General features: G+C 33.0%; 54 protein-coding genes and 1 pseudogene (2 of these 55 only partly in view). 16 read left to right on the top strand and 39 right to left on the bottom strand.

Going from position 1 to position 57671, the window contains the following annotated elements:
- The 4 genes from cysS to ABD859_RS13765 form a co-directional block, all read right to left on the bottom strand.
- Nucleotides 1–418, bottom strand: the 5' portion of a protein-coding gene (gene cysS / locus ABD859_RS13780; RefSeq protein WP_345145194.1) for a cysteine--tRNA ligase. The gene continues 1061 nt to the left of window position 1, outside the view; 418 of the gene's 1479 nt are visible here — the first part of the coding sequence; the start codon lies at nt 416–418; its stop codon lies off the left edge, out of view.
- 58 nt (nt 419–476) lie between these two features.
- Nucleotides 477–866 carry a four helix bundle protein gene (locus ABD859_RS13775; protein WP_345145193.1) on the bottom strand — a complete coding sequence of 130 codons (390 nt, stop codon included), beginning with the start codon at nt 864–866 and terminating at the stop codon, nt 477–479.
- Nucleotides 867–903: 37 nt separating this feature from the next.
- Entirely contained in the window at nt 904–1575 is a 672-nt protein-coding gene (folE, locus tag ABD859_RS13770) for a GTP cyclohydrolase I FolE (RefSeq protein ID WP_012024336.1), read from the bottom strand.
- Nucleotides 1576–1759: 184 nt separating this feature from the next.
- Nucleotides 1760–2956, bottom strand: coding sequence for a pyridoxal phosphate-dependent aminotransferase (locus ABD859_RS13765; protein WP_345145192.1), 1197 nt, complete (start codon nt 2954–2956; stop codon nt 1760–1762).
- Between the two features lie 123 nt (nt 2957–3079).
- On the opposite strand from ABD859_RS13765, the gene ABD859_RS13760 reads away from it, so the two are divergent.
- From ABD859_RS13760 to ABD859_RS13740, 5 genes are all read left to right on the top strand, one after another.
- Nucleotides 3080–4414: a PDZ domain-containing protein gene (locus tag ABD859_RS13760; protein WP_345145191.1), complete on the top strand. Its 1335-nt coding sequence runs from the start codon at nt 3080–3082 to the stop codon at nt 4412–4414.
- A 136-nt stretch (nt 4415–4550) separates the two neighbouring features.
- Nucleotides 4551–7169, top strand: a complete 2619-nt coding sequence (locus ABD859_RS13755; RefSeq protein ID WP_345145190.1) for a gliding motility-associated C-terminal domain-containing protein — start codon at nt 4551–4553, stop codon at nt 7167–7169.
- A 34-nt stretch (nt 7170–7203) separates the two neighbouring features.
- Entirely contained in the window at nt 7204–8130 is a 927-nt protein-coding gene (locus ABD859_RS13750) for a PorP/SprF family type IX secretion system membrane protein (RefSeq protein WP_345145189.1), read from the top strand.
- Between the two features lie 10 nt (nt 8131–8140).
- The gene (locus ABD859_RS13745) at nt 8141–10270 is read left to right on the top strand and encodes an OmpA family protein (protein ID WP_345145188.1); all 2130 of its coding nucleotides are present in this window, start codon (nt 8141–8143) and stop codon (nt 10268–10270) included.
- A gap of 146 nt (nt 10271–10416) precedes the next feature.
- Nucleotides 10417–10902 carry a hypothetical protein gene (locus ABD859_RS13740; RefSeq protein ID WP_345145187.1) on the top strand — a complete coding sequence of 162 codons (486 nt, stop codon included), beginning with the start codon at nt 10417–10419 and terminating at the stop codon, nt 10900–10902.
- A 70-nt stretch (nt 10903–10972) separates the two neighbouring features.
- On the opposite strand, the gene ABD859_RS13735 is transcribed toward ABD859_RS13740, so the two are convergent.
- Entirely contained in the window at nt 10973–11353 is a 381-nt protein-coding gene (locus tag ABD859_RS13735) for a DUF1573 domain-containing protein (protein ID WP_345145186.1), read from the bottom strand.
- Between the two features lie 166 nt (nt 11354–11519).
- Between ABD859_RS13735 and ABD859_RS13730 the strand changes: the two genes are divergently transcribed.
- Complete coding sequence (locus ABD859_RS13730) at nt 11520–14153, top strand: valine--tRNA ligase (RefSeq protein ID WP_345145185.1); 2634 nt, start codon at nt 11520–11522, stop codon at nt 14151–14153.
- A gap of 62 nt (nt 14154–14215) precedes the next feature.
- On the opposite strand, the gene ABD859_RS13725 is transcribed toward ABD859_RS13730, so the two are convergent.
- The 7 genes from ABD859_RS13725 to ABD859_RS13695 all read right to left on the bottom strand — a co-directional run bounded on the left by ABD859_RS13725 (nt 14216) and on the right by ABD859_RS13695 (nt 25867).
- Complete coding sequence (locus ABD859_RS13725; RefSeq protein ID WP_345145184.1) at nt 14216–14842, bottom strand: putative polyvalent protein kinase domain-containing protein; 627 nt, start codon at nt 14840–14842, stop codon at nt 14216–14218.
- Between the two features lie 60 nt (nt 14843–14902).
- Nucleotides 14903–16219: an APC family permease gene (locus tag ABD859_RS13720; RefSeq protein ID WP_345145183.1), complete on the bottom strand. Its 1317-nt coding sequence runs from the start codon at nt 16217–16219 to the stop codon at nt 14903–14905.
- A 157-nt stretch (nt 16220–16376) separates the two neighbouring features.
- The gene (locus ABD859_RS13715) at nt 16377–18605 is read right to left on the bottom strand and encodes a TonB-dependent siderophore receptor (protein ID WP_345145182.1); all 2229 of its coding nucleotides are present in this window, start codon (nt 18603–18605) and stop codon (nt 16377–16379) included.
- 232 nt (nt 18606–18837) lie between these two features.
- The gene (locus ABD859_RS13710) at nt 18838–19563 is read right to left on the bottom strand and encodes a hypothetical protein (protein WP_345145180.1); all 726 of its coding nucleotides are present in this window, start codon (nt 19561–19563) and stop codon (nt 18838–18840) included.
- 141 nt (nt 19564–19704) lie between these two features.
- Nucleotides 19705–22134 (bottom strand): TonB-dependent siderophore receptor, encoded by a 2430-nt coding sequence (locus ABD859_RS13705; RefSeq protein WP_345145179.1) that lies wholly within the window; start codon nt 22132–22134, stop codon nt 19705–19707.
- Between the two features lie 193 nt (nt 22135–22327).
- Nucleotides 22328–23464 (bottom strand): PepSY-associated TM helix domain-containing protein, encoded by a 1137-nt coding sequence (locus tag ABD859_RS13700; protein WP_345145177.1) that lies wholly within the window; start codon nt 23462–23464, stop codon nt 22328–22330.
- Between the two features lie 78 nt (nt 23465–23542).
- Nucleotides 23543–25867, bottom strand: coding sequence for a TonB-dependent siderophore receptor (locus ABD859_RS13695; RefSeq protein ID WP_345145175.1), 2325 nt, complete (start codon nt 25865–25867; stop codon nt 23543–23545).
- A gap of 252 nt (nt 25868–26119) precedes the next feature.
- On the opposite strand from ABD859_RS13695, the gene ABD859_RS13690 reads away from it, so the two are divergent.
- The gene (locus ABD859_RS13690; protein WP_345145173.1) at nt 26120–27280 is read left to right on the top strand and encodes an MFS transporter; all 1161 of its coding nucleotides are present in this window, start codon (nt 26120–26122) and stop codon (nt 27278–27280) included.
- Nucleotides 27281–27600: 320 nt separating this feature from the next.
- Here the strand turns inward: ABD859_RS13690 and ABD859_RS13685 are convergent, their stop codons facing one another.
- The 5 genes from ABD859_RS13685 to ABD859_RS13665 all read right to left on the bottom strand — a co-directional run bounded on the left by ABD859_RS13685 (nt 27601) and on the right by ABD859_RS13665 (nt 33133).
- Nucleotides 27601–28077 carry a DUF6265 family protein gene (locus ABD859_RS13685; RefSeq protein WP_345145171.1) on the bottom strand — a complete coding sequence of 159 codons (477 nt, stop codon included), beginning with the start codon at nt 28075–28077 and terminating at the stop codon, nt 27601–27603.
- Between the two features lie 113 nt (nt 28078–28190).
- Nucleotides 28191–30494 (bottom strand): type IA DNA topoisomerase, encoded by a 2304-nt coding sequence (locus tag ABD859_RS13680; RefSeq protein ID WP_345145169.1) that lies wholly within the window; start codon nt 30492–30494, stop codon nt 28191–28193.
- Between the two features lie 177 nt (nt 30495–30671).
- A complete protein-coding gene (locus tag ABD859_RS13675; protein ID WP_345145167.1) occupies nt 30672–32135 on the bottom strand; it encodes a hypothetical protein in 1464 nt (487 codons plus the stop codon).
- A 242-nt stretch (nt 32136–32377) separates the two neighbouring features.
- Entirely contained in the window at nt 32378–32872 is a 495-nt protein-coding gene (locus ABD859_RS13670) for an SRPBCC family protein (protein ID WP_345145166.1), read from the bottom strand.
- Nucleotides 32873–32896: 24 nt separating this feature from the next.
- Nucleotides 32897–33133, bottom strand: coding sequence for a helix-turn-helix domain-containing protein (locus tag ABD859_RS13665; RefSeq protein WP_345145164.1), 237 nt, complete (start codon nt 33131–33133; stop codon nt 32897–32899).
- Between the two features lie 113 nt (nt 33134–33246).
- On the opposite strand from ABD859_RS13665, the gene ABD859_RS13660 reads away from it, so the two are divergent.
- From ABD859_RS13660 to ABD859_RS13650, 3 genes are all read left to right on the top strand, one after another.
- Nucleotides 33247–33576, top strand: coding sequence for a hypothetical protein (locus tag ABD859_RS13660; RefSeq protein ID WP_345145162.1), 330 nt, complete (start codon nt 33247–33249; stop codon nt 33574–33576).
- A gap of 349 nt (nt 33577–33925) precedes the next feature.
- Entirely contained in the window at nt 33926–34303 is a 378-nt protein-coding gene (locus ABD859_RS13655; RefSeq protein WP_345145160.1) for a GreA/GreB family elongation factor, read from the top strand.
- A gap of 420 nt (nt 34304–34723) precedes the next feature.
- Nucleotides 34724–35509, top strand: coding sequence for a DUF5995 family protein (locus ABD859_RS13650; protein ID WP_345145158.1), 786 nt, complete (start codon nt 34724–34726; stop codon nt 35507–35509).
- A gap of 86 nt (nt 35510–35595) precedes the next feature.
- Here the strand turns inward: ABD859_RS13650 and ABD859_RS13645 are convergent, their stop codons facing one another.
- The 7 genes from ABD859_RS13645 to ABD859_RS13615 form a co-directional block, all read right to left on the bottom strand.
- The gene (locus ABD859_RS13645) at nt 35596–35934 is read right to left on the bottom strand and encodes a DUF4280 domain-containing protein (protein WP_345145156.1); all 339 of its coding nucleotides are present in this window, start codon (nt 35932–35934) and stop codon (nt 35596–35598) included.
- 47 nt (nt 35935–35981) lie between these two features.
- Entirely contained in the window at nt 35982–36677 is a 696-nt protein-coding gene (locus ABD859_RS13640; RefSeq protein ID WP_345145154.1) for a hypothetical protein, read from the bottom strand.
- A 19-nt stretch (nt 36678–36696) separates the two neighbouring features.
- Nucleotides 36697–37527 (bottom strand): hypothetical protein, encoded by an 831-nt coding sequence (locus ABD859_RS13635; protein WP_345145152.1) that lies wholly within the window; start codon nt 37525–37527, stop codon nt 36697–36699.
- 19 nt (nt 37528–37546) lie between these two features.
- Complete coding sequence (locus ABD859_RS13630; RefSeq protein ID WP_345145151.1) at nt 37547–38461, bottom strand: hypothetical protein; 915 nt, start codon at nt 38459–38461, stop codon at nt 37547–37549.
- Complete coding sequence (locus tag ABD859_RS13625) at nt 38400–39134, bottom strand: hypothetical protein (protein WP_345145149.1); 735 nt, start codon at nt 39132–39134, stop codon at nt 38400–38402. Before ABD859_RS13625 ends, ABD859_RS13630 begins: the two co-directional genes overlap by 62 nt.
- Nucleotides 39135–39229: 95 nt before the next feature.
- On the bottom strand, nt 39230–42364 hold the full coding sequence (locus ABD859_RS13620) for a type VI secretion system Vgr family protein (protein WP_345145148.1): 3135 nt from the start codon (nt 42362–42364) through the stop codon (nt 39230–39232).
- Nucleotides 42365–42514: 150 nt separating this feature from the next.
- Nucleotides 42515–42811 carry a hypothetical protein gene (locus ABD859_RS13615; protein WP_345145147.1) on the bottom strand — a complete coding sequence of 99 codons (297 nt, stop codon included), beginning with the start codon at nt 42809–42811 and terminating at the stop codon, nt 42515–42517.
- A gap of 121 nt (nt 42812–42932) precedes the next feature.
- On the opposite strand from ABD859_RS13615, the gene ABD859_RS13610 reads away from it, so the two are divergent.
- Together ABD859_RS13610 and ABD859_RS24170 are read left to right on the top strand one after the other, a co-directional pair.
- Nucleotides 42933–43181, top strand: a complete 249-nt coding sequence (locus ABD859_RS13610; RefSeq protein WP_345145145.1) for a helix-turn-helix domain-containing protein — start codon at nt 42933–42935, stop codon at nt 43179–43181.
- A gap of 18 nt (nt 43182–43199) precedes the next feature.
- A pseudogene (locus ABD859_RS24170) lies at nt 43200–43298 on the top strand (transcriptional regulator); the annotation flags it as partial.
- Between the two features lie 248 nt (nt 43299–43546).
- Here the strand turns inward: ABD859_RS24170 and ABD859_RS13605 are convergent.
- The 4 genes from ABD859_RS13605 to ABD859_RS13590 all read right to left on the bottom strand — a co-directional run bounded on the left by ABD859_RS13605 (nt 43547) and on the right by ABD859_RS13590 (nt 45887).
- Nucleotides 43547–44056 (bottom strand): hypothetical protein, encoded by a 510-nt coding sequence (locus ABD859_RS13605; protein WP_345145143.1) that lies wholly within the window; start codon nt 44054–44056, stop codon nt 43547–43549.
- Between the two features lie 218 nt (nt 44057–44274).
- Complete coding sequence (locus tag ABD859_RS13600; protein WP_345145142.1) at nt 44275–44640, bottom strand: hypothetical protein; 366 nt, start codon at nt 44638–44640, stop codon at nt 44275–44277.
- 185 nt (nt 44641–44825) lie between these two features.
- The gene (locus ABD859_RS13595) at nt 44826–45260 is read right to left on the bottom strand and encodes a hypothetical protein (protein ID WP_345145140.1); all 435 of its coding nucleotides are present in this window, start codon (nt 45258–45260) and stop codon (nt 44826–44828) included.
- 60 nt (nt 45261–45320) lie between these two features.
- Nucleotides 45321–45887, bottom strand: a complete 567-nt coding sequence (locus ABD859_RS13590) for a hypothetical protein (RefSeq protein WP_345145139.1) — start codon at nt 45885–45887, stop codon at nt 45321–45323.
- A gap of 309 nt (nt 45888–46196) precedes the next feature.
- Between ABD859_RS13590 and prfA the strand changes: the two genes are divergently transcribed.
- From prfA to ABD859_RS13575, 3 genes are all read left to right on the top strand, one after another.
- Nucleotides 46197–47273, top strand: a complete 1077-nt coding sequence (gene prfA, locus ABD859_RS13585) for a peptide chain release factor 1 (RefSeq protein ID WP_345145137.1) — start codon at nt 46197–46199, stop codon at nt 47271–47273.
- Between the two features lie 343 nt (nt 47274–47616).
- Entirely contained in the window at nt 47617–48948 is a 1332-nt protein-coding gene (locus ABD859_RS13580; protein ID WP_345145136.1) for a DUF5723 family protein, read from the top strand.
- A 249-nt stretch (nt 48949–49197) separates the two neighbouring features.
- Nucleotides 49198–50328 carry a hypothetical protein gene (locus ABD859_RS13575; protein WP_345145134.1) on the top strand — a complete coding sequence of 377 codons (1131 nt, stop codon included), beginning with the start codon at nt 49198–49200 and terminating at the stop codon, nt 50326–50328.
- Between the two features lie 312 nt (nt 50329–50640).
- On the opposite strand, the gene ABD859_RS13570 is transcribed toward ABD859_RS13575, so the two are convergent.
- The 11 genes from ABD859_RS13570 to ABD859_RS13520 all read right to left on the bottom strand — a co-directional run bounded on the left by ABD859_RS13570 (nt 50641) and on the right by ABD859_RS13520 (nt 57161).
- Complete coding sequence (locus tag ABD859_RS13570; protein ID WP_345145132.1) at nt 50641–51030, bottom strand: hypothetical protein; 390 nt, start codon at nt 51028–51030, stop codon at nt 50641–50643.
- A gap of 31 nt (nt 51031–51061) precedes the next feature.
- Nucleotides 51062–51424 carry a hypothetical protein gene (locus tag ABD859_RS13565; RefSeq protein WP_345145131.1) on the bottom strand — a complete coding sequence of 121 codons (363 nt, stop codon included), beginning with the start codon at nt 51422–51424 and terminating at the stop codon, nt 51062–51064.
- A 39-nt stretch (nt 51425–51463) separates the two neighbouring features.
- The gene (locus ABD859_RS13560; RefSeq protein ID WP_345145129.1) at nt 51464–51748 is read right to left on the bottom strand and encodes a YtxH domain-containing protein; all 285 of its coding nucleotides are present in this window, start codon (nt 51746–51748) and stop codon (nt 51464–51466) included.
- Nucleotides 51749–51799: 51 nt separating this feature from the next.
- Nucleotides 51800–51952, bottom strand: coding sequence for a lmo0937 family membrane protein (locus tag ABD859_RS13555; RefSeq protein ID WP_345145127.1), 153 nt, complete (start codon nt 51950–51952; stop codon nt 51800–51802).
- Between the two features lie 29 nt (nt 51953–51981).
- Entirely contained in the window at nt 51982–52629 is a 648-nt protein-coding gene (locus tag ABD859_RS13550) for a porin family protein (RefSeq protein WP_345145126.1), read from the bottom strand.
- A gap of 48 nt (nt 52630–52677) precedes the next feature.
- Nucleotides 52678–53256 carry a DUF4142 domain-containing protein gene (locus tag ABD859_RS13545; protein ID WP_345145125.1) on the bottom strand — a complete coding sequence of 193 codons (579 nt, stop codon included), beginning with the start codon at nt 53254–53256 and terminating at the stop codon, nt 52678–52680.
- 143 nt (nt 53257–53399) lie between these two features.
- The gene (locus tag ABD859_RS13540) at nt 53400–55184 is read right to left on the bottom strand and encodes a sensor histidine kinase (RefSeq protein ID WP_345145123.1); all 1785 of its coding nucleotides are present in this window, start codon (nt 55182–55184) and stop codon (nt 53400–53402) included.
- Nucleotides 55185–55200: 16 nt separating this feature from the next.
- The gene (locus tag ABD859_RS13535; RefSeq protein WP_345145122.1) at nt 55201–55650 is read right to left on the bottom strand and encodes a response regulator; all 450 of its coding nucleotides are present in this window, start codon (nt 55648–55650) and stop codon (nt 55201–55203) included.
- Between the two features lie 22 nt (nt 55651–55672).
- Nucleotides 55673–56224: a helix-turn-helix domain-containing protein gene (locus ABD859_RS13530; protein WP_345145120.1), complete on the bottom strand. Its 552-nt coding sequence runs from the start codon at nt 56222–56224 to the stop codon at nt 55673–55675.
- Between the two features lie 160 nt (nt 56225–56384).
- Nucleotides 56385–56570 carry a CsbD family protein gene (locus ABD859_RS13525; RefSeq protein WP_012024385.1) on the bottom strand — a complete coding sequence of 62 codons (186 nt, stop codon included), beginning with the start codon at nt 56568–56570 and terminating at the stop codon, nt 56385–56387.
- A gap of 117 nt (nt 56571–56687) precedes the next feature.
- Nucleotides 56688–57161, bottom strand: coding sequence for a Dps family protein (locus ABD859_RS13520; protein WP_345145119.1), 474 nt, complete (start codon nt 57159–57161; stop codon nt 56688–56690).
- Between the two features lie 165 nt (nt 57162–57326).
- On the opposite strand from ABD859_RS13520, the gene ABD859_RS13515 reads away from it, so the two are divergent.
- Nucleotides 57327–57671: the 5' portion of a DUF5723 family protein gene (locus tag ABD859_RS13515; RefSeq protein ID WP_345145117.1), read on the top strand. The gene runs 1839 nt beyond the window's last position; only the first 345 of its 2184 coding nucleotides appear in the window; the start codon lies at nt 57327–57329; the stop codon falls past the right edge of the window.

Genomic DNA, 57671 nt, shown 5'->3' with positions numbered 1-57671 from the left:
CGATCTGTTCAATAATATGTCCCGTTGCAGTAGGCTCAATGCTTGGCGGTAAAAAATTAAAAGCTTTTAAAATATCATGAAAATCAACAGTATATCGCTGTACAACTTCCATAGGTTCTAATTGCTCTAAACGTGCCTTTTTAGCAATTTTATCTTCACCTTCATCAACATCATCCACAATATGACCAACATCGGTAATATTACGAACATAACGAACTTTGTAATCAAGATGCAAAAAGTATCTGAAAATTACGTCAAAAGACATAAAAGTTCTCACATTCCCTAAGTGAACATTACTATATACGGTAGGTCCACAAACATACATTCCAACGTTTCCTTCATGGATTGGTATGAAATCTTCTTTTTCGCCAGACAGCGAATTGTATATTTTTAAGGGCTGACTTGTATATAAAGGCATATTTTTAACGTTTATAGTTTGTTGTTTATCGTTTATTGTTTTTGGTTTGCGCTTATTGTTATTTGAATTTAAGTCCTTTTATTTCGCAATTATTTAAGTAATTCATCATAGCTCCAATTTTGTTCTTAACGAGTTCAGCCATTTCATTTAATTTCAAATGCTGTTCTTCGTTAATCAGTTTTTTATCGAAAGCTCTGTATGATTGTGATTTTACCTCTCCTGCAGAACCTTTTGCAATACTAAGAAAATTAATAAATTCTCTGTTACCATTTCTTTCAAAGCCTTCGGCAATATTATCCATAATAGAACCTGAACTTCTGTCAATTTGATCCCTTAAAGAATAATTAGTCTTCAAATTTGTATTTTGAATAAGAAATTCAATCTGCTGACATATTAATCGAGCCAGTCGCCAAATTTCCAGATCTTCAAATTTTTGAATTTTTGCCATCAGAACAATAAACTATTAACAAAAAAACAATAAACTTTTAGAACTGAGTATCTAATTTAATATAGTCTAAGAATTCTCTCTTTGTTTGTGGATCTTTGAATTTTCCTCCGAATTCAGACGTTACGGTACTGCTTTCGATATCTTTAATTCCGCGAGAATTTACGCAAAGGTGTTTAGCGTCAATAACACACGCAACATCTTCAGTTCCTAAAGCTTTTTGAAGTTCCTGAACAATCTGCATCGTTAAACGCTCCTGAACCTGAGGTCTTTTTGCATAGTATTCAACAATACGGTTCATTTTTGATAAACCAATAACTCTTCCGCTTGAAATGTAAGCCACATGAGCGCGTCCGATAATTGGAAGTAAATGATGCTCGCAGGTAGAATAAACTGTAATGTTTTTTTCTACAAGCATTTCGCCGTATTTATAATTGTTGTCGAAAGTAGAAGCTTTTGGCTGTTTTGCAGGGTTTAAACCACCAAAAATTTCTTTTACAAACATTTTAGCTACTCGGTTTGGAGTACCTTTTATGCTGTCATCTGTTAAATCCATTCCAAGAGTCTGCAGAATGTTTTCAACATCTTTTTTAATTTTTTCTATTTTTTCTTCATCAGTAATATCAAAAGCATCTTCTCTTAAAGGGTTTTTTGCATTACTGCTGAAATGACTGTCACCTATTTCGTCTAAAAAATCTTCGTTATTTATCATTAAAAACTACTATTATAATGGGTATATCTTTTTAAGGCGGTAAAGATAATTAATAAATGGGAAACCTTTTCTATGGTTTTTATTATTTCATCGATCCTTTTTGGATATAATTTAAAATTGGTCCAAAAACAAAAGACAATAACGTAAATGTTATTGTCTTTTGAAAGTTTAAGTTTAGTTTGTTTTATCTATTGTTGTAAACCAGTAAAGCCTCTTTCAGGATATTTACTGCCGTAATTAGATCTTTTTTGTTTAAAACATAAGCAATTCGAACCTGATTCAATCCCATTCCCGGAGTCGAATAAAATCCTTTTGCAGGAGCAATCATAACCGTTTCACCGTTTAGATTGTAACTTTCTAAAAGCCATTGTGCAAAATCGTCAGAATCTTCAATTGGCAATTGAGCAATACAGTAAAAAGCACCTTTTGGTTTTGTTACAATAACACCTTCAATTTTATTTAATTCTGTGATTAAAGTATTGCGTCGTTCTTTATATTCTCCAATTACTTCATCAAAATAACTTTGCGGAGTGTCTATTGCAGCTTCACACGCAATCTGCTCAATTGTTGGCGGACTTAAACGCGCCTGAGCAAATTTCATAACAGTTGCAAGAACTTCTTTATTTTTAGTTATCAAACATCCAATTCTAGCGCCGCACATACTATAGCGTTTAGAAACAGAATCGACCATGATCACGTTTTGCTGAACATCTTCTAAATTCATTACAGAAAAATGCACATCATCGCCATCGTACAAAAATTCGCGGTAAACTTCGTCGGCAATTAAGTATAAATCGTGTTTTTTAATTAATGCCGCTAATTGCTTAATTTCTGCTTCAGAATATAAATATCCCGTTGGATTTCCGGGATTACAAATTAAAATCGCTTTTGTTTTAGGAGTAATTAATTTCTCTACTTCTTCAATACTTGGCAGTGCAAAAGCGGTTTCAATGGTAGAAACAAGAGGCACTACGGTTGCACTTGTAGAAGAAGCAAACGCATGATAATTAGCATAAAAAGGTTCCGGGATAATGATTTCATCTCCGGGATCTGTAATTGTGGCCAGCGCAAATAGTAAGGCTTCAGATCCACCAGTAGTTATAATGATGTCTTCTGTGTTAACGTTTACATTTTGGCGCTGGTAAAAATGAGCTAATTTTTTTCTATAGCTTTCATATCCGGCAGACGGACTGTATTCTATAATACTCAAATCAATATTTTTTACCGCCTCGATGGCCACTTCCGGTGTCTTGATATCCGGTTGACCAATGTTTAAGTGATACACCTTGTGTCCTTTTTTCTTTGCTAAATCTGCAAAAGGAGCCAGCTTGCGTATCGGTGATTCAGGCATGTTTTTGCCCTTAAGTGAAATTGTTGGCATGAGTATAAATTATTGAAGTGCAAATTTGCATTTTTTTTTCGAATTTAACGTAAACAATACGGGTACTTGCAAAAATGTAACAATAATAAATATATTTACTAATTTTATAATAAAATATTGCCAATGAAAAAATATATCGTCCTGTTTTTTGGCTTATTGCTGCCTTTTTGCTTAAAAGCCCAAGATAGTTTCATTATTCAAAACAATAAAAATAAGGCTGTAATCCCTTTTAAATTGATTAATAACCTCATTTTTATTCCAATAAAAGTCAACGGAATCGAACTGAATTTTCTATTAGATTCTGGTGTCGAGGAAACTATTTTGTTTAGTATGGACGAAATGAAGGAGGTTAAATTTAATAATGTCGAAAAAATTAGACTTAGAGGACTGGGCTCTGAAAATGAAATCGAAGGATTAAAATCTACCAAAAATACATTTGAAACCCACGGATTAAAATCAGAAAATCATACGCTGTTTGTAATTCTGGATCAGAGTTTTAATCTTTCATCTCATATAGGTATTCCGGTAAATGGCATTATTGGTTATAAATTTTTCAAAAATAATTTAATTGAGGTGAATTATGAAAAACGAAAAATTACAGTTCACGCAGATAATGAAGCGATTAAAAAGAAACTTAATAAGAGGTTTAAATCGATTCCTATTACAATCGAAAAATCGAAACCTTATATTTTTACAAGCGCAATTGTTGACAGTTTAGATGTTAAAGCCAAACTGCTTATTGATATTGGTAACAGCGATGCGTTCTGGATTTTTGAAAACAACAAAATAAAACTTCCAAAAAAGAACTTTCCTGATTTTTTAGGAAAAGGTTTCAGCGGTGATATTGAAGGGCATCGTGCCAGAATAAAAATGTTTTCTATTGATGAATTTGATTTTAAAAAACCTATTGTAGCATTTCCGGATTCATCGTCAATTCGAAATGTAAAAATGGTTCCGGATCGTATTGGTTCTGTTGGAGGAGAAGTTTTAAAGCGATTTACTATTGTATTAGATTATAAAGATCAAAAGCTGTATTTAAGAAAGAACCATAAATTTTCTGAACCTTTTACCTATAATAAAAGCGGTATTACAATTCAGCATAACGGTTTGCAATGGGTTCAGGAAACGGTTCATTTAGAAACCGTAAAAGTAGCCGGATCTTTGAGCGAGGCCGAAATGGCTGCTAATAATAATACCAGCGGAGGCAATTTTAGATACAAGTTTTCATTAAAACCTATTTACGAAATCGTGAATATCAGAAAAGGTTCTGCTGCAGAAAAAGCAGGTCTGCAAAAGGGCGATATTATCGTGCGAATTAATAGCGAAAGTCCGTATAAGTATTCTTTACAACAGATTAACCAGCTTTTAAAATCTGAAGATGATACTTGGATAACCCTCGAAGTAGAAAGAAACAGCCTTATTTTAAAATTCAAATTTAGACTGGAAGATGAATTGTAGTTTTTAATTATGAATATTGTTGGAGAAAAATATTCTACAGGCTCTATATCGATGATATTTTTAAAATTAATAAGAAAATTAAGTTTTTTTAGAAAGTAAACACATATTTTATTATGTTTATCGAAAATAATAATTTATGGTCAAAAACTACGCTAATTTCTTACAATATTTATTGTTTTTTATTTTTTTAACGGTTTTCTCTCCAAAAATTTATTCGCAATGTGCTGGTACTGATGGAGCTGTGACAATTTGTGATGTCGAAGATATTTCAAATAGATCAGTTTCTCTGTTTTCATATTTAGGAGGAAGCCCTGTGCCCGGCGGTACGTGGTCTGGTGATGATAGTTCAAGAGGATTGAGTACTTCAACAGGAATTTTAAACGCACAAGCTATTAGAGCCGGCGGAACCTATCAATATACATATACGGCTCCCGCTGCGACAGGCTGCGCCACTAATACTGCAAAAGTTTTAGTTACAATTGGCGCATTTGAAGGTTATCCGGCTCCGTATGCAACAAAATGCAGTGATGAAAACACATACAATTTATTTTCTGCATTTAATAGTACAGTAATAAGTCCGCATACAAACGGAATATGGAGAGATAATTCAGGTACGATTGTAAATTCTGTAATTTCTATAACCAATATGAATGGTAACTATCAGTATAGTTACACGGTGCCTCCAGTTCTGGGATGCGATACAGCACCTTTAACAACGACAATAACACTTACCGTTATCAGAGCTCCCCAATCCGGAACAGCCAGCGATTTAACATTATGCGGGACCACTGATTTAAATGGTTATACAGCTTTAGATTTAACCACAAGATTATCAGGTCAGGATCCTAATGGATCATGGAGTGGTATTGGCATAACGTCACCGTCGAATCCGGTTATCAATCTTAAACAAATTTTTGCTGTTTATGGCCCCGGAACGTACATTTATAATTATAGAGTTCTGTCTGATAATAACAACTGTCCAGATAAAACGACACCTATAATTATTACACTCGAAAAAAGATTAGATTTTACAGGAGCAAAAATTGAAGTCGAAAAAGATATCTGCGAAAATGAAATAAGAACGGCCACATATTCAGCGACAATTACCCAAGGATTAGAAGCTATTCCAGATGCTGAATATTGGGTTACCTTTAATGTTTCAGGACCAAATGGCGGAACAGAAACAATACGTGCGTCTTTTGTAAATGGAAAATTGACTTTTCCAATAGATTCTTCTTATTTCAGACAGGTTGGGATTTTTAATGTCACCATAACAAATATTGCGGCCGTAAACAGCAAAGGAGCCTGTCGAAATATTATAAACAATTTAAACACAAATTTACAAATACACACACTGCCTTATTTAGATGGAGCTGTTTTAACACCTGAACCAACCTGCCAAAATAAAAATGCATTGGTACAGCTTACAAACGCCCTGCGTCTGGCAGATGGAAATTATAATATACGTTATAATGTAACGGGCAGTAATACCGCTTTAGGACAAACTGCTAATATTACGGTTGCAGGGGGAGCTTCAAGTTTTATAATTCCCGCAGGATTAAATGTAAACAGTGGTATATCAAGTATTACCATTACTAATATTACCAATACAGTAACCGGTTGTACAAACACTGCGACTATAAGAGGAGATTTAATTATTAATCCTCTTCCTAATACTTCGCAGTTAAGCGTTGCAGTTAATGATTATTGTTTAAAAAGTCCGGTAACGGCAACAATTTCAGGATTAGGAACTTTAACAGATGTAACAGTTTCATATATGCTGCAGGATAGTAATTTGAGTACTCTGGAAACAGCAGTTTTAACGGTTTCTAACGGAAAAGCAGATTTTATAATACCTGCTGATTTACTTTTAAACACCGGTTCGACTATAATATCGCTTATAAATTTGAAAAATAATATAACCAGCTGCGATATTGACTTAACCAACGTAATCGATACTTTTACAATTAACCCAATTCCGGTGAAACCAACCGTTAGCCCGCTGTCATTTTGTAAAGTTGATGAAGCTGCTGTTGCCAATTTAGTTCCAAATGGAAATCAATACAAATGGTACAGTTCAGAAACTGCAGCAGAACCTCTGGCCGTTACGGTTATTTTAGAATCCGGAAACTATTATGTTAGAGAAACTTCGGCAGCAGGCTGTACATCTGAGCCCGCATTGGTTGTGGTTACGGTAAACGATTCTCAGGCTCCGGTGTTAAATTCTGACGGACAAAATTTCTGTGGACTTACCAGCCCAACTATTGCAGATTTATCAAATAATACCAATATTTCATCGACTGTAGTCTGGTATGATGCTCCTGAAAATGGAAATCTGTTATCAGCTTCAACACCGTTGACTGAGCAAGGGAAATATTATGGATTTAATTTTCCAGCTTCAGGATGTTTTTCTTCAGAATATATCGAAGTTACTGTCGCATTAACGGACTGCGATGATGTGCCGCATGACTTTTTTATTCCAGATGGATTTTCACCAAACGGAGACGGGGTTAACGATTCATTTGTAATTAAGGATATTGAATTTTTATACCCAAATTATACGCTTGAAATATATAATAGATATGGAAACGGAATGTATAAAGGAGATAACAATAAACCCGCTTGGGACGGAATGAATTACGAAAAAAGCGGCATTGCCGGCGGAGTAGCGCCAAATGGAGTTTATTTTTATGTACTGCATTTTAATAAAGACAACAAACCGCCCAAACAGGGCCGTCTTTATCTAAACCGATAATTCTGTTTTTATATTCTTAAAATATATTCTTCAAATGAAAAAAATACTACTCATTATAAATTTCCTCTTTTACTTATCAGTTTCTGCACAACAGGATCCCGAATACACGCATTATATGTATAATATGAGCGTAGTAAACCCTGCCTACGCAACAGGAGTTCCGGCAATGATGAATTTTGGTGCCTTGTACAGAACACAATGGGTTGGTGCGGTTGGAGCTCCTAAAACATTTACTTTTTTCGGACATACTGCCATTACAGATAAAGTAGAAGCCGGTTTATCATTTATTTCAGATGATATTGGCGACGGTGCAAAAAAGGAAAATAACATTTATGCCGATTTTGCATACGTTTTAAATTTAGGAGGCAGAAACAAACTTTCGCTTGGACTTAAAGCCGGTTTGTCAACCATGCAGACTAATTTTAACGGATTTCGTTTTACAGATCCACAGACTGATTTTGCTTTTTCAGAAAACATAAATGCCACAAAACCCAATATTGGAGTAGGAGCTTATTATTTTAGAGATAACCTGTATGTAGGATTATCGGCTCCTAACTTATTGAAATCAAAATACATTGAAGAAAAATCAGGAATAAACGCTTTTGGATCCGAAGAAATCCATGCTTTTTTAACCGCCGGATATGTTTTTCAGGTTAACGATATGTGGAAAGTAAAACCCGCATTTATGTCAAAATTTGTAAAAGGCGCTCCAATAACTTTAGATCTTACGGCAAACGTTTTATATAATGAAAAGTTCGAATTTGGCGCTGCATACAGAATAGACGATTCTGTAAGTGCTTTATTTAATATCAATGTTACGCCTTCACTAAGAGTAGGTTATGCATACGATTATACGCTTACTAATTTTGGTCAGTTCAACTCAGGAACACACGAAATTATGCTGCTCTTTGATCTCGATTTATTAGGAAAAGGTTTTGATAAATCTCCAAGATTCTTTTAAAATGAAAAATATGAAAAAACTACTCGTTATTATATTCGTATTTTCAATACAGTTTATAAATGCTCAGGATCAGGAATTGATAAGAGCAAAGAAATTTTTTGACAGAACTTATTATAGTGAAGCGGTTATTTTGTATCAAAAACTGGCAGACGAAAGACCTTCGCAGGAAGTAATAAAAAATCTTGCCGATTCTTATTTTTATACAAACGATCTCGTAAAAGCACAACGATATTACCGTTTGCTGGTTAAAAACTACAATAATAATTTAGACCGTGAATACTATTTTAGATATGCTCAAACCTTAAAAGCAACAAATAGTTACGACGATGCCAACGAAGCTTTAAAAGAATATTACGCAAAATCATCTAATACAGAAGATCTTGCCAATTTTGAAAAAGATCTTAAAACCTTAGAAAATGTAACGGCAATTGGTAAACGTTTCGAAATTAAAAATCTGGCTCTTAATACTCCAAATTCTGAATTTGGTGCAGTTGAATACAATGGAAATTTAGTGTTTGCAGGTGTTAAATTAAAACCCGGATTATTTGACAAAAAGTACAAATGGGATAATGCAGCGTATTTAAATTTAGTAACGGTTCCATTAAAAAACATTAATTCTGCCGATTCTATTGTAAATTATTTTGCCAAAGAATTAAAAACCGGAATGCACGAATCAAATGCTGTTTTTACAAAAGACGGCAAAACGATGTATTTCACCCGAAATAATTCTAAAAACGGAACGAAAAAAAGAGACGAAAAAAAGATTTCAAATCTTCAGATTTTTAAAGCCGAATTAGTTGAAGGAAAATGGACTAATATTACTTCGCTTCCGTTCAATAGTCCGAATTATTCAGTAGAACATCCTGCTTTAAGTGCCGATGAAAAAGTATTATATTTTGCATCAGATATGCCGGGAAGTTTTGGTTCATTTGATATTTATTCTGTCAATATAAATAAAGGTGCATTTGATACGCCAAAAAATCTTGGTCCGTTGGTAAATACAGATAAAAGAGAACAATTTCCTTTTGTTTCTGCAGATAATAAACTTTATTTTTCTTCAAACGGACATCTGGGCTATGGTTCTCTGGATATTTTTGTTTCCGAAATAAATGAAAACCAATACTCAAAACCGGTTAACGTTGGTCTGCCTGTAAATTCAAATTTAGACGATTTTGCCTTTAATATGAATGTTGAGACAAAAGAAGGATATTTTGCATCAAACAGAGAAGGAGGAAAGGGCAATGACGATATCTATCAGTTTAAAGAAATCAAAGATTTAATTGTTGAAGATTGTAAACAATTTATTGCCGGAATTATTACCGATGTTGATACCAAACTGGCGCTGGAAAATGCAACCGTAATATTGCAGGATTCAGATAATAAAACCCTGAATATGATTGTTACTTCTGCAGATGGAAAATTTAGTTTTACGGTTGCCTGCGAAGCTTCTTATAAAATTTCGGCTTCTAAAGAAAAATACACAAACGAGTCTGTTACGCTTACTTTAGACAAAACCCGAGATGCTGTAAATGATGCTTCATTAGCATTGAAATCTTTAGAAGTTATCAAATTAGAAGAAAAAGAAAAAGCCGAAAAGAAAAGACAACAGCAAATTATTATTGAAGAAGAAACTAAAAAGAAAACTGAACTTGCCGCTATAGAATTAAAAAAGAAAGAGAAAAAAGCCAAAGAAGCTGAAATCGCAGCGGCCGAAGTTAAAAAGAATGAAAGAGTTAAGGAGATTTTAGAGAAAGAAAAAGATGTTGTAAGAGATAAAGACCGCTTAATAATAAAAACAGATCCTATTTATTTTGATTATGATTTGTGGTACATTCGAAAAGAGTCGAAAATTATTTTAGGCAGAGTAGTTGAATTGATGAGAAAATATCCGGGAATGGTAATTGAAATTGGATCACATACAGATTCAAGAGGAAGTGTAAAATACAATGCCGATTTATCTCAAAAAAGAGCCAATTCAACCAGAGAGTTTATAATTCAGTCCGGAATAGATGCCAAAAGAGTTTCTGCAAAAGGTTACGGAGAATCAGTGCCTGTTATAAAATGTAAAACCGATGAGGCCTGCTCAGAAGAAGAACACGAATTAAACCGAAGATCTGAGTTTGTAATTAAAAATCTATAAACCATGTTGTAATGCACTATAAACCCGAAGGCCTTAAAAACCTGTCGGGTTTTATTATTTTTAAAGCCAATATTTTGTAAAATGCTTTTGGTTGATTTCTTTTTTATTTAATTTTATAGAATAACCATGAAATAAAATATTAAAATATGAAAAATCTAGTTTTACCTTGTCTGCTTGTAATAGGGCTTGCTTTTCAAAGCTGTAAAAATGAAGAAAAACAAAAAGAAGATGCGGCCGCAAAAGCAGATGCTGAGACAGTTGTAAGCACAGAATGTTATCAGTCTGTTTATGAAAAAGATACTCTCGCTTTAAAATTAAACACTTTAAAAAACGGAAAACTAAATGGTAATATGATTATGAAAGTAGCTCCATCTACAATTAGAACCGGCGAAGTGGCGGGCGAATTTCATGGTGACACTTTGTTTGTAGACTACACTTTTAAAGATAATGTAAATAAGGATAAAACGTTTAAAAACCCAATGGCATTTTTAAAACGAGACAAACAGCTTATTTTAGGAAACGGAACGATGCAGACTACAATGGGCGTTACTTATTTGGTAAAAGATAAACCAATCGATTTTGAACGTGTAAAATATAAATTCGACGCAGCAGAATGTGCTGATAAAAAATAATTACAATCTGAATCACAATAAAAAAGCCGTTTCTTAAGAAACGGCTTTTACTATTTTTAGATTTATTTTTTTATAAAACTTCACCTTTAATTTTAAGGGCAACTCGTCCGTCAGGATAATTGACAGCGTTGGTTTCAACCGTAATCGTTTTACGAATAGGACCGCTGGCCATATTGTATTTTACATCGATTTTTCCTTTTTTGCCAGGCATAACAGCCGCAGCAGGTTTAGTAACAATAATAGAACTCAAAGTCGATTCGGCACCAGTAATTAACAGCGGTGCATCGCCAGTGTTTGTGAATTCAAAGGAACGTAGTCCACTGTCACTTTTAGAAATTTTTCCATAATCAATCGTATTGTCCGGGGCTGCAAATTCAATCTTTGGGCCATTTTGTGCATAACCTATTGCACTAAACAATACGACAGCAATAAAAGAGGCAACATTTTTCATTTTGAAATTGTTTTATTAATTGTAAGTAAATATACATTGTTTTAATTAACACACAAATTATTAATTCGTTTTTTATAGTGTACTTAATTATTTACTTTTGCTGTTAATTATAATTACAAAAATTGAACCAATTTTTTTAAACAAATAAACGATTAAACATATATAAATGACAATTCCAGCACAATTTGACGCGAAGACGATTGAAAACAAATGGTATGAGTATTGGATGAAAAACAACTATTTTCATTCAGAACCTGATCATAGAACGCCATATACTATTGTAATTCCTCCTCCAAACGTCACTGGTGTCTTGCATATGGGGCACATGCTGAATAATACAATTCAGGATGTTTTAATTCGTAGAGCACGTTTAAAAGGATTCAACGCTTGCTGGGTTCCGGGAACAGATCACGCATCTATTGCAACTGAGGCAAAAGTTGTGGCGAAATTAAAAGCGGAAGGAATCAATAAAAACGATTTAACCCGTGAAGAATTCCTGAAACACGCTTGGGAATGGACGGATAAATACGGTGGAACAATCTTAGAACAGCTTAAAAAATTAGGTGCTTCCTGCGATTGGGAACGTACAAAATTTACGATGGATCCAGATATGTCTGCTTCTGTAATTAAGTCGTTTGTTGATTTATACAACAAAGGATTAATTTACCGTGGTTATAGAATGGTAAACTGGGATCCGGAAGCAAAAACTACTTTATCTGATGAAGAAGTAATTTACGAAGAACAACAAGGAAAACTATTTTTCTTAAAATATAAAATCGAAGGTTCAGAAGATTTCCTGACTATCGCTACAACACGTCCTGAAACTATTTTCGGAGATACTGCCATCTGTATCAATCCTAATGATGAGCGTTTTACACATTTGAAAGGTAAAAAAGCGATCGTTCCTATTTGTGGAAGAGTAATTCCGATTATCGAAGACGAATATGTAGATGTAGAATTCGGAACAGGATGTTTGAAAGTGACACCTGCGCACGATATGAACGATAAAACTTTGGGTGAAAAACATAACCTAGAAATCGTTGATATTTTTAATGAAGATGCAACTTTAAACAGCTTCGGATTACACTATCAAGGAAAAGACCGTTTTGTAGTTCGTAAAGAAATTGAAAAAGAACTTCAAGAAATTGGAGCTTTAGCAAAAACAGAAACACACTTAAATAAAGTTGGAACTTCTGAAAGAACAAAAGCGGTAATCGAGCCAAGATTATCAGACCAATGGTTCTTGAAAATGGAAGAATTGGTTAAACCTGCTATTAAATCGGTTTTAGAAACTGGAGATATTAAATTACATCCAAAACGTTTCGAAAATACGTACGCGCATTGGTTAAACAACATTCGCGATTGGAATATTTCTCGTCAATTATGGTGGGGACAACAAATTCCGGCGTATTATTACGGAGACGGAAAAGAAGATTTCGTAGTTGCAGAAAATATCGAAGATGCACTAAAATTAGCACAAGAAGCGACAAACAATAAACAATTAACAATAAACGACCTTAAACAGGATGTTGATGCTTTAGATACCTGGTTTTCATCTTGGTTATGGCCAATGTCTGTTTTTGGTGGCATTATGGATCCAGAAAGTCCAGATTTTAAATATTATTATCCAACAAATGACTTGGTAACAGGTCCGGATATTTTATTTTTCTGGGTTGCAAGAATGATTATCGCGGGTTACGAATATGCAGGCGAAAAACCATTTACAAATGTATATTTAACAGGTTTAGTTCGTGACAAACAACGTCGTAAAATGTCTAAATCACTAGGAAACTCTCCTGATCCTTTAGATTTGATCGATAAGTTTAGTGCGGACGGAGTTCGTGTAGGATTGCTTTTGAGTGCTTCTGCAGGAAACGATATCATGTTTGATGAAGAATTATGCAGCCAAGGAAAAGCGTTCTCTAACAAAATTTGGAATGCCTTCAAATTGATTAAAGGATGGGAAGTTTCAGATGCAATTCCACAGCCAGAATCTTCAAAAGTAGCGATCGAATGGTACGAAGCGAAGTTACAGCAGACTTTAGTTGATATTGAAGACAACTTTGAGAAATACAGAATTTCAGATTCATTAATGGCAATTTACAAATTGGTTTGGGATGATTTCTGTTCTTGGTTCCTAGAAATGATTAAACCGGCTTACCAACAGCCAATTGACAGCGTAACTTTCGCGAAAGCGATCGAAATGTTAGAAAACAACTTGAAACTGCTTCACCCATTTATGCCTTTCTTAACAGAGGAAATCTGGCAGTTAATCGCAGAAAGAACGCCTGAGGAAGCTTTAATTGTTTCAACCTGGCCGGAAGTAAAATCTTTTGATGCTAAATTGATTTCTGATTTCGAAAATTCAATTGAGGTAATTTCTGGAATCAGAACAATTCGTAAAGACAAAAACATTCCGTTTAAAGATACAATCGAATTAAAAGGAATCAACAGTGAAAATGTTTCTACTTATTTTGATTCAATTATCACGAAATTAGGAAACGTTTCTGCTTTCGAATATGTTTCTGAGAAAGTAGACGGTGCATTGTCTTTCCGTGTAAAATCAAATGAATATTTCATTCCGATTACAGGAAATATCGATGTTGAAGCAGAAATTGCAAAACTGACAGAAGAATTAAACTATACAAAAGGTTTCTTGAAATCGGTTGAAGCAAAACTTTCAAACGAGAAATTCGTAAACGGAGCTCCGGAAAAAGTATTAAATCTTGAAAAACAAAAACAAGCCGATGCTTTAGCAAAAATTGCTACAATTGAGCAGAGTTTGGCTGGTTTGAAGTAAGAAATCAAACTTAGTTTATATTAAAAACAAACCCGACAGTTTTTTTTGAAAGCTGTCGGGTTTTATATTTCGTAAAATTTATCTTTTATATAGAAAACGGTATCTATAAATTGTAGTATTCCATTTTCTGTAAGTACATTTTCATCATGCAGATCTTCCAGAATTATTCCTAAATCCGGATTGAAGTAATCATTGTTTTTGGTGTTTTGGAAACCATTTGAATGCATGAATTTTTTCACAACTTCTAAATCAGTTTTTTCGGTTGCTTTAACAAATGGCTGTTCAACGACAGCGTATAAAACATCTTCATTTTGGTAAAAGCCAAGTAAATTGTATGCAGTATCTGGAAAAAAGAAATTGTTTAATAAAAGATTATTGAAATAATCAATCCATGAAGTGTAATAAATTGCATCATTTAATTTAAGAACGGTTTTTCCATCCTTTAAATAAACTTTTTGCTCGGCTCCTTCAGAGACATAACTTTCCGGATTAACATCTAAAACCCAAAGATTATTTTTGTTGGCAAACCTAGTTAAGGCTTCTGCTTCTTGTTTTTTGAAGTGCTTGAATTCTTTAGCCATTTCACTTGAGCCTTGGCTTCTTCTAAGGTAACGGGTTGCTGCTTGGATAATTGTTCCATGCTTAACTTCGCTCTTTCCTGAAATGATAAGTTGTAATTCATGTTTCATTATTCTAAAATGTAAAAGTAATACATTTTAGCAAATTTAAAAATAATTGTAAGTTTTGTACTATTTTTTATTCTTGCTCAAAACCAAAAACAAAGGATAAGAAACCACAGCAATTGCAACAATAATAAGAAAACTGATAGGATCACTATAAATGAATCCCGCAAGCAATGCGATAGAGAATATAATAGCGATTATGGTTGTCCAAGGATACCAAAATGAGCGATAAGGTCTTGGTAGATGAGGTTCTTTGATTCGTAATTTTAAAAGAGAATAATAAGCCAGTCCCCAGACAATTATAGAGATAAAAGCGGCAAATGAAAATAATACTTCAAAAGAACCAATACAGATTAAAAATAAACTAAAAAACGACGAAACTAAAAGCGCTACAATTGGTGTTCCGCCTTTATTTACCTGAGTTCCCTGTTTGATAAAAAATCCATCACGACTTAATCCGTAAAGAATTCTCGGCGGAATCATCATAAAAGCATTCAAAATACTGATTAAAGAAAAAATCGAAATCACCGTTACTATTTTAGCTCCGTTTTCTCCAAAAAGAATCTTGGCAACATCGGCAGCAGCCAAATTAGATTTTGCTAATGTTTCAATGGGCAGAACATGAAAAAATGCTGCATTTACCAGAATATAAATCGCCACTACAAGTAGAACGCCGCTGTATAAAGACTTTGGGATATTTTTGCCCGGATCATCATTTTCTTCGGCAAAAAAACAAACGGCATTCCATCCGTTATATGTTCCAATTATAAGCTGTAATGATTTAAAAAAGCTAAAAATAAGTCCAATTTGAAAGATTGAATTATCGGTTTTTATTGCAGGTACTTCAACGCCTGTATACATAAAACACGCAATTACTAAAGCTACAAAACAAATTACTTTGAGAAAACTGGTAATCTGCTGAATCACACTTCCGTTTTTGACACCGCTTAAGTGCAGTAAAACAAATGCAATAAGTAAAGCAATAGAAATTACGGTAGAATAACTGCTGAGTTCCGGAAATAAGATAATCGTATATTCACTGATTACAATGCAATAAAATGCAGGCGGAATGGCATTAACAATATAATCGTACCAGCCGGAAAGAAATCCGGCATAATCGCCCAAAGCTCTTTTGATGTAATTATAAGATCCACCGGCTTTTGGCAGCATTGTCGCTAATTCTGAATATGAATTGGCACCAAGTAAAACATATAAACCTCCAAAAAGCCAAGATGCCAGAATTAGCCAGTAATTATGCAGCATTTCTGCTATTGTGCCTGGTGTTCTTAAAATTCCAACGCCAATTGTACCGCCTATTAAAACGGCAATATTAAAACTTAAACCTAAACTTTTTCTTAATTGGTTTTTTGGGGAATCTGACATAGATTGAATTGGATTTTGCGGACATTAATTTTCGCGACAAAAGTAACTATATTTCGAGTACTTCGCTTTCTGGAAACAAAAAACCTCATTTAAAAATAAATGAGGTTTTTTAGATTCTGTGTTTCAAGAATCGGGAATTCAAAGTCTAATTCAAATTTTAGAATTTATAACGCAAGCTTGTCATAACCTGACGCGGCGCGATTGGGTTTACACTATAGTTTTCGTGAACAGTATAATTTAATTCGTTTGTAATGTTTGATAATTTGCAAAGAATAGAGAATTTTCTCCACGTATATCCAGCTGAAGCATCGATTGTTGTATATCCTTTTATTGGAATTTCTCTATGGTAAATACCATCAGGATATTTAGTTAAATCAGTGCTGTATTGATCATTCCATCCGCCTAAACGGTCGCCAATGTAATTTCCAATTGCTCCAACAGACAATCCTTTTAAGAATCCTTCCTGTACTGTGTAATAAAAACTTAAGTTTGCTGTATTTGCAGGAGTTCTAACAAGGCGGTCGCCTTGTATAAAACTTCCGTTTAAACCAGATGTTTTGGTATAACGCATATCATTGTAGCTGTAACCTGCTATAATACTAAGTCCTTCAACAGGTCTTGCGGTAACGTCAACTTCAACTCCTTTGCTTTTAGTTTCGCCACTTAAAACTTTTACGTTTGTATCTGTATTTGGGCTTCCATCGGCTTTAAATTCAGCTGTTTGAGCCAGATTACTGTTTGTGATTTGATAAACCGTAACGTTTGTACTTAATAATCCTTTTAAGAAATCAGTTTTAATACCCGCTTCGTATTGATCAATAATAGAAGGTTCGATTGGTTTTAAATCAGCCGTAGTTCCTGTGTTTGGTGTAAAAGAGGTAGAATAGCTTCCAAATATAGAAACATCTTGTCTTGGCTGATATATTAATCCAAATTTAGGAGAAAAGGCATTGTCTAATTTTTTAGCACCAACTGCAGCTACAGCATCTTCAGGTCTTACCGTTTGTACACCGCCAGTAAAAGTTTCTTTGTAAGTAGTGACTTGGGCTTCCTGCCATGACCAGCGTACACCCGCTAATACTTTAAATTTTTCTGTAACCGAAATCAAATCCTGAAAATAGACACCAAAACGGTTGGTTTCTGTTTTTGCAATTTGAGTTGCTCTGGCATTTGGAATATCATTTTTTTGTGTTGATGGATCAAAGTTGAAAAGATTGATGGTATCATAATTAGCAGGATTAAATGCAAAAGTATATGCTGTTGCAAATGAGTTTTCCCAGTCTGCACCAGTAAAGATTTGATGTTTTACAGATCCTGTATTAAAATTTCCCTGAAGACTTAATTGATCACCTAGTATTTGTTCCAGGTTTTCATTTTGAACCAAAGGCCTCGTCCAGTCTCCATTGTCTTTTACTGAAGATAACTGTGCTGTAGATTTTGACGCTCTGTCGTAAGATTGGAAAGAACTGTTGAAATTAAGTTTCCAGTTTTTATTAAAATCGTGATTTAATAATACAGATGCACTGGCAGATTTTGTATTACCATTTGACCAAAGTGATCCGTAAAAAGTATTACGAGGCAAATCAAGAATTTTTGTGCCTATAATTCCGGTTCCAAAATCTGGTGTCCAATCTGCACTTAAATAATCTCCTTGTACAGTAATTTGTGTTTTTGGATTAATGATAAAAAGCAACGATGGATTTACGTAAACGCGCTCGTTTTTTACAACATCTCTAAAGCTTTCTGAGTTTTCGTAAGAACCATTAATTCTAAATGCGATTGATTTACTAAGACCTCCATAGAAATCAAATGCTGGTTTGTAATAAGCATAGCTTCCTATTTGCATAGAGATTTCTCCGCCGGTTTTAAATTGAGGAGTTTTGGTTACTAAATTTACAATTCCTCCTGGCGCAACATTTCCAAATAATAGGGCAGAGCCGCCTTTTAAGAATTCTACTTTATCTAAACCCGAAACATCTGGAATTGATCCTGCATTATAGCGAAATCCGTTTTTAAACATATTATTGGCGGACATGTCGTAACCTCTCGAAAAGAAAGATTCCTGTGCGCCGCCACGTGCAGAACCTACATAAACACCATTGGCATTTTTAAGAACTTCGCTTAATCTAATGGCTTGCTGCTGTTCGATAACTTCAGAACCAATAACTTGTATAGATTGTGGGTTATCCATTGGTTTTAATCCAGAGCGAACTGCTGTTACTGGTTTTGGTTCTTTGGTTTTAGTAACGACAACTTCGTTTAATATTTCTCCTTTTTTGTTCTTTACAGTATCGGTAACAGAAGCTCCTGAATATTCATTTGAATAACTTTGGCCGTAAGAAGCAAAACTTAATAATCCTAAGACAAATAGTAAATTATATTTCATGGTATTTATTTAGATTCAATAAAAATTATTGACTGCAAATATAAATACACACTTTTGTTTGCAGGAAATTATAAGGACACTTTCTTGCTTAAACTATTATTAGTTTTGTCTTAAGATTTGCTTAAGAATTAGGTTTTGAATTTTATTTTTTAGTAAAAAGCTGTAAAACAAAAAACCTTGCTCAAAAAGCAAGGTTTTATTGAAAGATAAATTCTAAAAAACAGTTCAAAAATTATTTAACTGTAATTAAGTATGTAGCCATTTTCCAGATTTCATCGTATTTTTTACCGTTGTGATCGCCAGAAGCTTTTTCAGTATAAGCAAATTCTACCATATAATTTCCTGACCAGATTGGTGTAAAAGAAACTTCTCCTTTATCATTAGACCATAATTCTTTTTCCCATCCGTTTGGAGCGATAACTTTAATTTTTTGAGATTTTGCCACAGCACCTTCATATAAAGCAGCAATATTAATTACGGTGTTTTTTTTCAAAACGTCTGCATTTTCAGTAAAAACGCTGATTTTGTTATTGTTTGCAGATGCTGTATTTCCTGATGCTTTGTTGCCAACAACTACTGTTGCGCTCGAGTTGTAGTCTAAAACCATAGTTCCGTAAACATCTTTTACTTTGTGGTGCATTGCAATTGTGTAAACTCCTTCTTCATCTGGAGTAAAGAAAGCCTGATATTTATTATCTAAAGCTTTTGCAGTAAGTTTTGTTTCTTTTTTTGATGGAGAAATCAATACCAAAGAAAAATCTTTTAAATCAGAGAACCATTTATCTGCTTTAGTAATATCATTATCTGAGAATTCTCCAAAGTAAATAGAAATTTCCTGAGCTTTTCCTTTTGTTCCTGTTGCTTTAGTTTCAATCCAAAGTGCGTGGGCAAAAAGCTGAGGTGCAGCAAAAAGCATTAAAAAAGCAAATGTTATTAATTTGAAAGTTTTTGATTTCATGATATATGATTTAAATTATTAGATGATATTTTTACAAACATACGTCTTATTTAGAATAATTAAAAATAAAACAATAGAAAAAGCCCCGAAAATCATTCAATTTTAAATGATTTTCGGGGCTTTGTGATTATTTTAAACTATTTAGAATTTATAAGTAAAACTCGCAGCAACGTTTCTTGGTTTCTGCGGAATTACTGTGGCCCAGCCTCCATTATAATAATCTTTGTTTGTAATGTTATTTACATTTAAGCTTACGCGGAATTTGTTTCCATTGTAAAAAACAGACCCATTGATAACTGTATAAGCCGGAAGAACAAATTTTCCGGTAACATCGTTGTCTAAAATAGCGTTATCGCTTGCATAATTTCCTCCAAAACCAAGACCGAAGTTTTCCAGTGTACCTTCTGTAAATTTATAAGTTGCCCAAAGGTTTACCAGATTTTTTGGACCAGCCCAGTAAGGTCTTTTCCCTTCTTCTAACGACGCGTTATTGATGTCTCCCTTTGTAATTTTACTTTGATTGTAGCTGTATCCGGCAATAATGCTGAAATTTTTCGATACGGCAGCATTCAAATCAAATTCAAATCCCTGGCTTCTTGATTCACCGCCTTGCGAGCTGTACATTGGATTGCTGACAACTAAATTAGCAACATTAATATCGTAATAACTTGCCGTAGCAGTTACTTTATCTGAAAATAAATCAGCTTTAATACCAGCTTCTAATTGATTAGCATGTTCTGGTTCAAAAGTTTTAGTTCCAATTACAATTCCGTTTCCGTCATAAACCAATCCCGGTGCAATATTTGTAAAACCATTCATGTAATTTGCAAAAACAGATAATTGATCCTGAATTGGCTGATAAACTACTCCAAATTTTGGAGAAAGCGCTGTTTGATTATAATTGTCCGTATCTTTTTTGATATTTCCTTCATTATCAAAATAATCTATCCTTAAACTAGCCATTACTAACAAAGCAGGCGTAATGTTTAAAACATCTGAAACATACGCACTGTAAGCAGCATCTTTAGAATTGTAGTCCGGACCTGGCGCAGAAGCTAATAATTTATCTACCGAAGTCTGGCTTAGATTATAAGGATTTGCTGGATCTTTTTGTCTTACTTCACCTTGAGCTGTAACGTTATAAAGGTTTGCGTAACCTGAACCGCCAAACATTAAATTTCTCTCAAAATAATCTAAACCAGCCACTAAACGGTTTCTCATTTTTCCAATTTTGAAATCTCCAATAAAGTTCTGCTGAATATCAGTTGCAGCCGTTTGAGAATTTTCTTTTGTTATCCAAAAAGCAAAATCTCTATTTCCGTCTTCATTGTCAGAGATATAAGAATAATATCCTTTTGATTTAGTTGAAGTTCTTGAAAGAATGGTTTGTGACGTCCATTGATCAGAAATCTTATAATTCATCTGAGCCTGCAGATTGAACCTCGGATTTTTCATTGGTAAATCGTTGCTGTAAAAAGATAATTTTGTATTGTAATTTAGATCGTTTAAATCAGCATACTGAAGTTTTGAGTACTGGCCTAAAAACAATATAGGAGATGCTGCTTTTTCTTCAGCCATAAATTCGGTATTAATCAGGAAAGACAATTTCTCATTTACTTTATAAGAAAGGGAAGGAGCAACAAAAATTGAAGTTCTATACCCAGCGTCCTGAAAACTGTTTTCTGTCTGGTAAGCAGCATTAATTCTAAAGGCTGCATTGTTATTATCGTCAAGAGGTGTATTGATATCTGCAGTAACTCTGTTTAAACCAAAGCTTCCCGCTATGTATGAAACTTCACCGCCAAAACCGCTGTAAGGTTTTTTAGTAACAGTATTAATAAGTCCGCCGTAGCTTACTAAACTGCTTCCAAATAAAGTTCCAGACGGCCCTTTGATCACTTCGATACGTTCGATATTTGCTGGATCTAAACTCCCTCTTGTTAATCCAGGCAGTCCGTTTACAACATTGGCCTGAACTTCAAAACCACGTAATGAAAAAAATGAACCTCCGTCACCGCCACGACCTGTAGACTGCCATAATTTCTGGATTCCAGGAACATTTTTTAAAGCATCATCATAATTTGTAATTACCTGTTCTTTCATTAATTCAGATGAAACAATATTGTAAACCTGAGGATTCTCAACATTTTTTAGAGGCATTTTTGATACAAAACTGCTTTGTTTTGGAAATGCCTTTCCTTTTGAATTGGTAACAATAATTTCTTTTAACTGTTTATTGGAAACTTTCAGCTGTAAGTTTAATGCTGCTGTTTCACCTGTAGAAACGGTAACATCTTGTTCCAGAGTTTCGTAACCTGCTAATGAAACCTGAACTGTATATGCATTTGGTTTTACTCGGTTGAATTCGAAAGAACCATCTTCTTCAGAAATAGTTCCGTATTTTGAGTTTTTTAGAATGATGTTTACGCCAATTGCAGGTTCACCATCAGACGTTGTAATGTTTCCTTTAATTTTTCCGTTAGTCTGTTGCGCGTTTACAGTGCATGTAAAAATAAAAAGCAGTACTGTTAAATACAAAAAACGCTTCATGCTGCGGTTAAAATAATTCATGTTTTGTTCTTTTTTAATGATTACGGGGGGAGAATATTATTTAGAAGTAAAACAACAAATTTAGAAATTATAATTTTTTTAACAATATTAGAAACCATTTTATATGTATTGGAATTATTTATTTTTTGTTATAAAAAATAGACTTTAAAAACCAAAAAACCATTCGCTGTACGAATGGTTTTACATTAAGAGATTATGCTTTCTTTTTCTTGTTTCTTCCCCACCAAATAAGGAAACCCGTAATAGGTAAACTTGCGCAAACGAGGCTGGCAAAAAAGGCTAGTACTTTGCCCGGAAATCCAAGAATACTCCCAACATGCAGATCATAGTTTATAAACCTAAATTTTTCACCGCCGCTTTTGTCTTCATATCTCGTTGTTCTGAGTGTTTTGGCAGTATAGCGGTCAAAATCAATTGCGGTGTCATCAAAACGGGTTTTAAAGCGAATGAAGGCGTTTAAAGTTCCTAATGAATCATTTTCTTTAGGGAGAAATAAATAATAACTTTTTGCAGAAGGATTTGATTTTTTGATAGAAGCAAAAACTTTATCAACCGGCGTTTTTAAAGTATATTGAGTGGTATCTGAAACTAATTTTTCTTTTTTAATTGTTTTTCCGCCGTTAAAAATCCATTGAACACCTTTATCATAAGAATCAAATGCCCAGACTAATCCGGTAAGAGCAATAATTAAAGCAAAAATCATCATATAAAAGCCCAGAATATTATGCAGATCGTAGTTTTTGCGCTTCCATTTTGTGGAGTCTTTCCATCGAAACCAAAAGCGCTGTTTAGCTGCCTGTTTATTTTTTGGCCACCAAAGTATAAGTCCGGTAATTAATGAAACTATGAATATTATGGTTGCTGTTCCGGTAATTGGATCGCCAATTTTACTATTTAAGCAAAGTGTTTGGTGCAGCATACGGACAAAAACAAAAAACTCAAAATTATAATCTTCCTGTTTTTTTACTTCTCCGCTGTAAGGATCTACATAAAGATAAGTGCTTTTATATTGATTCCAGTACCAAAAAGCATCGGGATTTAGTTCTTCAAAAAACCAGATAATTACAGTGCGGTCGTCTTCATTAATAATACGGCATCCAGACATAGACTGCTTTGGGTTTTTATTGGCCTTTTTTGCAATGTCTATAATCTGGCTTACAGGCAGTTTTTTATTTTTTACCTGATCAACATAATAATAGTCGTGAACTACAGGGCGTAATTCTTCTTCAAAAGCATATAAACAGCCTGTAATGCCCAGAATAACGACAATTAACCCCGAAGCTAAACCCAGCCAAAGGTGAATTTTTAGAATAAGTTTTTTAAAAGTCATAGTGATAACTCTAAAATTATTGTAATTAAAAGCGCCCCAATTCAAAAAATTGAGGCGCCTGTTTAATTGCTTCAGGAATTAAAATTTGATCGTTAAATTAGCCAGTATATTGGTTGGAGCTTGTGATGAACCCCAGAAATCCCAGTATTTTTTATTAGTTAAGTTATTAAATTTCAAACCTAATCTCCATGAAGGTTTTTCGTAATATACCGTTGCATTATAAACAGTATATGATGGCATATAGAAAGTATTATCGGCTGTAAAATAATTTTTATCTACGTAGTTAGCACCTGCACCAATACCTAAACCTTTTAATTTGTTTTGGAAAGTATAAGTAGTCCAAAAGTTTACTACATTTTCTGGAGCTCCGGTTGCTTTATTTCCGTCAATGTTAGCAGCCTGAGAAGCTCTTACAATTTTGTTGTCATTATAAGCATAACCTGCAACAAGGCTTAATCCTTTAACAGGTGTTGCCATTAATTCAAAATCCAGACCTTTGCTTACTTGTTTAGCATCCTGAAATGTATATCCGTTTAAATCTGTTCTTGTTGCATTATCAATAGTAATATTATAATAACTTACAGAACCGCTTAATTTTTTATTGAAAGCTTCTGCTTTTACTCCTCCTTCATACTGAACCGCATAAACTGGATCTACAATTAATTGCGTTGCATCTGGCTGAGTTACGGGCTGCATGTTCTGGAAACCATTCATATAATTTCCAAATACCGAAACCTGATCTTTAACCACCTCATATACCAATCCTAATTTTGGAGAAAGCGCTGTCTGGCTGTAACCTTCGACAGTTCCCACTTTTGCACGCTCAAAATTGTCTAAACGTAAACTCAGCATAGCAGAAAATCGGTCTGTAAAATTCACTACATCACAAGCATATGCACTAAACGTTTTTTGATCTGCAACCGGCGAAGATGTCAATACAAGTCCAGCATCAACCGCTTTTCTTCTAATTGGTGCAAAAGGAGTCGTAATATCTATATTATCTAATGTAAATGTTGTTCCTCCAGAAAAATTAGAACTGTAAAGTCTGTAATTTACACCCGCAAGAAATTTATGTTTAATGCTTCCTGTAGAAAATTGTCCGTTAAGGTTTTCCTGAATGTTAGTGTAGTTATTATAAATAGGGCCCCAAAGACCAACTCTCCTTGCAACTTGTGTTGGCGAACTCCAAACGGCATAACTTTGGTAGCTGCGTTCTACATCTTCTCCTACATATGAAAAAACGGTCGTAGATTTCCAATTGTCTGATATTTCATATTCTGCCTGAGCAAAAACTTTTGTTGCAGATGATTTTGCATCGTTATCATCATGAAACATTGATTTTTTGTAATCAATTTTTAAATCATTTGGATTTGTGATTCCCGAAGTTGCTGCGTAAGTATTATAAGTACGTCTTGTGTTGTTTACGTTATAAAGCTCAGCATCAATATTAAAAGTAAGTTTATCAGATGCTTTATAAGTAAGAGTAGGAGCAAAAAGAAGTGTGTTATTAAAACCGTAATCTAAGAAACTTTTTTCTCTGTTAACAGCCATATTTACACGGAATAAAACCGTTTTTTCTTTATTTAAAGGCGTATTTACATCGGCAGTCAATCGGTTTAAATTAAAACTTCCGGTTGTATAAGATACTTCGGCAGCGGTAGTTTCAAAAGGCTTTTTGGTAACCAGGTTAACTACCCCTCCAAAAGAAGATACAGATGAACCAAATAAAGTTCCAGACGGACCTTTCATGATTTCGATGCGTTCTACGTTTCCTAGATCAACAGAAGAACGGCCAGAAACTGTTTCCATTCCGTTTCTCGCATTTATTCCTGTAGAAAAACCTCTAAAAATTACACCCACACCACCAGAAGGATAACTAATAGAAACCACACCAGGCGAATTTTGTACAGCACTTTTAATATCTACTGCAACTTGTTCCATTAAAAGTTCTTTTTGGATAACACTGTAAACCTGAGGGTTTTCAAGATTTGTTAAAGGCATTCTGGCAACATAATCTGTTTTTTTAGACAGAATGCTTTTTTTACTGTTTACAACAACTTCTTTTAGCTCTTTGTTGGAAACCTTCAATTGTAAGTTGACAGAAGCCGTTTCGCTTTCGGCAACAATAATTTCGCTTTCAGAAGTTTCGTATCCTGCTAAAGAAACTTGTAATGTATAAGTATTTGGTTTTACTCTGTTGAATTCAAAATTACCGTTTTCATCAGATACGGTCCAGTATTTCGAGTTTTTTAAGATAATGTTGACTCCAGCCGCAAGTTCACCATCTGAAGTTGTGATGGTTCCTTTAATTTTTCCATTTTGCTGTGCCGACATGGCTAAGAACGAAAAGACAAAACTAATTGTCAGTAGAAAACGTGACGTTTTCAAATTAAAATATTTCATTGGTTTAAAAATTGGTTTGTAACTATATCTTTATTTAGAATAAATAAAAACAGTACAAAAGTAAAAATTATTGTTTTTTTAACAAATAATTTTTAAAAATCATCCGGTTTGAGGTATATATAGTCAAATAAGAAAGAAAAATCTTTTACTTTTTAAATGAATAACTGTAAGAAATTAAATGATTTATTAAAGTGTAATACACACAAGAATTCGTTTTAAAAGCTTTATTTTTGCAATCTGAAAAATGATTTCATGATTTTACCTTTCTTTAAAAAGATTCAAAATACACCCAGAGGATATCGTATAGCTAATACTGTCTTCTTTTTCCTTTCTGGATTTGGGTATTCTTCCTGGGTTTCCAGAATTCCACACATACAAGCACAGCTGCATTTATCTGAAGCACAGTTTGGTGCCGTTTTATTTGCTTTTCCAATTGGTTTAATGCTGACTATGCCGTTTACCGGAAAATTATTAAACAAGTACAGCAGCCGTTATATAATGCTTTTAGGAGCCATTATGTTTAATATAGTGCTTTCTCTGCCCGGATTGGTTGCTTTTGTATGGCAGCTGGTTATTGTACTTTTAATATTTGGGGCTTCTCGTAATATTTTTAATTTGTCGATTAATGCACAATCTCTTGAAGTGCAGAAATTATATCCAAAATCGATTATAACACGTTTTCACGCTGTTTGGAGTATTGCAGTTTTCTCAGGAGCAGGTTTAGGATATGTTATGGTAACGCAGCATATTGCGCCGTCGCACCATTTATTGGGAGTAAGTGTTTTTATGCTGGCACTTACGGCTTGTTTTTACCCAATGAGTATTCACAACGAACCTGTGCCAGTTAAAAAGAAGTTCTTTTCGATGCCGGAAAAAAATCTGGTAAAGTTTGCTTTGATCTGTTTCGTTTCTATGGCCTGCGAAAACACGATGTACGACTGGAGTGGTATTTATTTTGAAAATATTCTAAAAGCTTCGCCTAAATTAACCAGTGCAGCATTTGTATTTTTTGCGACAGCTGTAACTTTAGGACGTATTTTTGGTGATTATGGTGTAATGAAATTTGGAACTAAAAAAATCCTGCTTTACAGCGGTATATTAATTACGCTTGGTTTCGGAATTTGTTTTATTCTGCCGTATGCTTATCCAACTATTTTTGGTTATGTTTTAATTGGTTTTGGCGTTTCGTGTGTTGTGCCACTGGTATTCAGTATTGCCGGAAGATCTTCAAAATTAAGCAGCGGTTCTGCCTTGACTTCTATATCAACAATTGGTTATTTAGGATTTTTATTGGTACCGCCAATGGTTGGCTTTATCTCAGAATATCTAAGTATGAAATGGGCATTTCTTGTTATGGCAATTTTAGGAATACTGATGATTTTTATGGTGAATAAGATAGGGGAGAATGAGTGATTTTTTTTAAGGTTCTAAGAGGCTAAGGTACTGAGGTTCTAAGTTTTTTTTATTCTCCTAAAGGCTTAGAGTTTTTTGAAAAGAAAATGGAGTTGGCTTTTAAAAATTATTCCAAAGGAATTAAATATTGTAGCAACGGATTTTAATCCGTTGAAAATTAGGTGCAAAAAGAAATGAAGTTCCGTAGGAACGATTTATGTTTAATGTTTCCAATTGTTCGAACCTACGGATCTATATTGTTTACATTAAATAAAACCGGATTAAAATCCGACCTTATAATATCTATAGAACTGATGGTTCTTTATCGTAATTTCAAAAGCTTACTTCTTCGTCATTACAAACTTCTCAGAACTTGGTTTTCCGTTTAAAGTTCCTGAAATTTCAGCAGTTAAAGTATTACCGGCACTTTGTGTATAGGTAATTTTTTGAGGATAATCATGTTTTGGATTTTCAAAAACCAGCTGTTTGTCTGTTTCTGCAGTTGAAGGAAAAGCAACCGCTTTATCTTCATTTTGTCCTTTTACAGTTGCAAAATAAGTCAGGGTTTCGCCTTTTTGAGCCAGAACAATAGTTTCAAAATGCAGCGTATCTTTTCCTTTTATAAAATAAGATGTAGCATTAAAAGTACTATCGTTTAGTTTTTCCCAGTTTTCAGATAAAATACCTTCTGCAGATTTGTTTTCCCAGTTGCCAATAAGCCAGTCAGCCATTTTGATTTTATCTTTTTCAACAGATTCTTTTTTCTGGCAGGATACGACAGCTAATACAAACGCTAAAAGAGTAATTTTCTGAAACATATTTTATAAGATTTTGGTTTTGTAATGGGTACTAAAGTATGAAAAAAATGTTTGCTGCAAATTCATGAATTAATTTGAAAAAAAATAATTCGTGAATTCGTGGCTGAAAAAAATTATATGCTTGCAGTCAAAATCTCATAAACCAATTCCTTCGTTGGTTTTTGATCGCCTAATTTTGTTCGAACATCATCAAAAGTAACTTTAAAGTCACAGCCTGATTTATATTCAGCGCAGCCATAAGCAGTTTTGCCTTTTAAAATGGTTCCTTTTTTACATTTCGGACACATTAAAACATCTGATTTTTCTTTTTTATCGGCTTTTTTCTCTGTTTTTTTGGGTTCTAATTTCAGTTTGTAATTTTCTTCAAAACGAATTAAACCTTCAACAGTTCCAGCATCGGTTTTAAAACCTTTTATGTTTACGGTAGAACCTTTTTGTACCAATCGTAAATATTGACTTTCAGTAATTTTTTTATCATGAAAAACAAAAGGCAGTACAAAATCACAGCCCGATTTATATTCAGTACATCCAAAAGCTGATTTTCCTTTTATAAGGTTTCCTTTCTGACATTTCGGACAGGTTTCTGCTGAAATTCCGGAAACTTTCTTTTTCTCCGCTTTTACAACTGGTTTTTGCACCGATGCAGCGTGTGAAATATTAGCATGTTTTGTTTCACTTCTTACTTCATAAACCAAAGCTTCAACCATGCGTTTCATGTTTTTAATAAATGCTGCAGCTGTAAAAGTACCTTTTTCGATATCTTTCAGCTGTTTTTCCCACGAACCTGTAAGCTCAGCCGATTTTATCAATTCATTCTGAATTGTATCAATTAACTGAATTCCGGTTATGGTTGGTAAAACCTGCTTTTTATTTCGAACAATATACTGACGTTTAAAAAGCGTTTCGATAATATTTGCACGTGTCGACGGACGGCCAATTCCGTTTTCTTTCATTAATTCGCGCAAGTCTTCGTCGTCGACTTGTTTTCCTGCAGTTTCCATCGCCCGCAGTAAGGTAGCTTCGGTAAAATGATTGGGCGGTTTGGTTTCTTTTTGCAGAAACGATGGTTCATGCGGACCTTTTTCGCCTACAACAAAACTTGGCAGTAAATCCGGTTCTTTTTCTTTGGCGTTTGGATCTTCAAAAACAACTCTAAAACCTTTTTTCAGGATTTCTTTTCCTGTGGCTTTAAAAGTTACTTCGGCTGCTTTTCCAATAACAGTGGTATTTGCCACAAGACAATCATCATAAAAAACGGCCAAAAAACGTTTTACAATGATATCATAAACCTGTTGCTGATTGTATGGCAGATTAATTTCGATTCCGGTTGGAATAATAGCGTGGTGATCGGTTACTTTTTTATCGTTGAAAACCTTTGGCGATTTTTTTATTTTTTTGCCTAAAAGTGGTTCTGTTAAATGACTGTAATTCGTCAGTTTTTGCAGAATTCCCGGAACTTTCGGGTAAATATCTCCGGGCAGGAAAGTTGTATCAACTCTGGGATATGTTATGGCTTTCTGCTCATATAATGTCTGCGCAATTTTAAGCGTTTCTTCTGCCGAAAATCCAAATTTTTGATTGCAGTAAACCTGCAAACCTGTTAAATCAAATAGTTTTGGAGCGTATTCGTTTCCGTTTTTTTTATCGACAGAAACAATTTCAAAATCACTTTCTTTTACTTTTTCTGCCAGAATTTCTCCATCGGCTTTATTTAAAAAGCGACCTTCTTCATAACTGAAAAGCGTTTCCCGGTATAAAGTCTGCAATTCCCAATAAGGCTGGGGTTTAAAGTTTTCGATTTCTTTAAATCGGTCAACTACCATTGCCAAAGTTGGTGTCTGCACACGTCCGATAGACAAAACCTGTTTGTAACCACCGTGTTTTACGGTGTACAAACGCGTGGCATTCATACCCAAAAGCCAGTCGCCAATAGCTCTGGAAAATCCGGCGTAGAATAAATTATCGTAATTTTCAGATGGTTTTAAATTGTCAAAACCTTCTTTTATGGCTTCTGTGGTTAGTGATGAAATCCACAAGCGTTTTATTTCACCTTTGTAATGCGCTTCGTTCATAACCCAGCGCTGGATTAATTCTCCTTCCTGCCCGGCATCCCCGCAGTTTATAACCATTTCGGCTTTGTCAAAAAGACTTTTAATGATTTTAAACTGTTTCTGGATTCCGGAATTCTGAACGACTTTGGTTTCGAATTTTTCAGGGAGCATGGGCAGATTGTTTAAATCCCAGCTTTTCCAGTGCGGTTTGTAATCGTTAGGTTCTTTTAAGGTGCATAAATGCCCAAAAGTATAAGTTACGGCATATCCGTTGCCTTCATAATAACCATCGTGCTTGGTATTGGCACCTAAAACTGATGCGATTTCTCGTGCTACACTTGGTTTCTCGGCAATACAGACCTTCATTTTCTCCTTTCTTGATTAATAGGCGAAATTAGGAATTTTATGAGAAAGGGGCAAAGGTTCTTAGGAACAAAGAGGCAAAGGTTTGTATATTTTTAATCTTATGTTCATCAATAAAATATAAAAACCACAAACAATAGCTTGTGGTTTTTTGTATTTATAAATTTAAAAGTAAGGCGGTTATTGTTTTGATTTTGATTGTTTTAATTTTAGACGCATATTAAATTGTTTGACAATTTCTTTAACATGTTCGTCTTTGATTTGTGCTCTGTTTAACCCCTCCAGGCTTTGTACATACCCTGTAAAAACATGACTTATAAAAAGAGGAGAGTTATTATTATCATCAGATGTATTATGGCAGGAGAAGCAATTAACAAGGTTGCTTACGGTATTGGCATGTATAGAAGATGGTTTTCCAAATCCTACCTGAACATACGTTTCCATAGTAATATTGTAAGCTGCGGTTGAACCTCTGGTTAAGTCTCCGGGAGAAGAATTTGAAAGGTTATAACTTAACGAATCTAATAAAGCCGCTTGTGCCTGAGTGTCTTTGTATCCTTCTGTATTAATCCATAATGAACCATTGTAGAAATAATTGTTCCAGATACCTGTCAGCTGTTTCTTAACACTTTGATTAATAGTACGAATGTTATTAAAGTTTTCTGAGCCATTTTGGCTTGTGTCCATATAAAGCTGTACATTAAAAGAACCTTTCATTGCTTTTTCAACAGGAACCCCGTATTTGTAAACAGAAAAAACATCTGTATAAATTCCATTTTTTGAAGTTATATTTTGAACCGTTGCCGTGCTGTTTTTATTAAAGAACGGATAATCAACTGTACTCGTTACCGGAGCATCGGTTGTTGGTGTAGCCTTAGTCCAATCGTAAGCAGGTGCAAGATTTTCATGTTCGAAAGTAGCCCATACAAATTCGGGATGATTTTCTACAATTCCTACGACATGCATTCCTAAAAGGGCAACTTTTGTTTTTACTCCATTTATTACGCCCTGTGTAACAAAATAAGTCGAAGAATCTTTAAGGGCGCTTGCGTCAATCCATGAAGTTTTAAGTTCTAATGCTCCCACAGGAAAAGTGATGTTTTTTACTTTTGAAGGATCACTTTTGGCTATTGGACCATATTTTATCATAGTGTTGTAAAGAAGTTTGTCCATAAATATAGAATAATAGACTGTAGTTTGTTTAGGAACACCCGATGGGTAATTAGGAGTTTGTAAAATATCAACTTTAGAACTTGCCTGAGCAGTATCTGTTAAAACAATTCCGTTGCTTGGGTCTAATTTCTGACCTGCAGCATTTACCTGAATCAAGTTAGTCATAAAAAATGGCTGGCCGTTAACTTCATTGGTAAGCCAAAGAAATTTTTGCCATGACCATTGATGAAAGTCACAATTTGTTACCGTTGCATTGTTGGCAAATACGCTTGTTGGTCCTTCATTTGGCGGAGGAGTCTGGCGCGTGTTGTTTACGATCGTAAACCAGTTCGAAGGAGCTAAACACTCAGAAGAAACTGAAGAGTTTTTGTTTACCGTTTTGTAATTATCTTTTACACCCTTTTCGTCCTTTTTGCAGGAACCCAATGAGATTATCAGGATAAAAAATAATACCAGTTTTGTAGTTTTCATAACATGAGGCTTTAGTTAATTTATTAATTATTTCTTTTTGAATGACTGAAAGTAGATAATTAAGAAACTGACTACAAAAAAAATGTCATAAGTCCGTCATATTTGGGTATGAAACTGATAAAGTTTGTATTAGTATAAAGAGCAGCTATCCCGAAGCTTCGGGACTAAGATACTAAGCAGCTAAGTTTTTTATGTTTGTTTTTGGAATCTCATGATTAATAATTACAATAAAATATGTTATTCTAATTATTAATCATCGGGTTTAAATTATTATCCTTATTTCGCAAATCCAAACCTCCTTCGTAAACTGATTTTAGATTCGTTAAATAAAAATGCCAGCCGTTTGAACATCCCAATCGAATATATTTTTTTGAATTATCATCAGTCGGGATATTATGGTGCCGAAGTTCTACTATAGTATAACCATTGCTTTCGCTTAAGTTTATATCTACCAGACAAGTTCCTTCAAAAGTGAATTGTAAATGATCTTTTCCGTTGGCAGAAACAATTTTTCCTTTCATAGAATCATCGTATAAATACCAAAACCATTCGTAAGTACTATTATTTACAACGTTTTGGTCTTTATTTATTTCTTCTTCATTTGAATTAAAAAATATCACTTTCTCCAGAAACCATTTTTCTAATTCACCTGCTTTTGTCCAGGCATTATAAATATCAGAAAGTCTCGCTTTCACAGCTATTTTTTTTGAAAATGAAGTCCAGTCGAAGTTTTCCATGGTTTGATTTATTACGATCTTTTCTTATAAATTTTTGATTAATTCGCTTGGATGAACTTGTAATGCCTGAGCAATTTTAAACAAAGTACTTATTTTCATTTCCTGAGAGCCTTTAATGTACTTTCTTAAATTTTCTACATCCATTTCCGCATCATGAGCGACTTCTCTTTGTTTTAATTGATTACTTTCAATTATGTCTTTTATTTTAATTCCTAATTGTTTTACAACTTCTGGAACTTCACTTTTTCTTGTTCTTTTCATAGAAATGAAATTACAAGTAATAGATTGTTTTTGTATGATTGTAAGTAATCGGTTGTTTGCAACTGTTTTTTATTTATATTTGTTTTCAATTTGAAAATAAATTCATTTTAGATATGAAACTAAATCACACAGAACAAACCGCTAAAATTTTTGAACTAATTAATAAAGGAAAAGATTTCAAAAAACTAAAACCAGATAATAATGAGAGAAATTCGTTTACTGTACCGTTAAAAGTTTCAGGTTACAACGAATTAAACTTAATGGTTACAGAACTTTTAAAAGCAAGTATTATTCTGCTAAATAAAGAAACCCGAAGCATGTCTGTTGTGAAAGATGATGTTAATGTAATGACGCTGCTTGAAATTGCTTTACAGCTTTTGCCAGAAGAAGAAATGGAACTCTTGGATGATTTGCATCAGTTTTATCTTCAATCTGATAAATAAGAATTGCTTCTTATAGTTTAACATTTTTGTAAGAAAAAAATGCCGTATCTTGCAACAATATTAGATATAATACAATGGTCACTGCAAATTTTTATTTAGTAAATAGTTCTTTAATGTGCTTAATGAGCGCATTACTGTATTTGCATGACGATACTTTCTTAAAAAGCTCAAAAGAGTTTATTCATTTTGCCCTGTCACAGCTCTAGGCAGGGATTTTACAGTTACCAATAGTTCGTTATTAATTTTCAATTTTATTCAGCCAACAATATCGCCGAATGAGATAGAACGCCTCGTATTTAGCGAAGAGTTTTTTATTGTATCTGAATAATATGAAGCAAAGAAGAAAGTCATGTCACAAAATATAATTTTAACAACAGGAACATACGATTTAATTAAAGATCACGTAAGAAGAAAAAAAGTAACACCTCAGGAAGAAGAACTTTTATTGGGCGAATTAAAAAATGCCTCTCAGGTATTAAGAAAAAATCTTCCGGAAGATATTGTTTCCATAAACCGAAAAGTAACGTACAAAAACCACGTTAATAACGAAGAAAAAACAATTCTTTTGGTTGGTCCCGAAAAAGCAAAAGCCAGTAAAAATAAAGTTTCGGTTCTTTCAGATGAAGGAATTGCTATGATAGGTTACAAAGTTGGCGACGTGGTAGAATGGCCGGCCAAAAAAGGAAATCTAAAATTAGAAATATTAAAAGTAGAAGAGGAAGCTTAATTCATTTCTGTTTTAAATTTAAAAACATCCCGAAAAGAGATTTTTTTAAGGGATGTTTTTTTTATGAGTTTTCAAACGTCCTTATGGAACGTTGCAGCAAACCGTTAACGAAATGTTCCTATGAAAAAAATAGAAAAATATGCTCCAGAGAAACATTTTACATGTCATCTATAATTAAATTACCTTTTTGTAGAAATCGATTTTCCAGAGGAACATTTCGTTGGTTAAAAAAAATGAGCATAATGATTTTACGTTTCGTAGGAACGTTTGACAATTTTGGTTTTACATGAAACAATCCAAGAAAGTTTTTCCGCTTAAAAACAAAATGCGTAAGATAATTGCTTCAAAAAAAGTTCATCGAAAGATTAAAATAATTATATTCGTTCTTCTCAAATTAACCATAACCAATTAATAATGAATATGAAACAAGCACAAAATATTAACGAAGTAATTTTGTTTCTGGATGAAATAATCGAAAAATCAAAAATTGACCAAAGCAATTTAGGATTGTTTGCGATTTTGTATCGCGAAGTTACTGTAAAAGTAAAACAAGGTATTCAGGATGGGGCTTTTCAAAATGGTGAACGAATGGAAAAACTCGATGTTACTTTTGCCAATCGTTACTTAAAAGCGTATTATGAATATGAGGCCAAAGAAAAACCATCTGAATGCTGGGGATTTGCCTTTGAGCAAGCCGATAAATTTTGGCCAATAGTGCTCCAGCATTTATTGCTGGGTATGAACGCACATATAAATCTTGATTTAGGAATAGCCTCGGCAGAAGTTTGTACGGTAGAAGACATAGCCGATTTACAACATGATTTCGACAAAATAAACTCCATTTTGAGTAGTTTGGTTGGCGGTGTCGAAAAATGCTTAATCAAAATTTGGCCAACCCTTACGTGGATTCTAAAATTTACGGGAAAAATAGATACTTTCTTTATCGATTTCAGTATGGAAACCGCAAGAAACGGAGCCTGGAAATTTGCTAATGAATTTGTGGCTGTTCCCGAAAATGAAAGAGAAGCCTGTGCGCAGTTAAGAGATCAAAGAATAACCGAAATCGCGAGATTAGTTTCAAATCCCGGATATTTTGTGAGTGCTGTTTTTAAATTCATCCGTTTATTTGAAAGAGGAACGATCGCCCAGAAAATAATCGATATGCAGATTATGGAAGAAAAAAATATGGAATGTGTTGCAGCATAATTTAGTTTTTGCTTAAGATTTAAAACATCCCGAAAAGAATTTCTTTAAGGGATGTTTTTTTGTTTTTAAAACAAACTACCTGTGGTTTAAAAAACTTCGTGTTTTTCTTGGTATCCTTTATGCTTTACGGTTATTTTTCCGCCTGTAGCACATTGACAAACAGACTCTGTAGTAAGGATTTTATAATCATTAATACGGTCTTTTTCTGCTGTTTTTTGCCATCGAACAGGCGAGGGCGCGCAGCTATAGCGTGTAATACTGCACGAACCAAAATTTGGAATATTGGTTTCTGGCTGTTTGTCGTTTTCTGTGGCAATTAGTTTATCTTCTGCTTTGCAAAAATCCTGACTCGTTACTTTTAACTGACTGGTTTTTGCTCCTTTATCGCAAAGTAAAACAGCTTTTTCGGTTAGTTTTTCGGGCATGATTTAGAGTTTAATTGTTGGGTTTGTGGTTTTTTAAACAAATTATGCTAAAAGCCTTTGCTTTCATTTTCTATTACTTTTTGATATTCATGAAGAGGGCTTATTTCATCTCCTTCTTTAAGTGTAATACAAAACAATGTATTGCCTGTATTTCCATCTATTAAATAGAAATCAGTATCATTAGTACCGTATTTATTTATACCAATATCATAGATTGGAATATTTAAAAATTGTTTTTCTTCATATCTACATAAATTGAATACAATTTCTGGGTTTTCTATATCTATATCGTAATCATTTTTAAATTTCTCTATTAAATTAGAAACAGAGAATTTATAAGGTTTATCCATGTCCTGTTCTTCAATCAAATTTCCCATTTCATTATAGTAACTCCACTTGCCAATTTTTACGTTACAAAATGCAGTGCCAAAAGATTGTATTGTTTTTGTTTTCTCGTAATAGTCATACTTATAGATATATTGGGTATTGATATTACTTTTTATCACTACAATTGTTTTATCTCTAAATGAAAAATATAATCTCTCGTTTCCTTTCATCAAATGGTTATTGGTATTAATAGACATACTGTATTCTGGATTAAGTTCCCAATCTTTATAAAAATTTATATCAAAAGTTTTCATAGGATCATTTTTAATCTCGTTAAAAACAGTAGTTTCTATTTTCTGTTGACTGTTACCATGAAAACAAACTAAAAACAAAAACAGAATAAGTAATTGCTTCATTTTTTCAGAAATATTAAAACTACTCATCGTGTTTTTTAAAGAGATCATGCCAAAAACCTTTGCTTTCTTTTTTCCTTTCATATTCCTTATAATGCTGTTCTTTAAAAATTTCCCACTCTGCTTTTGTGTAATCTTTGCCTTTGTAGGTATTGAAGTAGGCGTTGTCTTCTTCTTCCTGTTTTTTTAATATTTTAAAATATTCTTCCAGAGGATCTATTAAATCACCTTGTTGAAGCCTGACCGAGTATAAAGTTTTACCTGTATTACCATTTATTAAATATGAAGTACAGATATATGGAAAATCTTCTCTTATGTCTACTTCGTAGAATGGCATATTTAGTTTCTTTTTTTCCACATATCTGCTTATGCTGTAAAGTACCTTTGGATTTTCTATATCCAAATTGTATTCTGTTTTAAATTTTTTAATCATATCAGCTATAGAAAATTTATAAGGTCCATCATTGTCAATCTCATTAGTTTTTATTCCGTTGTCGTCATAAATGTTTGATTTTCCAATTGCCATAGATTTAAATCGTACTAACAATCCTTGTATTATTTTAGTTTTGGCATTGTAGACAGAGATCTGTTTATAAAGATTGTTGATATTACTTCTGGTTATTTGGATCATTTTGTCATCAGATATTATACTAACCCTTTCATTTCCATTTGTTAAAGATCTCATTTCAGGTATTTGTACGTATTTTAAATCTACTTTCCAATCTTTATAAATATCTAAATCTAAAATTTTCATAGTATCTCTTTTAATTTCGTTAAAAACGGTTTCTATTTTCTGTTGACTGTTACCATGAAAACAAACTAAAAACAAAAACAGAATAAGTAATTGTTTCATTTTTTCAGAAATATTAAAACTACTCGTCATGTTTTTTAAAGAGATCATGCCAAAAACCTTTGCTTTCTTTTTTCCTTTCATATTCCTTGTAATGTTGTTCTTTAAAAATTTCCCACTCTGCTTTTGTGTAATCTTTGCCTTTGTAGGTATTGAAATAGGCGTTGTCTTCTTCTTCCTGTTTTTTTAATATTTTAAAATATTCATGCAGAACACTTTTTGGTTCAATTTCATCCATCTTAATCGAATACAATGTTTTACCTGTATTTCCATCTATCAAGTAAGAGGTACACACATAAGGAAAATCTTCTCGTATACTAACTTCATAAAGAGGTATTTTCAACTCTGTCTTTCCTATGAATCTATTTATGTCATAAAGCACCTTTGGGTTTTCTATATCCAAACTGTATTCTGTTTTAAATTTTTCAATCATATCGGTTAGAGAAAATTTATAGGGCTTTTCATTTTGAATTTCTTTAGTTTTTATGCCGTTATCATCATAGTAAGTTGATGTTCCAATTGACATTGACTTAAAGCGTACCCCAAGAACTTGTATTACTTTAGTTTTAACATCGTATACAGAGATATATTTATAAGGATTGTTGATATTACTTCTTGTTACCTGTATTACTCTATCAGTTGAAATTATACTAATTCTTTCATTTCCTTTTTTTAAATATTTGATTTCAGGGATTTGCATATATGTTAAATCTACTTCCCAGTCTCTATATATATTTAAATCTAAAATTTTCATGGTATCTATTTTTATTTCGTTAAAAACAGTGGTTTCTTTTTTCTGCTGACTGTTACCATGAAAACAAACTAAAAACAAAAACAGAATAAGTAATAGTTTCATTTTTTCAGAAATATTAAAACTACTCGTCATGTTTTTTAAAGAGATCATGCCAAAAACCTTTGCTTTCTTTTTTCCTTTCATATTCCTTGTAATGTTGTTCTTTAAAAATTTCCCACTCTGCTTTTGTGTAATCTTTGCCTTTATAGGTATTGAAGTAGGCGTTGTCTTCTTCTTTTTGTTTTCTTATCTTTTCTTGATATTCATGAAGAGGACTTATTTCATCTCCTTCTTTAAGTGTAATACAAAACAATGTCTTACCTGTATTTCCATCTATTAAATAAAAATCAGTATCATTAGTACCGTATTTATTTATACCAATATCATAAATTGGAATATTTAAAAATTGTTTTTCTTCATATCTGCATAAATTGAATACAATTTCTGGGTTTTCAATATCTATATTGAAATCATTTTTAAATTTCTCTATTAAATTAGAAACAGAGAATTTATAAGGTATATCTGTGTCTTGTTCTTCAATTAAATCACCTATATCATTATAATATTTCCATTTACCAATTTTTATGTTACAAAATCCAGTGCCAAAAGATTGTATTGTTTTTGTTTTCGCATAGTAATCATATCTATATGCATATTGACTATTAATGTTCCTTTTTATTACCATTATTGTTTTATTTTCAATTTCAATATAAACTCTATCATTTCCTTTCATGAGACAATAATTAGCATCATTAGACATACTGTATTCTGGGTTAAGCTTCCAATCTTTATAAAGATTTATATCAAAAGTTTTCATAGGATCATTTTTAGTTTGTTGAGTTTCTATTTTATTTGTTTTTTGACAGTAATTATTGTTTAGATTCAATAAAAATGATAGTATCAATAAATATTTCATTTATTATTAATATTTGAGTTTATAATTTGCCATTGCCATTTCCAGGAACTTATTCTTGTTCCGGCATAGCTCAAAATGTTTGTTGTTGATTCTTCTTTGAAAGTAAATTTTTGGTTTGAGTATGGAATAATTTTATAATCTTTATGTGTATGGTATATCCCTAGACCGTGTATTATTTCATGAGTCAGGGTGGTTTCGTTTCTATTTTCAAAAATGATAACGTTACGAATCCCAACATCTTCCACAAAACCTTTGGTTGTAATATAATCAGGTATAAGCAGTGTATTAAAAATCGTAAAATAGTTTTCTGTCTTGTAGATTTCATTACGTTTATCGTCTAGATATAAATTCTTGATTAACTGAAGCATTTGCTGCGTTTTTATTACTGATTGTTTTATCTTCTTTAATTGATTTTTTTCATCAATATAAATCCCGCCATGTTTAAATTCAGTAACATTCGATAAGTCAAGAACTGTAGAAGATTCTTCTATCACAGGAATAACCAATGCCTGATGTATCATATTATAGAGATTGTTTTTTTCCCTATCTTTGAACTTTCTTTTTTCAAAACTGAATGGGTCAAGACTTGTTTTAACATTTACCAACACTATTTTTTCTTCCTTCCTTACCGTTTCATCATTTTTAAGAACCATTATTTTTCCTGCCAGTTTTCGCGCCAATAATCTTTCCGAAGCCGTTTTTGCCATACTGCCTTTTGGGTAGGCATAAATGCAAATTTCCTTATTGGTGTCTAAATCTTTGAGGCAGGTAATTTTTATTTTTGTGCTGATAGGCTGTAAACCATTGGTTTTGTTTTTCTTATCGAGAACGGTAAGGCTAAGTTCAAACAAGGTTTTATCGTACTCAAATTTAAGCTGGTCTAAATCTGTTTCGATGTCTAATAGTATGTCAAGTTCTGCCTCAAAACAAGGTTTCTTTTTAGCCAAAGCAAGTTTAGTGGTTACAAATTCTTTAGAAAATAAGGTTAAATAAGGAACAAAATATTCTGCTGGGGCATATTTTGTTTCGTTTGGTAAAGTTTTTCTTTGAATGGGAATAACTTCATATTCGAGTTTCAGCTTTTCGTAGGCTTCTTGAGCTGTTAAATCCTCTTTTCCGTCTTTGTAACCACCTGTTATAATCGATTCGTAATTTTGTTCGTTAAAAAAGTTGTTATCTTTTTCTCTCATCCAGTCAAAACCGTATTCTCCGTTCCAGTTTCCCATTGGTCTAAAATAAACCATTGCCAATGCAATATATTCTGCATTAGAACACTCTACTTTTTTGGCAATATTACTATGGCTTGTGCCTTTGTCTGCACGCATTTTGGCTGTGCCTTTACTGTTTATTACCGCTTCCTGATCTGAGTGTATCAATGCTTTTTGTGTGCCGTGCAGTTTGGCAGTTTTTGCTTCAATATCGATTTTATCACCGCTGTTTATAAGTGCAGAGCCGCTAAACAAGTTCATAAAACCGGATATTTTCTGGCTCATGGTTTTGCTAAAAACATAAATCTGGCTCAACGCATTTAGTATATAATCGTTTGTTATAATTTCTGTACTTTCTGTTGCGTTTATAATGATCTTTTTTACATTGATTTTGAGTACATCGGTATTAATTTCTGCGCCTCGGTTTCCGTCCATTTTCAAAAAGGTTTTGCTTGCATCTTCAAGCAAAATACTGCCTTCTAAATCGTTCATTAGTAAACGGTTGTTACTGCGGGTGTGCAGTGCTTTTATATCATTATTTGCTGTACTGTATCCGCTTTTTTGAGTATCGCTGGTCATGATGCCCAATACAATGGGCAGTTCGGCATTATTGCCCTGAAAATCTACAAAAACAGTATCGCCAATTTCGGGTATAATATGACTTCCTCTGTTGCTGCCGCCGTAGTTTTGCAATAGCGGAATATAGGGTGTTGTTTCGCCTTTTAGTACCTGCCACGGCATTTGCACCTGTACGGCGCTAAGTCCGTCCGGATCTGCGTTTGCGGTTACAACGGCGGTCTGGCTTATACAAAATGGCACTAAATCTGGATTTGTTTGGGGCGAAAAAACAGAACCGCTAAAGTTTATGGCCGTAAAATGATTTTCATAAGTACCGCTGTCATCGCAAATATGGGTAATCTGAGTTACAGTATACGAAGTTTCTAAATGTTTGTCGACACCTTTTATGGTAACGGTGTTGCCAAGCGTTATGCCGGGAACCTCGCTCGAAGCTTTTATTTGAGCCATACGGCTTATAATGGAACGCATTTTATTTTTGGCATATTCTTCTGCTGTACTTTTTGCGTGGCCGCCTGCCGAATTTTGATTGAGCTGAATTAGAGATTCAGTATTAAAAAAAGCATTTGATTTATTGATAAAGTTTTGATGATATCCGTCGACTTCCTTGCGGTAGTTTATTGTTTGATCTCTGGTATAACTGCCTTTTCGGTTATCGTTTTCTACAATTGTAAACAAACAAGGCACTAATTTCATCTTGAATTTAAAATCGCTCATATTTATGCCGTACACTAAATGCGGATTTGCGCCAAGACTGCCCTGACTGCCAAAAACAAAAACGCGGCCGTTGTAATAAAACCATTGTCCGTATCGTTTTGCGAGTCGGTTTAAGAATTTAAAATCGCTTTCGTTGTACTGAACCGTATAGGCCAGATTGTCGTGAAAAAACGGCTGAAGATCAAAATCTAAATTGTAACCAGATTTTACTTTGCTCACAATATCCCGAAGCGGCATTTGTTTAAACGAATTGCATTGAGATTCATTTTCGAGCAGTATCGATGTGCTGTGCCCCATTACAATAATTGTTTCTTCGATATCTTCTGTTCGCGATTTTTGAAGTTTTAATTGGGTTACTACACCGTAAAACTGAAAAAGATAATCTTTGGGATCTTTTATAATTAGTAAATCCTCAATGCCGGAAATAGGTTTTATTTCGATACTTACTTTTTCGCCGTATAGTTGCTGCGAAAACGGCATTACGCTGTCGAGTTCGTTTACGAGTAAATCCTGACGAATTTCTACCGAAAAAGTATGGTGATCATGAATTTTTTGCTCTATTTTTAAATTGCTGAAATTGGTTATTGTCGTTTTACCAATTTTTATAATGCTTTGGACTTGTAGTGACATTGGTTTTGGCTTTTAGTTGGTTCATTTTGATTGTTTTTAAATAATGATAAATGTGACAGCAGAATTTTTAAAAAATAATTTCCATAAAGTAAAACACATCAAGATTTTAAAACATCCTCTAAACGTTTTATTTGTAATGTTTTAAGGTATTTACAAAATAGAATACAAGTCGTCGAGAAGTTCCATTTCGTCGTCTGGAAGAAGATTTTTTGCCATTTCGAGTAAAAGCGCGGCATCGTTTCCAGAATTGTATTCTTCACTTCTAAGAATAGCAATACTGGTTCTAATGAGCGAAGTAATGGTAAGCATTAATTCGGTATAAGTGTCTATTTTAAAACGGGTTGTTAGCGAGGTATCGATTGCTTGATCTGGTTCTAATTTGGTGAAATAATGTTTTTTACCAGCGGTTTCTAAAAAATGAGTTAGTTGTATACGGTTTTCTGTCATGGCTTGTAGTTTTAAATTAATTATCGTTTCATTCGATATTTTCTTACAAATATATACAAATTCGACTTATAAGTCGAATTTGTTTTGAAAATTCATCAGGTTACTTCTTTTTCTTTGTTTTATGAAGACGATTGATAAATTAGAAGTAGAATTAGTCGATAGAATTTATAAACTTTTCTTAGAGAAATATTCTGGAAATAAGAGTAGTTTCGCTAAAGCAAGTAACTGTACTGAAACTACAGTAAGAAGGGTTCTTAGAAATGAACAGGGCATTACAATAAACCTGTTGATTAGAATGGCTGATGCACTTGACACAACTTCTAGTGAACTTTTGAAAGATTTGAATCTTAAAAATGAGAAATATTTATAGTTGTAAAAGTTTCAAAATTTCGTACCAAATAATAAAGTTGTAGAACTTTATGAGCGTTTGGTTCAGGCAGAAAAGGATAAGAATGAATATTTAGAGAAATTATTAGGAGGGAAGTAGAGTTTTCTCTTTTTTATGATATAAAAGAAAATGCGCAAAAGTTTGAAAAAAGACTTTTGCGCATTTTTTTTAAAGTTTTCCCTCTGCTGGCGCTAGCGTCCCGCTCGTGAACACAATCAAAATCAATTTCACTCTATGTCTTGTGCACGAGCGGGACGCTAGCGCCAGCGGAGGAAGTCTCCCAACTTCGCACAGCGATCAGGAAATAGTTAGTAGAGTGGGGTTAATTTTAGAATTAGTTTTTTAGGCTATAATTTGTATTTCGTTTGAGAGAGTTTTCTAAATTCCATTTTCCGCCAAAACGTCTTCCAATGATGTCTCGTGCCACCTAATTCCCAATTAATGTCAAATTTTTCATTTTTCCTTAGATAAGGAGGATGTGCTATTTTAGAATGCAACAATGGCGAATTATCTGCAACTGTTTTGAGAAAGTCAGGATCGAGATTGCTTTTGAGAAAGTATCTGATATCAAGGATTGTTTTTCGTTTTTCAGATTTATAAACATAAAGATTGATGTCGTAAATCGAATCGTAAATTTCTTTAAGGTCGGCGATGGCTTCTTCAAAACTTTTTGGAGTTTTATTTTTATTTTGTTTGTTTCTTAAATCGCGCTGTTTAGGAAAAATTTCACTTTCTACATCTGAAATATTAGAAATAATAAACACTACGTTTTTTGAAAGAGTATTCCAGCAACAATGATCTGCCAATTGAAACAATAACGTCGTTAGGTTTTTTATTTCTTCTTCGATGTTTTGCATTTAGATTTTGGTTAGGTTCTGTCGTTGTGCGAAGTCTCCCGACTTCGTACCGCAACGACTATTCGTTTCAATTTCAATTAATAAATTATTGAAAAACTCCTGCTGGCGCGAGCGTCCCGCTCGTGAACACAATCAAAATCAATTTCAATCTTTGTCTTGTGCACGAGCGGGACGCTCGCGCCAGCGGGGTATACTGGGTGTATTATTATCATATTTATTTATTCAAAATTTGGTGAACATCCCAATATTTTACTATATGGTTGAATATATTTCCAGAAGGCTTTTCCTGCACTATCATAATATTCATATGAATAGTTAAATTTTGTATCTGAACCAACCTGATATATATATTCGTTACAAGAATAAGAATATTTTTTTTTAAAGCAGACGATAGCAAAATATAGAGTTTTGTAATCTACATATATTGAATAAAAGGTCACTTTTGAAATTGCATCACTATTATAACTTGTATAGGTTGTGCCGTAATCTTTAGATTTAACAAATTCCATTATTTCTTCACAAGTCTGTGCTTTGATGGTAATACTTCCAATTGTAAGAAGTGAAATGATTAAATATTTTTTCATAATTAATTACTATCTCTATTGGTTTTAAAACAAAACAAACATCGCATTTAATTTAAATTCTGCACTGCGTAAAAACCTCCGCTGGCGAGAGCGTCCCGCTCGTGCATTAGATGATTGAAGTTGATTTTATCGAAATTCACGAGCGAGACACTCGTGCCATCGTGTGGTGTGTCAATATTTAATAATTATTTTAATTTGAGTAATATCCTTTTTATTATTTCAGTTTGCACGAAAGGAAGAAACTCCTCATAAAGAGTAGCAGCTCTTATATTTGTTAATTTTCCAATACTAGTTGGAATTGATATTATAAATTCGTCTTTATGAATCCATTCTACTGGTAGTTCGAAATTATTTCTTGAACTTGATAAATCTATTTCTTTTTTAAATATTTCGAATAAAAGTGAATTCTTAACTATTCCAATTCCTTTAACTCTAATATCATATGATCCTGGACTATTGGCTTTTAAATAAATAATGTCTCCCGTCTTAATAGTTGAAATCATACTGTACAAATCTTGAGCATCGTTTATATCCCATCCAATTACATAATTATTATTTGAGAAAAAATCTTCTTTTATTTCATCTCCGTCCCATTTAGAACCTGCTCCGTAAATTGCCATATGTTATTTTTTTAAGTAATTATTTATTATTAGTTTTCATAATTTGTGACTGTTTGTGTTTTATTTAATCTCTTTCAACATCGTAAGTAATTCAGGAAGCTTACTCACTTGTGACTCCGTCCAGAAATAATGCTCATAATCAGTAGAACCATTATCTTTTAAATAAATAGAAATTCTTCTGGTACTTTTTTCTATATTAAAGCTGAACGTAATTTCTCTAGAATTAAAAATATAAGTAACAGATTGTTTATTTTCAGTTTTATCTTTAAGATTGGGGATAACAAATTGCTCTAAAAAAACTTTAAATTCTTCAACTTCGTTTAGATCTATCCATGAAGATTTGAAATAATTATAACTTCTTCCCGCAAGTTGATATATAACAGTCATATCCACTTGCAAGGATTTTACTTTTTTATTTGATTTTAAATCAATTGCTTCAACCGGAAAGAAAGAAACGATTTCGCCCAGTCCAGATTTAAATTCTGCTTTAACATTCCAGTCTTTATTTATCTGCGTTATTTCCGCATTATCAATAAATTGTCGAGTATCAGAATTTGGTTTTTGAGCATAATTTATGAACCCAATCGATAAAAGTAAAAATGTGAATATTATTTTGTTGAATTTCATGATAAAAAAATATCTTTTATTTGTTTCAAAAATTTTGCTAAAAGTAACTTCTTTAAAATCAATTGCATTATGGAAAACCATTATCTGATTCAATTCTTAAATAGCTACATACTTTAAAAAAAATGTTAAAACAAACGTCGACTATAATTTTAACAAACAACCAAGTAAAAACACCTGATTTTTTAAAAACACAATAAAAATGTTAAGAAAAAAGTGTTGAAATAACAGTCTAAAAAACATAAAACCAGAAACAATTCACAATCAACAAAAATTTTGTACTTTTGCACTCCAAATAAAAGGGATTATACAATGTTAGATAAACTTCAATATGTAAAGCAGCGTTTTGACGAGATTTCGGATTTGATTATTCAGCCGGATGTTATTGCAGATCAAAAGCGTTATGTGCAGCTTAACCAAGAGTATAAAAGTATTAAAGCTCTGGTTGACAAAAGAGAAGAATACATTATAGTTTTAGCAAACATAGACGAGGCTAACGAAATCATTGCAGACGGAAGTGATGCTGAAATGGTAGAAATGGCCAAAATGCAGTTGGATGAAGCTAAAGAGCGTTTACCACAGCTTGAGGAAGAAATCAAATTTATGCTGATTCCTAAAGATCCTGAAGATGCTAAAAATGTTATGGTGGAGATTCGCGCGGGAACGGGTGGAGACGAAGCGAGTATTTTTGCTGGAGATTTGTATAGAATGTACACTAAATATTGCGAGGCACGTGGCTGGAGAGCTTCTGTTGTAGATATGAACGAAGGAACTTCTGGAGGTTTTAAAGAGGTTATTTTTGAGGTTTCGGGAGAAGATGTTTACGGAACTTTAAAATTTGAAGCTGGTGTTCACCGTGTACAACGTGTTCCGCAGACAGAAACTCAAGGTCGTGTACATACATCGGCTGCTACGGTTATGGTTTTACCAGAAGCTGAGGAGTTTGACGTACAAATTGATATGAACGATGTTCGTGTAGATTTCTTCTGTTCGTCTGGACCTGGAGGACAATCTGTAAACACGACTAAATCGGCAGTGCGTTTAACGCACATTCCAACCGGATTAGTGGCGCAGTGTCAGGATCAGAAATCACAGCACAAGAATAAAGATAAAGCTTTGATCGTTTTACGTTCTCGTTTATACGAAATGGAATTGGCGAAGAAAGAAGCAGAAGATGCTTCTAAACGTACATCTCAGGTAAGTTCTGGAGACCGTTCGGCTAAAATTCGTACTTACAATTACGCACAGGGCCGTGTAACAGATCATAGAATTGGTCTTACGCTTTACGATTTAGGAAACATCATGAATGGTGATATCCAAAAAATTGTTGCCGAACTTCAGTTGGTTAACAACATGGAGAAATTGAAAGAAGCTTCTGAAATGTATTAATTTTTGAGTTTCTAAGATTCTGAGATTCTGAGTTTTCTTTGTTTTCAGGTTTTTCTTAGGATTCAATATTAAATTTACTTTATTTCTAAGTTTTTTTCTTAGAACGATATAAAAATTAAAGCCGAACTTTTGTTCGGCTTTTTTGTTTTATTTAAGGGCAATACTACACGCTGTTTTAATTCGGTAAGATTTTGTTCTGTGTTTTTAAAATTGCAATTTGTTTTCAGTATAAAACCTTTTCATTTTTGGCACTGTGTAATTGTGTATCTGGAAAGCTTCAATTTTTATTTAAAAATATTTTATCTCATATTTACCGTACTAATCAACCAATTACGACTAAATTATGAAGAGAACTTTACTTTTACTTTGCTTCTTTGGAAGCTTTTTTTATGCGCGATCGCAATCGTATTTCGGATTTCGGGACGATAATTATGCCGGAATTCAGGGCGTTTTATTTAATCCATCGTCGGTTGTAGATTCGAAATACAAGGCCGATGTTACTGTTTTTTCGGCCAGCGGAACCGTACAAAACGATTTATACGGCGTAAATTTTATGGATGCTCTCGACGGCAATTATGATTTGGCTAAAGATGCCACAAAAAATTTTAAGTCCAACAACAGAGGGAATTTTAATATGGATATTATGGGACCTTCATTTATGCTTAATATTACGCCTTTGCATAGTGTTGGTCTTTATTCGAGAGTGCGCAGTATTACCAATCTGGTAGGAATAAACGGTGAACTTGTTGATGAGGTAAACAAAGATCAGGATGTTTCTAAGAGCTTTTTATTTTCTGGCGGAAACCCAAATGCGGTTACTAATTCATGGGCAGAAATTGGAGCTGCATACGGAACAGTTTTGTTAGACCGCGATGATCATTTTATTAAAGGCGGTATTACGGTAAAATATATTATGGCTGGTGTGAACGGATACATTAACGGAAATAATCTAAGCGTTGCTTTTACTAAAAATGATGCTGATCCATCTTTGAGTCAATATACGTCGACAGGAACGCTTAAAACGGCTGCGAGTTATGATTATGAAAACGGCAAAGATCCAAAGTTTGATATGACTTCGGCAGGCGTGGGAGTCGATTTGGGTTTTACATATGAATACAGAACCAATTGTCATACCTGCATGGGAAACCGATACAAGTTTAAAGTTGCAGCATCGATAACTGATATTGGAAAAATTAATTATAAAGACCTTGTAGAAAATACTTATAACTTAACCGGAAGTATTTCTCAAAATGATATTGATGATGCCGATGATATTTTTGAATTCTTTGATGCTAATTATACCAAAACAGCATCGAGAAAAGGAGTAAAAGCAAATCTGCCAACGGCTTTACACATAAATCTAGACTGGAATATAGATCAAAAGTTTTACTTAAATCTAAGCACCGATTTTAGTTTAGTCGATGCAAAAAAAATAAACGGAACTTCGATTGCTAATTCGGTTACTTTTACGCCGCGATATGAAACAAGACAGTTTAGTTTTTATATTCCGGTAACGTATATGGAATACAGCGGTACGCAGGTTGGTACTGGTTTTAGAGCTGGTCCGTTGTTTATAGGTTCTGGTTCGCTGATTTCGAATTTGTTTTCAAACAAGTCAAAAGCAAGCAATTTGTATGTAGGTTTGAAATTACCAATTTATCAGAATTACAGATAAAGATTCTAAGCTTTTAAGGTTCTAAAAGACTTAAAATACAAATAGAATTAGTTTTAAAAAAGTGATTTTAAATTTTTTTTGTATTGATAATCAGTGCCTTGTAGTCTTTGTTGTTTAAATAAAACATACTCTTTTACATGTTAAAATAAAAATGTATTTTCGGCTAGTTTTACAGGGAAATTATTTTCTAAAATTAAAAACATGCGATAACCTGACATGAAAAACGGGTTAATTAAAAAAATATTTAAGTTGAAAAAAATTATTTTACTCTTTGTATTAATGGCAGGATTGGTATCATGTTCTAGCGATTCAGAAGATAATAAAGAACCCGAAGTTACTTATGCTGATGTAAAACCAACTCAGACAAAGTACAAGGCTTATTACGGGCAAAAGTTAGTTAAAACTGGTGGTGTTACTTCTAAAAGTACAGAAACAAGTCCTGGTTCCGAAATAATCAAACCTATTTCGGTTATTTATTATCCCAGAACTTATACGCTGTCTTTTTCTAACATTTTTGATGTTACAACAGTAGAATATCCCGTGTCTGTAATTGCAAATAATCTAGAAAGTATTATTTATACCTTTAATGCTAAGGGTGTAAAAGGTACTTTTAAAATTAATATTAAAGATTTAAAACCAGTAAATGCTGTAGTAACTTTTGAGAATGTAGTTTATACTTTTGATATTACTGTAGCTGAATCAAAAAATCTGGCAAAACTGCTGGTAAAAGATGTTAACACTTCTCCAAATCCGGCCAGCAATTTCAGCAGAGAACATATTTATGTTGATACACTTTTAATTTCTTCTACATACCGTTATAAAGATCCTAATACTTTAGAAGATATAGTGCGTTACACTGAATATTTGTATGACGGTGCAAAATTAAAAGGAAAAAACACGATTGATGAAAACGGAGTTATATTAAGTAAAATGATGTATACTTATACCAATAATTTGATTTCTAAAGCAACTATTACAAAACCAGACGGCGTAACTGTTACTGGAATAACTTTGTATGAATATGATTCTAATAAAAGAATTAGTGCCGTAAAATTTGCAAATTCTCAGATGATTGTCAATCTGGCCCGTTATTATACTTATTCTAAAAATACTATGAATGTTAAATATACAGGTAAAAATGATGAGGTTATAGAAAATGAAGTATGTACGTTTGATGATCAGCGCAAAAATTTCTTTTACTCGCAAGATCAGTATCTGGAACCGTTCTCGTATTTACCAATTACTCATACAGTAAGCACTACAGTCGATGGTCAGGTATATACATATCCTGATACTAGTTATGAATATTCTTCTGACGGCTTATTGATTAAATCTGTAAGTGAAAATGATATAAGAACTCGTGAATACAGAGAAGAATAATTTTTTATTATTTTAAAATTTACAAAAAAAAAGAGCCAGTTCTGTAAGTTCAGAACTGGCTCTTTTTGGTTTGAGATTTAACTTAACTGCACAAACTTAGTGTCTCAGCATTTAGCATCTCAATACCTTTATATAAAAAAAGTATTAACTCTTTAACCGTTTATTAAAGTTAAAAACGTATAAACGAGTTAGATACCAAAAAATACTCGTGTGTATTCAAAACATTTATATAGATTAGAGTACATGTATACACCGTTTTTTAATACTATGTGGCTTAGCTTTTCCATAATGTTTAAAATTTGAGTTTAACAATTACTCTCTAGATGATTCGTATATTGATTCTTCCTCTTCATCATCATCTGAAGAATCCTGAGAAGCTTCGTTTGGTTTAGATACCAAATTAGTTACTATAAGTTGTACGATTGAGCCTAAAATGCCTTTAAACATCGAATCGCCTTTTCCTACGATAAACCTTTTGGCAAAATATCCAATTGCAATACTAATGGCTGATTGTGCCATGTGGCTTTTAAAACCAATTGTTTCGTTGATTTCTTCGACCGTATTTCGAATGAGATTAAGAGGTTTTAAAATCTCTTTAATTTCATCGACATGATCCTTAATAGCACACCATTCAGTATCCTGACGGGCTTCTAAAAATTTAATTCTCTGATTTAACTGATCAATAGTGTAAATAGGCTCCATAATAGTCTTTTTTAAGTTATTAATAATTAAATCAGTTTTTAGTTTCTTCTTTTAGAATACTCGAAATAATCGAGTTTCCAATAGGAGTTTTTATAAGCTTATGATGTGATTTGTGTATTATAATGGCCACTAATAAATAAAAGAATGCCATGATAAAAAATCCAAAATAATATTCTCCCAGTTCTTTGCCAATCCATAAACTCAGCCCTACATTAAGAAATAAGGTAAAAAATGCAACAACAATACCGACTGCGATCTTTGATGCCAGTGATGAAACACCATCGGCGACTGAACATACGGTTTTAAGTTTTAATAACTCTAAACTTGTTTTTGTATAGTTTTCAGCTTTTTCATAAAGATTTAAATTCTCGTTTGTTGTTGCATTTGGTTCCATGATAGTGGGTATTTATGGTTTGAAAAAAATCACATGTATTTAGTAGTTCGATTTTACAGTTTTAGCTTCATCTTTAACTGCATTAAAATCATCTTTTACCTGATTGAATTTTGCTTTTCCTTCTTCGATGATTTCTTTACCATTTGAAGAGATTGTGTTTACAATTCCGTCAAATTTTGTTTTTAAGTTATCGCTGTAATCTTTCGATTTATCTTTGATTTTTTTTCTAGTGTTTGAACCTTTGTCCGGAGCAAATAAAACTCCTAATAATGCTCCTGCTGCAGCCGCTGCTGCAAATCCTAAAATTGTGCTAGATGCTTTCATAATATTTGATTTTTAATAGATTAATATAATTATTTAATGTTGATTCGTTTTTTAAATTTCACGGCCTTTGATCAGTCTTAGCAACACCGCGATTATGGCAATTACCAGAAGAATATGAATGATATTCCCAAAACTGTAAACAAAGAAACCAAGTGCCCACAGAATAACAAGTATTACTGCGATTGTATATAATAAGTTTGACATGGTTTTTTATTTAATGGTTCGTAATTCAGTTAGTTCAATTTATACGATAAGTATAAAGATAAGTTGCTGTTTTTTGCATCTGGAACTGTATAAGTTGTTCCTAAAACAGTTCTTTCTTTTCCAACAGTGGTAAGACCGTAGTTGTAACGTAATCCTATGCTTACTGGAGCAAAATCTACACCTATACCGGCAGCAATACCTGCATCAAATTTGTTTAAATCATCTCTGTCGATTTCCTGATCAAAATCGATATCTCCTTCTCCTGTTACTTTAGAACTTACCAGGTAAGAAGCATATCCACCAGCATGAATATTAAAGTTTTTAGTAATGTTAACTCTTACTAAAAGAGGAACTTCGATATAATTTAATTTGAATTTAGTCGATCCGCTTGCAAAAGCATTGTTGTATTCAAATTCAGAACCCTTTGTTGTAAATAAGATCTCAGGCTGAATGGCTACGAAATCTGAAATAGGTAATGTTGCATAAACACCGGCATTAAAACCGTATAGAATATTGTTATCGTCTACATCATCACCGCTTCCATAAAGGTTAGACATGTTAAATCCTCCTTTTACACCAAATTCGGTGTTTACATTATTGTCCTGAGCGTGCAGCATTCCAAATGAAGCTGAAATAAAAAGGGTTAAGGCGCATAAAAAATTGGTTTGCATTTTCATAATAAAATAATTTAGTTAGTAATCCGGGCTTTTAAATTTCTCTTTTTTTTAATTGTTTAATTTTTTTTGTTTGATTAAGACTTCGGTTTCCCTCAATAAATCAAACTGTTCAGGCAAATACTTCAATACTAATTTTAAAATTATTTTATCGTTGGTTTCTTTCGAAACGTTTTCTAATAATCTAATCTGCTCTTCGAGGCATTTTTTCATAGAATTCAAATAAACTTTGTCAAAATTTGACGAATTTGCGGTAATCAATTCGTAAGTATCTCGTCTGTGTGTTGCATTTATTTCAGATATAATAAGCAGTTTTTTATTTGCTAACTCTGTTACTTCCTGCAAAAGCTGATTTTGATGGCTTTCGATTTTTTTACCTAAAATCACTATTGAATTTTCTGAACTTTTTTGTTGTGCAATTTGACTTTTTGAAATAATGGTTTTTCCAACATTTGCCGTTTCAATAAAAAAGAAGGCGATTGTTTCTTCTTCTTCATTTTTTGTAAAAGCTTCATTTTTTTTGAATGTACTTTCTATCGAATTATTTTTTTTGCATGATGAAACACATAGTATAATCAATAAAAAAAGTACTTTAAAAATTGTCGCTTTCAGTACGGGGTTTGCTTTCATTATTACTTCATAAAGTATTACATTACAAAGATGCTAACGAATACAACGTTTTGCTTTACAGCATAAAAAAGAAACGTTATATAATTCCCATAAAGAATTTATATAACGTTTTAAGGTGTAGTATTTTAAGGCGCTGCCGAAGTTTAATCTGGTAAAAATATGGTAAAAACAGACCCTTTATTAAGTTCGCTGTCGGCCATAATATAACCTTTATGGTTGTCTACGATTTTCTTACAAATTGCAAGGCCAATTCCGGTTCCGGGATAATCAGTTTTTGAGTGCAGACGCTGAAACAAAATAAAGATTGTTTCCTTAAACTGAGGATCAAATCCCATTCCGTTATCAGTAAAAGTTATTTTATGATACTTCTTAATATTCTGATCTAATACTTCTGGATAATCAGCTGCATTAACTTTTGTGCTTTCTATAGAAATTTCAGGATCAACATCAGGTCTGCTGTATTTTAATGAATTCCCGATCAGGTTAATAAAAAGCTGTTCGATTTGATATGGAATAACAGAAAGCTTTGGCAGTTTTGAAGCTTTAATCATAGCTTTCTTTTCTTCAATAAATTCAGTCAATTCAGCCTCTGCATTATCCATCAGTTCATTTAAATTCATCTTAATGAATTCCTTCTTCGTGGTATTTGTTCTTGAAAATAAAAGCAAATCATCAATTAAAACACGCATTCTTTTTGCCGAAACTTCAATTTTTGTAATATAATCCCGGGCACTTTGCGACATAACTGCTTTGTCTGCATCTGAAACTCTCGAAATAAAAGTCTGAATTTTTCTAAGCGGTTCCTGTAAATCATGACTTGCCACGTGATTAAAAGAAGCCAGTTCTTTATTACTTTTTTCAAGTTCTTTATTACGTTCCTGCAATTCTATATTTAGCAAATGCTCATCAGTAATATCAAAATTAATTCCCAGTAAAATTTTGCTTCCCTGCTGGTCTGTCAATAATTTACCTGTCGATTTAAAATATCTGATTTCGTGATTTGGAAGTAATATTTTGTAGTAAACAAAAGGCAGTTGTTTGTTTTTGATAATTCCGTCTATAGAATTGGCAACAGTTTCTTTATCGTCTGGATGAACAAAATCCAGAAAACTTTCCCTAACCGGAACAAATGCTCCAGGTTCGTGGCCTAATAATCGATATTGATTGTCTGAATAATCTATTTTATTAGCATCCAGATCCCATTGCCAGGTGCTGAACTTTCCTATCGCTTCAGATTCTGCAATTAATCCGTTTGAAATTAAAAGCTTTTTGTTGAAAATCTTTAAGCGCTGGAAATCTTTACTGATTTGTCTATAGGCCAGTAAAATAAAAAATAGTGCCGTTAAGAATAAAGAAATAGAGAAAAGCGGACTTAACGAGATTTCGTCATCGTAAATTTTAAGTCTGTTTTTGAGATACGTTTTTTCGATGTCGTTCATTTCGTCTACTTTAAAACGAATGTTTTCCATCAGGATTCGTCCTCCAAACATATGATTGTCGAGTTTTCGTTTATCATATGTTTTGGGATCGCTGTATTTTAAACAATTTTCAAAAGAAACAAAACGCTGAATGATGAGTTTAAATAACTTTCGAAGATTTTCCTGCTGCGTTGGGTTGTCAGCAGTTAATTTTTTTAATGTAATAAACGACGTATTTACTTTGTCTCTCGAATAAATATACGGAGTTAAAAAACGTGCGTTTCTGGTAATAATATAACCTCTCTGGCCTGTTTCGGCATCTTTTATTGCCGACATTAATCGTTCGAGCTGAATGTTAATCTCGTACGTATGCATAACAATCTTACTTGATTCGTTCAAGTCCTGATTATGTTTGTAAGCAATTGAAGATAGAAATAACAGAATGAAAACTGCGATTACAAAAATAACTCTCAAAGAGTTTGAAGAATTAAAATTTGGTATCCATTTCATTGGTATACTATTATTTTTATTTTAGTCGGAGCAGGAAATTATCACGGTTTAACCCAGAGGTATGATAGTGCCAGTTTACGGTCACGACTTCATTAATTATTTTTTTGAGAGTATTAAAATCACTTGGCTTTTTGATATAAATATTCGCGCCCTGAATAAAAGTATCTTCAATATCTTCTTCAGAAGAAGAAGTAGAGTAGATTGCAATAATTATATTTTTAAGATGCTCTGTTTTTTTAATTTCAATTAAACACTCTTTACCTGTTTTCTTCGGCATATTTAAATCCAGAAATAAAATATCCGGCAGTTTATTGTTAGAGTCTAATAAATAATCCATCAATTGCATCCCGTCGTGAACAAATTCGACGTTGGTTTGTATTTTGATTTCTTCAAAAGCATCCTTAAAAAAAAGACGATCATCTTCATCATCATCAGCCAGTAATATATTTAATGCGTTTTTCTGCATTTTAGTATGGTATTTAGGTTTTTTATTTTAAATTTTCTCTTCGTTTCTTAATTATCCTTTGAAATGCAGACGGGGTTATTCCTGTCGTATTTTTAAATTGTGTGCTTAAATGTGCAACACTCGAATAATTTAGTAAGAATGCGATTTCAGTTAAACTCATTTCGTTTATAATGATCAGCTGTTTCGCTCTTTCAATTTTCTGTAAAATAATAAAATTTTCGATAGAAGAATAGGTTACTTCCGAAAATACATTAGACAAATAACCATAACTGTGATTTAGTTTTTCGGCTAAGAAAACAGAACTTTTATAGTTGTTGCTGTCTTCCATAAAAACTAATTCAATTATGGCATCTTTTATTTTTTGTACTAAAACACTTTTCTGATTTTCAACTACTTCAAATCCGCATGGACTTAGATTATTCTTTAAAGTTTCGAGCGCCTCGGCATCAATATTATCATCAATTTCAATTTCTCCAAAACCCAAACTGGTAAAATTTATATTATTTTGTTCCAGATTTTGTTTTAGATAAAGTGAGCAAATGGTATTAATGTCAAACTTTATAAATAGTTTCATTTTATAGAAAATTTTGGTTAAAGATAATTAATTTATTTGTGGTTATAGCGTTTAAAGATTTTAAAATAAATGTTAAACAGAACACAAAATAGTGAACTTTCAAAAAAATACCGTCTAATATTTAGTTACTAGACGGTATTTCCTGATTGAGTCTTAAGGACTACAAATCTGATAGAATCTGATGAAATTCCTCTTTAGTTTTTCCCAGTTTCTGCTGAAGTCTTCCGTACATTTCGTCTTCTTTTCCTTCAGCAAACATTAAATCATCATCTGTCAGTTCAGCATATTTTTGCTTTAGTTTTCCTTTTAACTCATTCCAGTTTCCTTTTATCTCTGTAGTATTCATGATTCGCGTTTTTTGTTTGTATTCATTTTAATGTAGTGTAAAATTGCAGTTTGTTTTTAAATATTGTTTTACATCAATTTTATATTACGCTGCATAATTCACATTTTGTTGTTTTTCTTAAACCTGATAGCGTCTTAAAATCCAGGCCATTTTTTCATGCTCCTGCAGTAATCCCGTAACAAAATCAGCAGATCCGGCATCGTTGGTTTCTTTTTCAAAAACCGGAATATAATCTCTAAATTCAGTAACCAATTGTTCATGATTTTCTAAAAGTTCTTCCAGCATATGTTTTTGCGAAGCATATTCTTTAGGAGATTCCTTAAGAGTCGAGTTATCGATAAACTCCTTCATGGTGCCAATTGTTTTTTCTCCAAGCTGGCTGATTCTTTCTGCAACTTCATCAATATGAGCTTCCAGAATTCGGTATTGTTCTTCAAATAATTTATGCAATTCCATAAAACTGTTTCCTGAAATATTCCAGTGAAACTTTCTTGTTTTTACATAAAGTGTCATTTCGTTAGATAAAATCGTGGCTAATATGGCGGAGCTCTTTTTTAAATTTGCGCTTGTTATTCCGATATTTGGAGTCATAATTGTCTGATTTATTGGGTGTAATTCAAAAGTATAAAACAAGCGCTCTGAAATTCTTACATAATTAAGCAAAGATGTTACATCAATTCAATGTTTACGTAACATTTTTATGCTTTGAATATTGTAGTTTTGCCGCCAACTTAAACTCTAAAACCCAAAAATTTAATGAAGAAACTATTACTTATTTTATTCTTTTTAATTACCTCTTTACAAGCCGAAGCACAATCCTATATGGGTTATTTTCATGACAATTATGCAGGAGTTCAGAGTGTACTTTTTAATCCGGCTTCTATTGCCGATTCTCGTTTTAAAACTGATATTAATTTATTCTCTATTAGTGGTTCTGTTCAGAACGATTTATACGGGGTTAAACTTTTTGATGTTTACAAAGACGGATATGATTTTGACACCCAGTCAAAAGTAAGCCCAAAAAATGCTAACAACGGGTTAGTTAATTTTGATATTATGGGACCGTCGTTTATGTTTAATATTGCTCCAAAACATACTATT

The sequence above is a fragment of the Flavobacterium ginsengiterrae genome, assembly GCF_039539785.1.
GTDB lineage: Bacteria > Bacteroidota > Bacteroidia > Flavobacteriales > Flavobacteriaceae > Flavobacterium > Flavobacterium ginsengiterrae.
Note: the sequence above shows the minus strand (reverse complement) of the source record. Positions and strands in the feature narration are given on the sequence as shown.

Excerpts from the sequence above, each read along its gene's own strand:
- ABD859_RS13775 (WP_345145193.1), bottom strand. The coding sequence starts at position 866 with ATGGCAAAAATTCAAAAATTTGAAGATCTGGAAATTTGGCGACTGGCT.
- folE (WP_012024336.1), bottom strand. The coding sequence starts at position 1,575 with ATGATAAATAACGAAGATTTTTTAGACGAAATAGGTGACAGTCATTTC.
- ABD859_RS13765 (WP_345145192.1), bottom strand. The coding sequence starts at position 2,956 with ATGCCAACAATTTCACTTAAGGGCAAAAACATGCCTGAATCACCGATA.
- ABD859_RS13760 (WP_345145191.1), top strand. The coding sequence starts at position 3,080 with ATGAAAAAATATATCGTCCTGTTTTTTGGCTTATTGCTGCCTTTTTGC.
- ABD859_RS13755 (WP_345145190.1), top strand. The coding sequence starts at position 4,551 with ATGGTCAAAAACTACGCTAATTTCTTACAATATTTATTGTTTTTTATT.
- ABD859_RS13750 (WP_345145189.1), top strand. The coding sequence starts at position 7,204 with ATGAAAAAAATACTACTCATTATAAATTTCCTCTTTTACTTATCAGTT.
- ABD859_RS13745 (WP_345145188.1), top strand. The coding sequence starts at position 8,141 with ATGAAAAAACTACTCGTTATTATATTCGTATTTTCAATACAGTTTATA.
- ABD859_RS13740 (WP_345145187.1), top strand. The coding sequence starts at position 10,417 with ATGAAAAATCTAGTTTTACCTTGTCTGCTTGTAATAGGGCTTGCTTTT.
- ABD859_RS13735 (WP_345145186.1), bottom strand. The coding sequence starts at position 11,353 with ATGAAAAATGTTGCCTCTTTTATTGCTGTCGTATTGTTTAGTGCAATA.
- ABD859_RS13730 (WP_345145185.1), top strand. The coding sequence starts at position 11,520 with ATGACAATTCCAGCACAATTTGACGCGAAGACGATTGAAAACAAATGG.
- ABD859_RS13725 (WP_345145184.1), bottom strand. The coding sequence starts at position 14,842 with ATGAAACATGAATTACAACTTATCATTTCAGGAAAGAGCGAAGTTAAG.
- ABD859_RS13720 (WP_345145183.1), bottom strand. The coding sequence starts at position 16,219 with ATGTCAGATTCCCCAAAAAACCAATTAAGAAAAAGTTTAGGTTTAAGT.
- ABD859_RS13715 (WP_345145182.1), bottom strand. The coding sequence starts at position 18,605 with ATGAAATATAATTTACTATTTGTCTTAGGATTATTAAGTTTTGCTTCT.
- ABD859_RS13710 (WP_345145180.1), bottom strand. The coding sequence starts at position 19,563 with ATGAAATCAAAAACTTTCAAATTAATAACATTTGCTTTTTTAATGCTT.
- ABD859_RS13705 (WP_345145179.1), bottom strand. The coding sequence starts at position 22,134 with ATGAATTATTTTAACCGCAGCATGAAGCGTTTTTTGTATTTAACAGTA.
- ABD859_RS13700 (WP_345145177.1), bottom strand. The coding sequence starts at position 23,464 with ATGACTTTTAAAAAACTTATTCTAAAAATTCACCTTTGGCTGGGTTTA.
- ABD859_RS13695 (WP_345145175.1), bottom strand. The coding sequence starts at position 25,867 with ATGAAATATTTTAATTTGAAAACGTCACGTTTTCTACTGACAATTAGT.
- ABD859_RS13690 (WP_345145173.1), top strand. The coding sequence starts at position 26,120 with ATGATTTTACCTTTCTTTAAAAAGATTCAAAATACACCCAGAGGATAT.
- ABD859_RS13685 (WP_345145171.1), bottom strand. The coding sequence starts at position 28,077 with ATGTTTCAGAAAATTACTCTTTTAGCGTTTGTATTAGCTGTCGTATCC.
- ABD859_RS13680 (WP_345145169.1), bottom strand. The coding sequence starts at position 30,494 with ATGAAGGTCTGTATTGCCGAGAAACCAAGTGTAGCACGAGAAATCGCA.
- ABD859_RS13675 (WP_345145167.1), bottom strand. The coding sequence starts at position 32,135 with ATGAAAACTACAAAACTGGTATTATTTTTTATCCTGATAATCTCATTG.
- ABD859_RS13670 (WP_345145166.1), bottom strand. The coding sequence starts at position 32,872 with ATGGAAAACTTCGACTGGACTTCATTTTCAAAAAAAATAGCTGTGAAA.
- ABD859_RS13665 (WP_345145164.1), bottom strand. The coding sequence starts at position 33,133 with ATGAAAAGAACAAGAAAAAGTGAAGTTCCAGAAGTTGTAAAACAATTA.
- ABD859_RS13660 (WP_345145162.1), top strand. The coding sequence starts at position 33,247 with ATGAAACTAAATCACACAGAACAAACCGCTAAAATTTTTGAACTAATT.
- ABD859_RS13655 (WP_345145160.1), top strand. The coding sequence starts at position 33,926 with ATGTCACAAAATATAATTTTAACAACAGGAACATACGATTTAATTAAA.
- ABD859_RS13650 (WP_345145158.1), top strand. The coding sequence starts at position 34,724 with ATGAAACAAGCACAAAATATTAACGAAGTAATTTTGTTTCTGGATGAA.
- ABD859_RS13645 (WP_345145156.1), bottom strand. The coding sequence starts at position 35,934 with ATGCCCGAAAAACTAACCGAAAAAGCTGTTTTACTTTGCGATAAAGGA.
- ABD859_RS13640 (WP_345145154.1), bottom strand. The coding sequence starts at position 36,677 with ATGAAGCAATTACTTATTCTGTTTTTGTTTTTAGTTTGTTTTCATGGT.
- ABD859_RS13635 (WP_345145152.1), bottom strand. The coding sequence starts at position 37,527 with ATGAAACAATTACTTATTCTGTTTTTGTTTTTAGTTTGTTTTCATGGT.
- ABD859_RS13630 (WP_345145151.1), bottom strand. The coding sequence starts at position 38,461 with ATGAAAGGAAAAAAGAAAGCAAAGGTTTTTGGCATGATCTCTTTAAAA.
- ABD859_RS13625 (WP_345145149.1), bottom strand. The coding sequence starts at position 39,134 with ATGAAAACTTTTGATATAAATCTTTATAAAGATTGGAAGCTTAACCCA.
- ABD859_RS13620 (WP_345145148.1), bottom strand. The coding sequence starts at position 42,364 with ATGTCACTACAAGTCCAAAGCATTATAAAAATTGGTAAAACGACAATA.
- ABD859_RS13615 (WP_345145147.1), bottom strand. The coding sequence starts at position 42,811 with ATGACAGAAAACCGTATACAACTAACTCATTTTTTAGAAACCGCTGGT.
- ABD859_RS13610 (WP_345145145.1), top strand. The coding sequence starts at position 42,933 with ATGAAGACGATTGATAAATTAGAAGTAGAATTAGTCGATAGAATTTAT.
- ABD859_RS13605 (WP_345145143.1), bottom strand. The coding sequence starts at position 44,056 with ATGCAAAACATCGAAGAAGAAATAAAAAACCTAACGACGTTATTGTTT.
- ABD859_RS13600 (WP_345145142.1), bottom strand. The coding sequence starts at position 44,640 with ATGAAAAAATATTTAATCATTTCACTTCTTACAATTGGAAGTATTACC.
- ABD859_RS13595 (WP_345145140.1), bottom strand. The coding sequence starts at position 45,260 with ATGGCAATTTACGGAGCAGGTTCTAAATGGGACGGAGATGAAATAAAA.
- ABD859_RS13590 (WP_345145139.1), bottom strand. The coding sequence starts at position 45,887 with ATGAAATTCAACAAAATAATATTCACATTTTTACTTTTATCGATTGGG.
- prfA (WP_345145137.1), top strand. The coding sequence starts at position 46,197 with ATGTTAGATAAACTTCAATATGTAAAGCAGCGTTTTGACGAGATTTCG.
- ABD859_RS13580 (WP_345145136.1), top strand. The coding sequence starts at position 47,617 with ATGAAGAGAACTTTACTTTTACTTTGCTTCTTTGGAAGCTTTTTTTAT.
- ABD859_RS13570 (WP_345145132.1), bottom strand. The coding sequence starts at position 51,030 with ATGGAGCCTATTTACACTATTGATCAGTTAAATCAGAGAATTAAATTT.
- ABD859_RS13565 (WP_345145131.1), bottom strand. The coding sequence starts at position 51,424 with ATGGAACCAAATGCAACAACAAACGAGAATTTAAATCTTTATGAAAAA.
- ABD859_RS13560 (WP_345145129.1), bottom strand. The coding sequence starts at position 51,748 with ATGAAAGCATCTAGCACAATTTTAGGATTTGCAGCAGCGGCTGCAGCA.
- ABD859_RS13555 (WP_345145127.1), bottom strand. The coding sequence starts at position 51,952 with ATGTCAAACTTATTATATACAATCGCAGTAATACTTGTTATTCTGTGG.
- ABD859_RS13550 (WP_345145126.1), bottom strand. The coding sequence starts at position 52,629 with ATGAAAATGCAAACCAATTTTTTATGCGCCTTAACCCTTTTTATTTCA.
- ABD859_RS13545 (WP_345145125.1), bottom strand. The coding sequence starts at position 53,256 with ATGAAAGCAAACCCCGTACTGAAAGCGACAATTTTTAAAGTACTTTTT.
- ABD859_RS13540 (WP_345145123.1), bottom strand. The coding sequence starts at position 55,184 with ATGAAATGGATACCAAATTTTAATTCTTCAAACTCTTTGAGAGTTATT.
- ABD859_RS13535 (WP_345145122.1), bottom strand. The coding sequence starts at position 55,650 with ATGCAGAAAAACGCATTAAATATATTACTGGCTGATGATGATGAAGAT.
- ABD859_RS13530 (WP_345145120.1), bottom strand. The coding sequence starts at position 56,224 with ATGAAACTATTTATAAAGTTTGACATTAATACCATTTGCTCACTTTAT.
- ABD859_RS13525 (WP_012024385.1), bottom strand. The coding sequence starts at position 56,570 with ATGAATACTACAGAGATAAAAGGAAACTGGAATGAGTTAAAAGGAAAA.
- ABD859_RS13520 (WP_345145119.1), bottom strand. The coding sequence starts at position 57,161 with ATGACTCCAAATATCGGAATAACAAGCGCAAATTTAAAAAAGAGCTCC.